This window comes from Pseudomonas sp. Fl4BN1 (assembly GCF_009908285.1).
In the GTDB taxonomy this organism is placed as follows: domain Bacteria; phylum Pseudomonadota; class Gammaproteobacteria; order Pseudomonadales; family Pseudomonadaceae; genus Aquipseudomonas.
In genome coordinates this window covers 168,786-223,969 of sequence record NZ_JAAARM010000005.1, presented here as the reverse complement: position 1 = coordinate 223,969, position 55,184 = coordinate 168,786, and the positions used below count along the sequence as shown (strand labels likewise).

Genomic DNA, 55,184 nt, shown 5'->3' with positions numbered 1-55,184 from the left:
GTCGAAGTGGCCCAGAGCACCGTGGTGCAGATGGAAGGCGAGCGCATGCGCAACACCTTGCTGGCGGCCATTTCCCACGACCTGCGTACCCCGCTGACCACCATCATCGGGGCTGCCGACGCGGCGTTGCCCCACGCTCCGAGTGGCGTGCTGCCGCAACTGTTGCGCGGCATTCACGATCAAGCCACCTCGATGCAGCGGCTGATCGAGAACCTGCTGGACATGGCGCGGATGCAAGAGCGCGGAGTGCGCCTGAACCGTCAGTGGAACTCGTTGGAAGAGATTGTCGGCAGCGCCCTGCGTCAATTGCGCGAGCCCTTGGCCAGGCATGAACTGCGGGTTGTCATGGCGCCACATCTACCCCTGGTGGAAGTGGATGCGCTGCTGTTGGAGCGGGTGCTGGTGAACCTGCTGGACAATGCCGCCAAGTACACCCCGGCCGGAACCCTGGTGCAGATCACTGCCCGCCAGGTCGACCAGCAGATCATTCTGCAGGTCAGCGATTCAGGTCCTGGCTGTCCCAAGGGCAGTTCCCCGGACAGCCTGTTCGAGGCCTTCAGCCGAGGCCAGCAAGAGTCCGCCGTGGCCGGGATCGGCCTGGGACTGGCCCTGGCCAAACGCATTGTCGAAGCCCATGGCGGACGTATCGAGGCCCAGCCTCACGCCGATGCCGGGCTGAGTTTTGTCATTACCTTGCCGGCGGGACAACCGCCTTCCATGGAAGCCCTATGAGCAGCGCACGCATCCTGATCGTCGAGGACGAAGCCAATATCCGCCGCTTTGTCGGCATCGCCCTGGAGGACGAAGGTTTCCAGGTGTTCGAGGCCGACAGCGTCAAGCGCGCCCTGATCCATGCCGCCAGTCGCCAGCCGGACCTGGTGATTGTCGACCTGGGCCTGCCGGACGGCGACGGCAAACAGCTGATCAGTGAGCTGCGGGGCTGGCTGGCGGTGCCGATCCTGGTGCTCTCGGCGCGGGATCGGGAAGACGAGAAAGTCGCCGCCCTGGATGCCGGTGCCGACGACTATCTGGTCAAGCCGTTTGGTGTGCCCGAGTTGCTGGCGCGGATTCGCGCGCAACTGCGGCGTCACGGCCAGAGCGGCACGGCGGCGACCACCAGCAAAGTGACCTTTGGCAGCATCGAGGTGGATCTGGCCACCCATGAGGTGCGCCGCGATGGGCAGTTGGTGCATCTCACGCCGATTGAATACCGCCTGCTCTGCGCGCTGATCCGTGGCCAGAGCCGGGTCCTGACCCATCGCCAGTTGCTGCTGGAAGTCTGGGGCCTGGACTATGTCGATCGCGCCCATTACCTGCGGGTGCACATGGCTCATCTGCGGCAGAAGCTGGAGGCTGACCCGGCTCAGCCCCAGCACCTGATCACCGAGTTGCAGGTGGGCTATCGCCTGGTAGGGCTTTGATCCTGCGGCGCGGCGTCGGTCGGCGATTGCTTGCCGCCGCGGCGCTCATGCAGGAAGTCGATGTACAAGGTGATGCAACCGAAAGCGCTGATGCCGAACAACATCAAAAGGCCGATCTGGGTATTGCTCATGATCAAGGTCCTGTGGGCAAGACGCGGTAGCTCCGGCCTGTTGGGGCCGGCCACGAGGCGTCGGGGAACTGATAGATAATCCCTTGGCGCAGGCCTTGCCAGGGCTTATATGAAAGCTTTACGGCGCTGCTGGCGATCCCTATACGTTGCATACGCCAAGCCGCCGAGCCCCCAAGTATTGGTAGAATCGGCCATCATTCACCGACTTCAGGTTGCCACCCATGACCGCTTCGACCCCGCTGATCCGCACCGTCCTGAGCACTGACCTGGACCGCTGCTTCGCCATCGAAACCCTGGCCTATGAAGGTGACGAAGCCGCGACCCGGGAAAAGATCGCCACTCGCATCACTGCCTGGCCCGAGGGTTTTATCGTCGCCGAAGTGGATGGGCAGGTGGCCGGCTTCATCAACTCCGGCGCTACCTTCGAGGTACAGATGGCCGATGAGGCGTTCAAGGAGCTGATCGGCCATGACCCGGCCGGCTCCGAAGTGGTGATCATGTCAGTGGTGGTGCATCCGGATTTCCAGGGCCTGGGCCTGTCTCGGCAACTGTTGCAGTCTTTCATCGCGCGCATGGGCGAGCAGGGTAAGGCGCGGATCCATCTGATGTGCAAGGAGCGCCATGTGCCGCTCTACGAGCGCTTCTGCTTCGTCTATATCAAGGCTTCGGAGTCGGACCACGGAGGCATGGCCTGGCATGAGATGGTGCTGGACCTGGCGGTGCAATGAACCCAAGGCCCCCTGGATACGGCCGTTCTCATGCTCGTGAACAGAGCTTGAGTGGATTCCCAGGCGTTAAAACGCCAGCACCATCCTGCGCTCATAACCGATCCGGCCCTTGTAGGCCTCGCCGTTTTCGACCCAGCCCAGCTTGAGGTAGAGGTTGAACGCCACCTGGTTGTCGGCGTCCACCGCCAGCATCAGGCCCTTGAGGTCCGGCCAGGTCTGGCGCGCGACGGCGGGCACGGCCTGCAAGCAGGCTTTGCCAAAGCCCTGGCCCTGGACCCGCTGGTCCACTTGCAGGGCATGCAGGGTGGCGCTGTCGGCATCCGCCCAGGCCGGCAGGCACGGTGGGCGCTTGAGCAGCAGGAAGGCCACCGGTAGTGCATTGCTGAGCAGGGCGAAGCCCTTGGCCGCGCCCTCCGGGGCATTGGCCAGGGTATACAGCGCGCCGTGAATGTCCCCTGAAAATGCCTTTTGCCCTGGCTGTAGTTCAAAGTTCAGCAGGTGCGCCCGCTGTTGGTTGTCGAGCTGTTCATAAGGCACGAGACGAGTGTTCACTGGCTGCGGAGGTTCAGGTGGGGAAGGTGCGGATTTTAGCGATTTTGCCTGGGCAGAAAATATTTTTCTGCGGCCTGTCGATTGCTCATATGCCCAGGCGACTAAGGGGGAACTGAGCATTCCAATGGCTGGTTGCTGGGGGCTCAGTAGGGATTCATTCCACTCTTGAGGGGCTTCGCCTTGCTCAACCCATCCACCGAATCGCCGATCCCCACGCTGATCGACAGCTGGCAACAGGCGGTGATCGCCAAGGACATCGAGCGTACCGTCAGCTACATCAAGGGCCGGCATCCGGCTCCGCATAGCCACTGCTGCAGGGGGTGATCGGCAGGGGCGGCATGCCGTACGAAGAGGATGCGCGATTGATCATCCGGGCGGGATATTCGAGCTGGATCACTCCAGCATCCAGCCCAGCAACCAACTCCCCGCCGGCCCCGGTGGATGCAGGCGCGACCAGAGGGCATCCACCGCCACCGTGCGTGGCCAGCCCCGGACTTTCAGTTCCTGCAGTCTGCCGGCGCCAAAGCCCTCCACCAGCCAGAGCGGCAACGGTGCCCAGCCAAAGCCGCCCTGGGCCATTTCCAGCAGCATCAGGTAGCTGGGGGCTGACCACACGCGCCCTTGGCTGCGGCTGTCATAGGGGTTGAGCACCGTCGCCAGGCGCAGTTCGCGGTGCTGGCGCAGGGCCTCCTGGTCGACGCGATCCAGTCGGGCCAAGGGGTGCTCGCGGGACACGAACAGGGACATTTCACCCCGCTCATCCATGGTCCGGTGGTCCAGGTCTGCCGGGTAGTCGGTCTGCATCTCGGCGAAGGCAATCTGGGCCCGGCCACTTTGCACCAGGGCGATCAGGTCTTCGCACTCGGCAATCAGGCATTCCAGTTCCAGGTCCGGGTAACGCTGCTCGAAGGCACTGAGGCAGCTTTCAAAGCGATCCGACTGATAGGTGTCGGAGAGGGCCACGGTAAGTTTCGCCTCTATACCCTGGGACAGCTGGCTGGCGACCATTTCCAGGCGACTGGTGGCGGCGAGGATTTCTTCCGCTCGCTGCAGCAGTACATGCCCGGCCGGAGTCAGGCCAGGTTTGCGGCTGGTGCGGTCGAACAGTTGTACATCAAGATCGATTTCCAGGCTGGCCACCGCAGCGCTGATGGTCGACTGACTCTTGCCCAGTTTGCGTGCAGCAGCGGAAAAGGAGCCTTGGGTCGCTGCCTGGACGAACGCCAGCAGCACTTCATGTGAGGCCATGAACTATCGCCTTGATCGATGGTTATTGGTTATGAAGTATCGACGTACTCCTGGAGAATCGCCAGTACATTCACTCAAGGAGCAAGGTAATGAGCCTGCACAAGTCCCTTACCGAACGTATTTTCCAGGCCGTGGGCTTTGAGCTGCTGGCGGTGCTGATCTGTACCCCGCTGCTGTCCTGGATCATGGACAAGCCCATGGCTGACATGGGCCTGGTAACCATCGGCATCGGCCTTTTGGCACTGGTTTGGAACGTGGTGTTCAACGGTCTTTTCGATCGTCTGCTCAAGCGTCTGCGTCTGGCACGCAACGGCTGGACCCGGGTCTTGCATGCCCTGCTGTTCGAAGGCGGGCTGGTGGCGGTGGGGGTACCGCTGATTGCCTGGTGGTTGAATGTCAGCCTGTTGCAGGCATTCATTCTGGATATCGGCGTCCTGTTGTTCTTCCTGCCGTATACCTACCTCTACCACTGGGCCTACGATGTGCTGCGGGACAAGTGGCAGCAACAGCGCCTGGCCCACTGAGCAGGGATGAGTGCTGAGGTTCGCCGGCCCCGGTCTTGGTCGGCGAAAATCTCAGGGGCGCCTATTATGGCGTAGACGTTTGTGTCGAGCCCTCAGACAAAACTGGACAGCGTCCTCGAGTTTTTCTGAAACTGTGCCCCCGCACAGCCTGAGTAGGGGCGGTCACTGAACCTACTGCCCCATCGACTATCAGAAGACCATGACTATTTCCCGCAACTGGATCATCTGCGAACACTGCGATTCGCTATACGAATCGGTACCGCTCGGCAAAGGCCAGACCGCCCAGTGTTCACGCTGTGGTGGGTTGTTGGCCCGTGCCCGGCATTTGAGTGTGCAGCAACTGTTTGCCCTGTCGATCACCGCTGGGTTGTTGTTCGTCTTCGCCAATCTGTTTCCGGTGGTCAAGATCAGCCTTGAAGGCCTGAGCAACGAAGCGACGCTCTGGCAATCGGTGGAAGCCCTGGCCCAAGGGCGCATCAGCCTGATTGCCGCGGTTACCGGCCTGACCATTATTCTCGCACCCTGCCTGCAGATCATCCTGCTGTGCTGGGTGCTGGGGTTTGCCTGTATCGAGCGTGCTGCACCGGGCTTCAAGGCTTGCATGCGGGCCCTGGAGCATTTACGCCCATGGAGCATGCTCGAGGTCTGCCTGCTGGGGATCCTGGTGGCCATCGTCAAGCTGGCGGGCATGCTCGACGTGCATCCAGGGCTGGGACTGTGGGCCCTGGCGATGCTCACGGTGCTGATCATCCTGATTTCCGGCAAGGATATCCGCTACCTCTGGGATGACCTGGAGGGTCGCTATTGATGAGCGCGCCGCCCTACGCCCGGGACCATCAGTTGATGCTGTGCCACACCTGTGGCCAGGTCTGCCCGCAGTCCGTGCACCGCTGTCCGCGCTGCGATTCGGTGGTACATGCACGCAAGCCCAACAGCCTGGCGCGCACCTGGGCATTTCTCCTGGCCAGCCTGATCTTCTATATTCCGGCCAATCTGCTGCCGGTGATGCACACCAAGATCTTTGGCAGCGCCAGTGAAAACACCATCATGAGCGGCGTGGTGGAATTCTGGAAAGCCGGCGCCTGGGACATTGCCCTGCTGATCTTCATTGCCAGCGTGGTGGTGCCCTGCATCAAGTTTTTCGTCCTTGGTACCTTGCTGGTGACCTGTCAGCGCCGTTCGCGCTGGGCCCAGCGTGAACGTGCCAAGCTGTACCGCTTTATCGAACTGATTGGTTACTGGTCGATGCTCGATGTAGTGGTGGTGGCCCTGGTGGCGGCCCTGGTGCAGTTTCGTGCCCTGAGCTCCATCGATCCGCGCCTGGGCATTCTGTTTTTTGGTTTAGTGGTGGTGCTGACGATGTTGGCGGCCATGAGTTTCGATCCCCGGCTTATCTGGGATGTAGAGGTTGAAGATGTCTGATCATCCAGGTTCCAACGCAGCAACTCCCCAGCCTGCCCCAGGTGCCCCGGTGGTGCACACGCGACGCTTCAATGTCTCGCTGGTGTGGCTGGTGCCGATTGTCGCGGCCCTGGTGGGGCTGTCGATGGTGGTCCACAACTCGCTGTCGGCCGGCCCGGAAATCTCCATCAGCTTCCAGACCGCCGAAGGCCTGGAAGCTAACAAGACCCAGGTCAAATACAAGAACGTGGTGATCGGCAAGGTCACGTCCATCGCCTTGAGCGACGACCGCCGCAAGGTGCTGGCCAAGGTCGAGCTGGACCAGTCTGCCGAACCCTTCACCGCCGACGACTCGATGTTCTGGGTGGTCCGGCCGAGGATCGGCGCCAACGGTATTTCCGGGGTCGACACCTTGCTGTCGGGGGCTTTTATCGGCGCCGACGCGGGCAAGTCGGAAAAGCGCAAAGACAGTTTCAAGGGCCTGGAAACCCCACCACCCATCACCTATGGGCAGAAGGGCAAGCGCTTCACCCTGCACACCGATGACCTGGGATCACTGGACATCGGTTCGCCGATCTATTACCGGCGCATCGAGGTGGGGCAGGTGGTCTCCTACCAGTTGGCCAACAGCGGCAAGGGCGTGGATGTGAAGATCTTCGTCAATGCGCCCAATGATAAATACGTGACCACCGATACACGCTTCTGGAATGCCAGCGGGGTGGATGTGACCCTTGGTGCCAACGGCCTCAAGGTCAATACCGAGTCGGTGTCCTCGATCCTTTCCGGGGGCATTGCCTTCGTCGAGCCCAAGTACAGCCCCGATGCCAAGTCGGCCGAGGAGAACGCCGAATACACCCTGTTCGGCGACCAGGACACCGCGCTGGCCCCGCCCGATGGCGCGCCGTACTACATCCGCATGCGCTTCGACCAGGCCCTGCGTGGCCTGGCCGTCAATGCCCCGGTGGAGTTCCTCGGAGTGAACATCGGCAAGGTGGTGTCCATGGACCTGGACTATGACGAGCAGCGCAAATATTTCCCGACCCTGGTGGGCGCGGTGATCTATCCCGAACGCCTGGGCAAGGCCCATGAAAAACTGCTGAAGCAGACCGGCGGCGAAGACGAGGCCCGCGGTGCGCAACTGATCGGCACCTTTGTCAAGAGCGGTCTGCGGGCCCAGCCCCGCAGCGGCAACCTGCTGACCGGACAGTTGTACATCTCCCTGGATTTTGTCAGCAACGCCAAACCGGTGGCCTATGACCCTACCGTGCGGCCGCTGGAGATTCCCACCGTGCCGGGCAGCATGGACAAACTGCAGGAGCAACTGCAGGCCGTGGTGGACAAGATCAGCAAGCTGCCGATCGACAGCATTGCCGCCAACCTCAATGGCAGCCTGGTGGAGATGCAGAAGACCTTGAAGCAGGTCAACGGCGAAGTGTTGCCGCAGATGCGCGACACCCTGGAGCAGTCGAAGAAGACCCTGGCCAGCGCCAACGAGAGTTTCTCCGAGGATTCGCCACAGCGTCAAAAACTCAGCCAGGCCATGGAGGAAGTGCAACGCACGGCACGCTCGGTGCGGGTACTCAGCGACTTCCTCGGTCGTCATCCTGAAGCGCTGATTCGCGGGCGCATCAAAGACCACCAACCGGATGCCTATCAGTCGCCATCCTCCTCTGTTCGCGAATCCGTACCGGAAGCCCAGCCATGAAAACCCGTGCCCTGTTGTTGAGCCTGACCCTGGGACTTGCCGCTTGCAGCTCCGCGCCCACCCATTACTACACCCTGCTGCCGCCGGTGACTGAAGGCAGTGGCGGTGCTCGGGCCGGAGCCATGCAGTTCGAGATGTCCACCGTGCGCATCCCGGTCCAGGTCGACCAGCCACAACTGGTGGTACGCCAGGACAGTGGCACCCTGGCGATCCTGGAAACCCAACGCTGGAGCGCACCGTTGGTGGATGAATTCCACGACGCCCTGGCCAGCCAGATGGAGCAGCAGTTGGGTACACGCAACCTCGAAGGCTTGCCGAAACAGCCTGGGCGTCCGGTGCTGTCGCTGCAGACCGATGTGCGGCGTTTCGAGTCCCTGCCTGGACGCTATGCCTTGATTGACGTGGTCTGGAGCCTGCGTGTGCGAGGCGAGGGCGGCTCGCCCCGCAGCCTGACCTGTAGCAGCCAGATTCGCCAGCCGGCAGGTGTCGAGCTGAGCAGTCTGGTACAGGCTCACCAACAGGCCATTGCGCAGTTGGCTAGGCAGATTGCCGCCACCGCGCAACACTGGACCTGTCCCTGAAAGTGATTTCGTCGGCGTTGCCTCAGCGACGGGCGGAGAGCTGCTGAGGGGCAAGGAACGCGTCGTGGAAGTAGTCGCGCAAGGCCTGCATCGCCGGGGTAAAGGCCCGTTCGCGGTGCCAGGCCAGGCCGACGCTCATCGGTGTGACCGAGTCGCTGACGCTGAGGGTCTCGATGCGTTTGCCCTCCAGGGACCAGGGCCGGTGCACCAGGTCCGAGAGGATCGCCACGCCGCTGCCGTTGGCCACCATGCTGCGCACTGCCTCCACCGAACTGGTACGCACCCGCACCCTGGGCTGTTGCCCCGCCTGTTCCCAATAACGCATGGCGCTCTGTTCGGCCTCATCGACGGTCAGCAGGATGAACGGCTCCTCGGCCACGTCCGCTAGGCTGACACTGGCTCGTTCGCACAAGTGATGATGGGCCGGTAGCCACAGCCGGCGCTCGGAGTTGAACAGGGTTTCCGAGACGATATCCGGGTGCGTCAGGTTGGCCGTGAGCACCACGGCCATGTCGAAACGTCCGGCCAGCAACCCTTGCTCGATGGCCTGGCGTTCCTGTTCGTGGAGTTCGATGGTGACATCCGGGTGCCAGTGTTCCAGACGCTGCAGGTGGTGCGGCAGGAAGTAGCCGATCACGGTGTAGCTGGCTGCCAGGTGCAGCACACCGCTGGCCCGATAGTCCGGCAGTGGGCTGTTCAGCGCATCGTCGACGCTGCGCAGGATCACGTAGGCGCGGTTGAGAAAATGCCGCCCGGCATCGGTCAGGCTCATGCCCTGGGCCGAGCGTACGAACAGCTGCACGGCCAGCATCGCTTCCAGCTCCTTGATCGCCGTGGTCACTGCCGACTGGGAGATATTCAAGTGGATCGCCGCTTGGGAGATCTGGCCGATCTCGGCGGTAGCAACGAAGTAGCGCACCTGGCGCAACGTCAGCGACATCGAAAAATCCTCAGGTTGCACACTGCGATTGAAAGGCGAAACGGACCTTTTAGTAGGCGCAGCCTACGCCAGCGCTTACCGATAGTATTATCTGTTTTTCAGAAGAAGCTCTATCTGATAATAGATCTTCTCAAGGGGTTAAGGCCGTTCTAATTTCCATTGCACGAAGTCACGTAAGTTGGAGCAACAGTGATGCAGGCAGTGGATTTCAATTCGGACATGGGCGAAAGCTTCGGCCCCTGGACCATCGGCGATGGCGTTGATAACGAACTGATGGGCTTCATCAGTTCGGCCAATATCGCCACCGGCTTTCACGCCGGCGACCCCGGCACCATGCGCCGCACCATCGAGCAGGCCAAGCGCCTGGGCGTGGCCATCGGCGCCCATCCGGGATTCCGCGACCTGGTGGGATTCGGTCGTCGGCACATCAATGCCCCGGCCCAGGAGCTGGTGGACGACATGCTCTACCAACTCGGCGCCCTGCGTGAGCTGGCTCGGGTCCAGGGCCTCAAGTTGCAGCACATCAAGCCCCACGGCGCGCTCTATATGCATCTGGCCCGGGACGAGGAAGCTGCGCGATTACTGGTGGAAAACCTGCGCAAGCTGGAGCCGGAACTGCTCCTGTATTGCATGCCCAACTCGGTGATCTGGCACGTTGCCCAGGAGTTGGGGCACCCGGTAATCCGCGAGTTCTACGCCGACCGCGACTACGACCTCAGTGGCTCCATCGTCTTCACCCGCCAGGTGCGTGCCCTGGATCCGGCCGTGGTCGCGGCCAAGGTGCTGCGGGCCTGCCAGACCGGCCTGGTGCGCACGGTTGAAGGCGAGGATTTGTTCATCGAATTCGACTCCATCTGCCTGCACAGCGACACCCCAGGTGCCCTGGATCTGGTGGAAGCCACCCGCACAGCGCTGGATCAGGCCGGCATCGAGGTCCGCCCACCGCGTTGAACTACGCCATTCCGACACATCGCGCACAGACGCGGGTTGCACCCTGGTTTTGAATTTTTGCCTGCCTTTCTACAACTATTCCAAGAGGAACAGACATGGCCGAACACAGTGTTATCACCCCATTGCCGGGCACGTTCTATCGCAAGGCTACCCCTGAGTCGGCGCCCTTTGTCGAGGTTGGCGCCAGCGTCAGCGCCGATACCGTGATCGGCCTGATCGAAGTCATGAAGCAGTTTTCCGAACTGACGGCCGGGAGCGCGGGTCAGGTCAGTGCTTTTCTGGTGGAAGACGGTGATCCGGTGGAACCGGGTCAGGTCGTCGCGACGCTCGAACAGTGAGGGCCGGAACATGACTCAGTCGATCAAGAAATTGCTGGTCGCCAACCGTGGCGAGATCGCCGTGCGCATCATCCGCGCGGCCAAGGCCCTGGGGATTCCCAGCGTCGCTGCCTGCAGCGAGGCGGATGCCGATTCCATGGCGGCGCGGATGGCCGATGAAGTGCAGATCATCGGTCCGGCCCGGGCCGATAAAAGCTACCTGAATGTCGAGGCGCTGCTCGGCGCGCTGCACCACAGTGGCGCCAATGCGGTGCATCCGGGCTATGGCTTTCTTGCGGAGAACGCCGGGTTCGCCGATGCGGTGGTCAAGGCCGGGGCGATCTTCGTCGGCCCCAGCGCCGAGACCATTCGCCGCATGGGCGACAAGGCACAAGCCCGGCGCACTGCGCAGGCTGCCGGGGTGCCAGTGGTGCCCGGTTCTGCCGGTGAACTCTTCGAGCTGGAAGCGGCGCTCAAGGCCGCTGAGGCGGTGGGCTATCCGCTGCTGATCAAGGCCAGCGCGGGCGGTGGCGGCCGGGGTATCCGACTGGCCCAGGATGCAGCGCAATTGCGGGAGGAGTTTCCCCGGGCCCAGCGTGAGGCCCAGACCGCCTTCGGCAATGGCGCGGTGTACCTGGAGCGTTTTATCGGCCGGGCCCGGCACATTGAAGTCCAGGTGCTGGGGGACGGCAAACACGCGGTGCATTTGTTCGAGCGCGAGTGTTCGCTGCAGCGGCGCCGGCAGAAAATCTTCGAGGAAGCGCCGTCGCCAGTGCTCAGCGATGCCCAGCGTGAACAACTCTGCAGCAGCGCGGTACGCCTGACCGAGGCCATGGGTTACCAGGGCGCGGGTACCCTGGAATACCTGTATGACGACAGCACCGGCGAGTTCTTCTTTATCGAGATGAACACGCGGATCCAGGTGGAGCACCCCATCAGCGAGCTGATCACTGGCATCGATCTGGTCCAGGCCATGCTGCGCATCGCCGGGGGCGAACCCCTGGGCCTGCGCCAGAGTGATATCCAGCTCAACGGCGCGGCCCTGCAGATGCGCTTGAACGCTGAAGACCCAGCGCGGGATTTCTTCCCCAGTCCAGGCAAGGTCGAACAGTTGATCTGGCCACAAGGGGTCGGAGTGCGGGTCGATAGTCATCTGTACCCGGGGTATTGTGTGCCGCCTTACTACGACTCGCTGCTGGCCAAGTTGATTGTCCACGGGCGTGACCGTGGCGAGGCGTTGGCCCGGGCGCGGATTGCCGTGGATCAGACCACTTTGACCGGCATGGCCAGTACCTTGTCGTTGCACCGCGAGCTGTTGGCCGAACCCTGGCTGCAGCGTGCCGACTTCCATACCGGGACCCTGGAAACCTGGCTGGCCGAGCGCCGCGCCGGAGGTGTTGCATGAGTCAGCCAATCCGTTACAGCTTCGGTGCCGATGAGCACTTGTTCGCCGAAGTCAGCGACAGCATGTCCCTGGAGGCGTTCTTCAAGGGCATGGCGGTGACCCGCGCGGTGGAGCGCCTGGCGTTGGATGGGGTGCTGGATGTGTGCCTGGCCAATGCCTCGTTCCAGATCCGTTTCGACCCGGATCGCATTGCTCCACACACTTTGTTGGAGGCGGTCCAGCAGGCCGAGGCGGGGGCAGTGGCCGAACGCAGCCTGCACACTCGGATCATCGAAATTCCGGTGCTCTACAACGACCCGTGGACCCATGAAACCCTGATGCGTTTTCGCGACCGGCACCAGGACCCCAGCGCCACTGACCTTGAGTACGCGGCACGGATCAACGGCCTGGCGGACGTCGAGGCGTTTATCGCGGCCCACAGCGGTGCCCCCTGGTTCGTCTCCATGGTGGGCTTTGTCGCCGGCCTGCCGTTCATGTTCCAGATGGTCGAGCGGGAGCGTCAGTTGCAGGTGCCCAAGTACCTGCGACCCCGCACCGACACGCCGAAACTGACCCTGGGCCACGGCGGCTGTTTCGGTTGCATCTACTCGGTGCGCGGTGCCGGTGGCTATCAGATGTTCGGGGTGACCCCGGCACCGATCTACGACCCGCAGCAGCAACTGGCTTATCTCAAGGCGCACATGGTGTTCTTCCGTCCGGGGGACATCGTGCAGTTCAAACCGATCGACCGTGAGGCTTACGACCAGGCAGTGGCCGAAGTGGAGGCCGGGCGCTTCGACCTGCGCATCCGTGAGGTGGAATTTTCCCTGGATGCCTTTCTTGCCGACCCGGTCGGTTATCCCAAGTCGCTGCAGGAGGTGCTGGCATGATCAAGGTCATCAAACCGGGCCTGGCCACATCGGTGCAGGACCTGGGTCGTGAAGGTTTCTATCACCTGGGTATTCCGCCGTCTGGCGCCCTGGATCAGTACGCCCTGAGTGCGGCCAACCAGTTGGTGGGCAACCCGGCGGGTGCTGCGGGGCTGGAATGCACCTTGCTCGGTCCCGAGCTTGAGTTCAGCGAAGATGCCCTGGTAGCGGTTTGCGGCGCGCACATGACGCCCAAGCTCGATGGCGTGGACATGCACCTGGACACCGCCTTCGCGGTCAAGGCCGGGCAAGTGCTGCGCTTCGATTTTCCCAAGGCCGGGGCCCGGGCCTATCTGGCGGTGGCTGGCGGCATTGATGTGCCGCTGGTACTGGGCAGCCGTTCCACCTACGCGCTGGGTGCCCTGGGTGGTTTCCAGGGGCGGCGGCTGGCGGTCGGGGATGAGTTGCCGGTGGGTGTCGACCACGGCAAGAGTCGTCCCGGTGCCAGCCTGCCCATGGCCCTGCGCCAAGCCCTGGGCGGTGAAATCACCCTGCGAGTGGTACCGGGTCTTTACTACGAGCGCCTGAGCGACGTGGCCAAGGCCAGCTTCTTCGCCGAACCCTGGACCGTGGGTTCGGAGGCGGACCGCATCGGCTACCGCTTCAAGGGGGGGAGCGCCTTGAGCTTCCAGCCCCGGGAGCAACCGTTCGGCGCCGGTTCCGATCCGTCGAACATCGTCGACAGCTGCTACCCGATCGGTTCGATCCAGGTGCCCGCCGGGCTCGAGCCGATTGTCCTGCACCGCGATGCGGTGTCCGGTGGCGGTTACGCGATGATTGGCACGGTGATCAGCGCCGACCTCGACCTGATTGGCCAGATGCAACCCAACCAGAAGGCCCGCTTCATTGCGGTGACCCTGGAAGAAGCGCTCGAAGCCCGGCGCTCCTATAAGAAAAAGCTCAGCTGTCTGAGCAAACTGTTTCCTTCCTGACTCTGCCCGCCGCATCGCGCGGGCTCTGCCAAACGGTACGCCAACGCCGCACTTCGGTGCGGTGACGGCTGCCCGCGCTTCAACCCTTGATTGGTTCTGGAGTTCACGCATATGGCAGCTTTATCGCAATCGAAGCAAACCGGGCAGGCCCCGGCCAGCGTTGCCGTGCCGAGTGAGGCACGCATGGGCCGGCTGTCCCTGACCATGGCCTGGTGGGCGGTGTGCAGCGCGATGTTCTACATCGTGGTCGGTGCCTCCCTGGCCCTGTCCTACGGTGCCCGCAACGCGCTGATCGGCATGCTGTTATCGGTCATCAGCTACGGCCTGGTGAACAGTGTGCTGAGCCGCTTCGCGATGCGTAGCGGGCTCTCGGTGGCGCTGTTTTCGCGGCTGTTGTTCGGCAGCAGCGGGGCTTGCCTGGCGACCTTGATCTTCTTCTCCACGGCGATCTACTACGCGGTGTTCGAAGGCTCGGTGATTGCCGTGGCGCTCCATCACCTGTACCCGCAACTGCTGTATCCACTGGCCGCGCTGTTGGTGGTGGCCTACAGCGTGCCGCTGATCCTTGGCAGCGTGCAGCACTGGCTGGACAAGCTCAACGGTGTGCTGCTGCCGGTGTACCTGGGGGGGCTGCTGTTCGCCGTGGGCTTGTCCGTCGCTCGTTACGGCTATCAGCCGCAATGGCTGGATTTCGGTCCGGCGAGTCCCAGTGGTTCAGGCTGGTGGGACTGCTTCGTGGCCTACATGGGGGTATGGATCCTGATGCTCTTTACCTTCGACTACGCGCGTTTCGGCAAGCCTGAGGACGCCGCCTACCATGGCCGCTGGAACTTCGGCATGCCGTTCTACGCGGTGACCTTCTTGCTCAATGGCGCTGCGGGGATCTACCTGGTGAGCAGTATTCCCCATGAAGGTGCACTGAATGAAGTCTCGGTGGTGATGGCCATCCTGCAGTTGATGGGCTTGTGGGGGCTGTTGTTCGTCTGGGCCACCCAGACCCGGATCAATACAGCCAACTACTACCTGGCGACCCTGAACATGCAGGCGTTTTTCGGCCGCTTCGGCGTGCGCGGCTCCTACCTGATGTGGGCGGTGGCGGTGGGGATCATTGTCTACGGCTTGATGCTGGCGGATGTGTTCGCCTATCTGCTCAAGGCCCTGGCGTATCAGGGGATCTTCGTGGTCGCCTGGGTCGGTGTGGCCTTGGCGCAGATCCTGCTGGGGCGCACCCAGGTCGCGGCCATCGACAGTGTCTCGGCGTTCAATCCAGTGGGGCTCACGGCCTGGTTCGGTGGCACGGCCCTGGGATTGATGCTGATGTGGGCGGGAGGCGGCCTGGCGAGCTTCTCGGCGCCGCTGACCGGGATCCTGGCCTTTGCCCTGCAGGCTGGCCTGTCGAGCCGCATTCGCGCAAGGCTAGCGGAGTCGGTGTAGCCACTGGCTCCGGTTGCGATAAGGCCCGGAGGGCCCTGGTTGCTGCTCTGCTGCCGAACCGCGGGCGTCCTTGCTACGGTGGGGCGCAGGCGGCAGCGGTTGCGGAGCCCTTAGAACAGTTGGGTGAATAGCCAGTACAGGCTGCCGGACAACAGGATCGCTGCCGGCAGCGTCAGCACCCAGGCCATGGCCAGGTTGCGGATGGTGCGCATCTGCAACCCGCCGCCGTTGGCCACCATGGTCCCGGCCACCCCCGAGGACAGTACGTGGGTGGTGGACACCGGCAGGCCGAACATGTCGGCCGCGCCGATGGTCAGCATGGCCACGGTTTCTGCCGAGGCGCCTTGGGCGTAGGTCAGGTGGGTCTTGCCGATTTTCTCGCCAACGGTCACCACGATGCGTTTCCAGCCCACCATGGTGCCGAGGCCAAGGGCGATGGCCACGGCGATCTTCACCCACAGCGGGATGAAGCGGGTGGCGTTGTCGATCTGTTGCTTGAACAGCTGCAGCTTGTCCTGGGTGTCCTGGTCAAAGTGGCCGACCTGGTTCTTGTCCATCAGGCGGATGGCTTCGCTGGTCAGGTACATGTCGTTGCGCACGTTGCCCATGGCTTCGGCCGGGACCTTGGCCAGCGAGCCGTAACCCTTCACTTCACTGCCGATGGCTCCGGCCAGGGCGGCCAGGGCCGGGATCAGCTCAGGCGTCGCCTCTTTAGTGCGCATGTATTCGGAGAGCACCGCACGGGGCTCGGCCGGGGCCGCTTGCGGGGCGCTTTTCACCAGGGCCTGCTGGGTGACTTCGGCCACGGCGGCGAACTGCAGTGCCTGGTCGGCGGGCATGGTGCGGTTCAGGGCGTAGGCCATGGGCAGGGTGCCCACCAGGATCAGCATGATCAGACCCATGCCTTTCTGGCCATCGTTGGAGCCGTGGGCGAAGGACACCCCGGTGCAGGTCAGGATCAGCAGGCCGCGAATCCACCAGGGGGGCGGGGTATTGCCCTTGGGTGCCTTGTACAGTGCACGGTTCTTGACGAACAGGCGCAGGGCCAACAGCAGTAGGGCAGCGAACAGGAAGCCGATCAGCGGCGAGAACAGCAGGGCGTAGCCGACCTTGGTGGCCTGGCTCCAATCCACGCCGCTGGTGCCGTCGCGGCCATGCATCAGCGCATTGGCCACGCCAACGCCGATGATCGAGCCGATCAGGGTGTGGGACGAGGACGCCGGCAGCCCCAGCCACCAGGTGCCGAGGTTCCACAGAATCGCGGCGATCAGCAGGGCGAAGATCATCGCGAAGCCGGAGGAAGAGCCAACCTGCAGGATCAGCTCCACCGGCAGCAGGGCGATGATGCCAAAGGCCACCGCGCCACTGGACAACAACACCCCGAGAAAATTGAACAGGCCGGACCAGACCACGGCGAACTGCGGCGGTAGCGAGTGGGTGTAGATCACCGTCGCCACGGCGTTGGCGGTGTCATGGAAGCCGTTGACGAACTCGAAGCCCAGGGCGATCAGCAAGGCCACGCCCAACAGCAGGAACGGGGTCCAGGTGGTGACCGTGGCGCCCAGTTCGTGCATGTCGTGCACCAGGCTGTAGGCGGTAAACAGCAAGCCCATGGCGAGTACGGCGAAGAACATCACCAGGGCAAACGGTCCGTTCTTTTTATCCAGATGCGGTTTGACGTCAAGGCTGGGGGATGCGGCAGTCAGGGACGGGGTGGCCATTGCTGGACAATCCTGTTGCTGGAAGGAGTGTCACCCATGATCGTTGCCAAATGTTACAGGGAGACTGCCTCAGGTCAGTGTTTACGCGATTGAGCCGTTCCGTTGATCCGTTCGAGCCCGCCGCCATCATGGCGGCCATCGCAATCATCGCGTAGGAGCTGGCTTGCCAGCGAAGAGGCCCTTGAACCAGCCGCCGGCCTTGTGCTCGCCTTCGTCGGCAAGCCGGCTCCTACAGGGGGGAGTTTCAGTAGTCCTGACGCTTGCGGAAGGCCCAGCGTCCGGCAATCACGGTGAAGGTGGCCACCAGCGCCACCAGGATCCAGAAACCCTCCGGGTCGCCGGAGAGGGGAATACCGCCGACGTTCATGCCGAAGAAACCGGCGATGATGTTGATCGGCAAGGCCAGTACCGTGACCACGGTCAGGGTGAACAGGGTACGGTTGGTCTGTTCGTTGAGGTTGGCGGCGATCTCTTCCTGCAGCAGTTTGATCCGCTCTCCGAGGACCGTGAGGTCGTTGATGATCAGAGCGAACTCTTCGGTGGACTTGCGCAGCTCCTTGACGTCTTCCTTCTGCAGCCATTGCGGCGGGCGGTTCAGCAGGCGCAGCAGCGAGCCCGGCTCCAGGGCCAACAGCCGTTGCAGGCGTACCAGCACCCGGCGCATGGCCCCCAGTTCCGCCCGGTTGCTGGAGACCCTTGCCGCCAGCAGTTGGTCTTCGATCTGGTCGACGCTGAGGCTGGTCTTGCGCACGATCTGGGTCAGCACTTCGCCCTGGTCCCGCAGCAGGTGCGCCAGCAGTTCCAGGGGTGAGCGAAAGCGTTCCCCGGCCTTGACCGATGAGCGCAGCTTGTCCACCGAGTGCAGCGGTTGCAGGCGGGCGCTGATGATCAGGTTGCTGCGCACGCAGACCCACAGGGTGGAGATGTCCGAGGAGACCATGCTGCTGAAGTTGAACACCACGTCGTTGACCACTGCCAGCAGAGCCGAGTCGACATGTTCGATACGGGTCGAGCGCGAGCCTTCGTGCAGGGCTTCGAAGAACTCGTCCGGCAGTTGCAGGTGGGCCTTCATCCAGCGTTCGCAGGCAGCGTGGGCCAGGTTCAGGTGCAGCCAGAGGAATTCATTGCTGTCTTGCGGTTGTTGCAGGGCTTGCAGGGCCTTGGCGGAATCCAGTTCACGGCCGCGTTCACCGCTACGAAAGCTGAAACCGTAGAGCAGGCCAAACAGATCGGAATCGCGGTGACTCTGGTCGATGCTGTGATTCATGGGGTCTCGCAGGAGGGACAGTGCCTGGCGCGAATTTCACCGGTTCACTTGGACCCCATCATGGCAAGGCTCTTTGACAGTTTTGTGACGTTTTGAAGTGCACCATGGGCCGTGACATACCGATGGTCGGCGGCGCTCAAGATTATTTCGCGGGTGCCGATCACGCTCACATGCAATACGCAGTCGATCCGCCTCGAATGTGCCTGACAGGGATGTCAGAACCTACGCAAGCCCCATCGGGCCTGCTCTATCCCTGCTATGAGATTTCCTCGATGTTTTTGCAAAAATCCCTGAGAGCGCAAATTCTTGCCCTGCTGAGCGGTAGCCTGTTGGCGATGCTGTTGATCGCCCTGGCGAGCTTTCACTTGCTGTCCGGTGGCGTGCAGAGCTACCGCCAGTTGATCGAGGGCCCGCTGCACAGTTCGCAGTTGATTGATGAGGCCAACCTGCAATTCAAGAGTCAGGTGCAGGAGTGGAAGAACGTGCTGCTGCGGGGCAAGCAGCCCCAGGAGATGAACAAGTACTGGCAGCTGTTCGAAGATCGTCAGCGGGATGTGCAGAACATCCTTGGTCAGCTGGCGCAGACCCCGGGGCTCGATGCAGTCCTCAAGAGCCGGGTACAGCGTCTGGCGGAGGAGCACCGGCTGTTGGCTGCGGCCTATCAGAAGGGGCGTGATGCCTATGTTGCGGGCGGGGCTGATCCGAGTGCCGGCGACGCCGCAGTCAAGGGCGTGGACCGGGCTGCCAGCGAGCAGATGAGCGAGCTGGTGACCGAGTTGCGCAAGCACGGCGAACAGCAATCGCAAGAGATCAGCGCAGCGGCCGACCGTACGGTGTGGCTGGGCATCCTGGTGATGCTCGCTTCTGGCCTGCTGATCGGTCTGCTCAGCCTGTGGCTGGTCAACCGCAGCCTGGTGCAGCCGATCCGCGAGTTGATCGATTATGTTGCGCAGCTCAGCCGTGGGCAGTTCTCCCAGCGGGTGGCCAGCGAGCGCCAGGATGAGTTGGGCAAGCTGGCGATGGCCGCCAATACCTTGCGCGATTTCCTCGCCCAGACCTTCAGCAGCCTGCAGCGCAGCGCTTCGGACCTAGACAGCTCCAGTGGCGAGCTCAACTCCATCGCCACCTTGATGTCCCAGGGCACCAACGAGCAGTTCAGCCGCACCGATCAGGTGGCCACGGCGATGAACGAGATGTCCGCCACCGCCCAGGAAGTGGCGCGCCATGCTGCCGATGCCGCACGCGCAGCGGACGATGCCGACCAGTCGGCGCAGCAGGGTGAGCAGGTGATGCAGAGCACCATCCACACCATCACCCAGATGCGTGGCGAGATCGCCAACACCGCCTCGGTGATCCGTCGTCTGGAAGCCGACAGTGGGCGTATCGGCAAGGTGCTGGAAGTGATTCAGGGGATCGCCGAACAGACCAACCTGCTGGCCCTCAACGCCGCCATCGAAGCCGCCCGGGCCGGAGAAGCCGGGCGTGGTTTTGCGGTGGTCGCCGATGAGGTACGCAGCCTGGCCCAGCGCACCGCCGCCTCGATTACCGAGATCAACCAGATCATCCAGACCGTGCAGACCGGGGCGGTGGACGCGGCCCAGGCCATCGAGAGTGGCCAGTCCCGCAGCGAGCAGAGTGTGCAGCAGGTGACCCAGGCCGGGGCCATGCTGGAACGCATCACCGAGGCGGTGGAAGCGATTCGCGACATGAATCGGCAGATCGCGACCGCTGCCGAGGAACAGACCTCGGTGGCCGAGGATATTTCCCGCAACCTCACCGAGATCACCTCCATTGCCAGTACCAATCTCGACAACGTTCAGCGCACTGAAGCGGCAAGCCGCAATCTGCATGGCCTGTCGGCACAACTGAACGAGGTGACGGCGCGTTTGAGCGCCTGAGGTCGGTCTTCCTGTATCGGCCTGCTTACCAGGCCGATACACGATCACTCTCAAATGGCTGGGGCGTTTGTCGATGATCGGGTATCTTCCCGTATCAGGACACATGCCATGGTCAGCATCACTTCGATCTCGATCAACCAGACCCAGGTCAGCCCGACCAAGACCAGTATCGCCGGCAGCGCTACCAGCGAGACCTCCGCTACCACCACTGGCAGCACGACCACCGCCAGCGCTAGCGGCAAGGCACCGGCGGCAGGGGGCGCGGCTGCGGGCGGCAGTGCCAGCAGCGAGGATTCGAGCAGCGATTCGGTGAAGGCGTTGCGCAAGCAGGTCGCCGAGCTGCAAAAGCAACTGCAGGAGCAGCAACAGCAGTTGCAGGCGGCCCAAAGCAAGCAGCAAAGCGCTGATGCCAAGGCCGCTGCAGTGGCGGCCGCGCAGTCTCAGGTGGCCAGCACCAGTGCGTCTTTGCAGACCGCTACAGCGGCCTTGCTCCAGGCACTGCAGGACTCCAGTGGCAGCACTTCGGGATCCTTGGTCAGTACCAGGGCTTAAGCCTTCAGAGTCAGTGGCAGGCTGAAACTGAACACGGTGCCTTGCTGCGGGTTGGAGACCACTTCCAATTGTCCCCCGTGGGCTTGGGCGATCTGCTGGGCAATGTACAACCCCAGGCCAAGTCCGGCCTGGGGTGTGTCGCTGACCGGGCGTGAGTAGGGCTGAAACAACCGGGGCAGGACTTGCTCGGGGATCAGTCCCTGGTTTTTCACTCGCAGTACCAACTGTTCAGACTGCTGCTCTGCCTCGACCTCCACCACGCCTTGCGCCGTACCATGGCAGATGGCGTTGGCCACCAGGTTGGAGAGCAACTGGGCGATACGTTGGCGATCGCAGTGAATACCCTGCAGATCGTCGATCCGGCACTGGATGGTGCGCTGTGGGTGCACGTTCTGCACTTCGGCGATCACATGGCGCAGCACCTGTTCCAGGTCGGGGCAGGGCGCCAGGTCCAGGGTAATGCCCGGCCCCAGGCGGCCTCTGGCGAAGTCCAGGACATCCTCCACCAACTGCGCGGCACGGTTGCTGCAGGCCAGGATATGCTGCACCAGGGGATCGGTGTCGGGGCTCTGGTGTTTGCGCAACAGGCGTTCGGCCCCGACGTTGATGGCGAACAGCGGGTTGCGCAGGTCGTGGCCGAGCACGGCGATGAACTGCTCGCGCAACTCGGCGGTATGCCGCTCCTGTTGCAAGGCCGCTTCGGTCTGTTGCTGGCTTTCCTCGGCTTCGATCTGCAGCGACAGCAAGCGCGCGAAGGACTCCATGGTGCTCTGGATAGCGCTGGCCTTGAGGGGCAGAGGACTCGGGTCGAGGGCACAGATGGTGCCGAAAAAACGTCCATCGGTGCGAAACACCGGAACCGAAATATAGCTTTCGAAGCCGTACAGGCGCGGGGTGTGATGGTTGTGGTAAAGCGGGTCTTCACTGGCCTTGTCGATCACCACCGAAACATGGGCCGCACGGATTTCGTGGCACAGGGTGGTCACCACATCCAGTTCGCCGCCGACCTTGAGGCCGAAGTCCAACTGATCGAGTACGGCACAGACGTGCCAGGAGTGCTCGGTGACCCGGGCCACGGCGGCGAAGCGCAAACCGGTCATTTCCCGGATGACCTGGAGCATCGCCGGGACTGCACTGATCCGGCCGATGGTGGCGATGTCGACTGCTATAAGGCCCATTTCTGTCTCTGCATGGAATCTCGACGCCCTGCTGCGTCGACGGCCTGGATGATTCTAGCGAGCCGGGCGCGACAGGGGGCAGATACCTGGGGCCTGGCGAGAAATTTGTTGCTGGCGGCGATTTTCCAGCGGGCTAAAAAAAACCGCCGCGTCCCCTGTAACAGGGACGCGGCCGTTGTGCCGGGGGTGGCTTACTTGTCTTGCTTGTTGCTCAGGACCTTGCCGGTCTTGGCGTCCAGGTCCACGTCCCACTCGATGCCTTTGCTGTCACGCAGTTCCACTTGATAGACGTAGGCGCCGGTGGCGGTCTGCTCCAGCTCGGTGTCGGTAATGCTGGCAGCAGTGGTGCCGGGGTGCTGGGCCAGGGCGGTCTGGTTGAGCTTTTCCAGATCCATGATGGCGCCGGACTTGATCAGGCCCGGGATCAGGTCCGGACGCACATCGGCCTGGGCCAGGCCGGCAGTCAGGGTTAGGGCGGCAGCGGCAAACAGAGCGGAGAACTTGGTCATGGGTTGCTTCCTTGAGGTGATGGGTTTCGATGGGCACAGGTTAGTCGCTGCAACTTAATTCACCCTTAATTCAGGTCACGCTTTGCGCCGTTTGTTCAAGCCAGGAAGCCGGGGCCAGCCGCAAGCTGGCGTCTCCCTCTACAGGAGACAACGTGGATGAAACGAATGCTTGCGTGGTTGTACGCCCCCTTGTTCTTTGGCGGGTTCATCGGCACGGGTCTGTGGTTGATGAGTGGGGGCAAGACCTTCCCTGGCGGGTTGTTGCTGTTGTTCATAGTGGCGCTTGGAGTGTCATTCCTGGCTGAGTGGGGCTTGCCTTACGAGCCTGTCTGGAACCGCGCCCAGGGCGATCGGCTGCGGGACATTCTGCATGCCCTGGTCAATGAGAGCCTGAACGTCGTGGGCCTGCTGGCGCTGCCGGGGCTGGTGGCGCTGCTTGGTCATGAGGGGTTGTGGCCCCAGGATTGGCCGCTCTGGGGGCAGTTGCTGCTGGCGATAGTGATCGCCGATTGCGGTATTACTCTGGCTCATTACGCCAGCCATCGCTGGGCCTGGCTCTGGCGCTTGCATGCGGTGCATCACAGTGTGCTGCGCATGTACGGCTTCAACGGTTTGCTCAAGCATCCCCTGCACCAGCTACTGGAGGCTTCGGCGGGATTGCTGCCGCTGCTGGTGCTGGGCATTCCACTGCCGGTGGCACAATTGCTGGCCCTGGCCATCGCCATTCAATTGCTGTTGCAGCATTCCAATGTCGATATGCGCCTGGGGCCTCTGCGGTGGGTGTTCGCCTGGGCGCCGCTGCATCGTTTCCACCATATGAAGTACGGACGCGCCGGGGATGTGAATTTCGGCCTGTTCTTCAATCTCTGGGACTGGTTGTTGGGCACCGCGTTCTATCGGGACGACTACTCGATGCGCCAGGGTGACCTGGGCATCGGCAGCCGTGCGGATTATCCCGTCGATTACTGGCCGCAGTTACTGGAGCCGTTCAAGACCCCGCGCTACACGCCAGAACCCAAGGTGCCCGAAGCGCTGCGTCGCCGGGTCAATCCAGCAGGCGGGGCCTGAGGGTTTTCAACGCCTGGCTGGCCGTGACGCCGAACAGTGCCTTCAAGGTACGGCAGAAATGCGCGGTGTCGGCGAACCCGGCACCGTGAGCCGCCTGGGTAATGGCTTGGCCCCCCAGCAACAGGGCCATGGCCAGGCGCAAGCGCCTCCATAGCACCAGGCGCCGTACCGGTAGGCCGACATCACGGGCGAACAGCCTTTCCAGCTGGCTCAGGGACACATTCGCCTGAACGGCCAGTTGCGTGGCCGCAACCTTGTCGCCCGGTGCGGTGTCCAGCGCCATCAGCGCCCTGGCGACACGGTGGTCGGCAATGGGCTGGCGTGGGCAGCGGCGCAACGCCGCTTCCAGGCCGGGCAATGAGGGGGCCGCGTCGCGGACAGCCATCTGCAAGCTTTCGGCAGTCAGCAGCAGTGGCTCGGCATAGACCGTGAAGACCCGATCGGGGGCCTGGATGATCGCGTGGCGGTGCAAGGCTTCGATAAACAGGTAATGGCCGGTTTGCCGGGTGCCATCTAGCTCCAGCGTGACCGGCTGCTCGGGCGCGATGATCAGTTGATGGGCGTAGTGGGCATGGGGTGCAGTGCACCCCATGGTTCCGTGGATCAGGCCAAAGTCATGGCCCAACCAGAGCTCGCCGCTCCAGGGTGAGAGGGACATTCAGTAACCGCTGGCCTCCAGCAGTTGGGCAACGCTGGCTGTGGCCGGGCGCTTGAAGTACTTGAGCAGTTCGGCGCTGCGGTTGGTGAAGACGCCATCGACCCCGGCGTCCATGACTTTCTGGAAGTCCACGGGCTCGTCGATGGTGTAGACGTGCACCAGCAGGCCCTGGTCGTGGGTGTATCGATTCATCCAGGGTTGCACCAGGTCCGAGTAGCTCTGGTCGCCTCCTGCTGCCAGGGCTGCAGAGGGGCCAGTGCCAATGGCGCCCTGGGCCTTGGCGTAGTCGACCCAGCGCTTGAACTCGGCCTGGTCCTTGGGTTGCTGCTTGGCGTAGAACACGGCCTTGTCGGTTTCGCCGCTGTTGGCGAAGGTCTGGCCGGAGGCCGGTTCGATGCTGCCGGCGCCGACCCACAGCAGCAGGACTTTTGGCACCTTGGGCATTTCCTTGTGCAGCAACTCCAGGCTGTGTTTGTCGAAGGTCTGCAACACCACCTTGCCTTTGCCCTGGCCCACCGCCAGTTCGCTTTTCGCCAACTTGGAACCGGCCGGGCTCAGCCAGCCGCGGTCCTGGAGTTTTTCCTTGAGTTCGTGCTCGATGCCGGGGAACAGCTGGGGCTCCTTGGTTTCGATGTAGAGCCCGGGCTTGTGCTGCGGATTACCCTGGGCGATGTCGATGATTTCATCCAGGGTGAGGATCTTCAGGCCGGCAAAACCTGGCCGGGCACGATCCGGGTGGGCGTGGTTGAACCAACTGCCGGCGTCGAGGGTTTTCAGCTCGGCCATGGTGAAGGCGTTGGCCGGGCTGTCCTTGCGCTCGGGGAATTTCTGCGCCACATCGGTGGTGCGTTGCAGGTTGTTGTCGTGCAGGGCGAAGAGCACGCCGTCTTTGCTGCGCTGCAGGTCCATCTCCAGGTAGTCGGCGCCCAGATCGCGGGCCAGACGGTAGGAGGCTGCAGTGGATTCGGGGGCGTCGAAGGAGGCTCCACGGTGGGCGATCACGGCCGGCTGCGGGATCCCCTGGCGGGCCGCGAGAGCATCTGGATCAGGCTGTTCAGAGGCTTGGGCCAGGCCGCAACCGAGCATCAGGCCCAGTATCAGGGCACAAGGGGTGAAGGTTGCTGGCATGCTCGAAATCCTTTCGTGGAGGCAAGTACAAGGAGATATCTTTTAGCAACTCAATGACGCTTGTGCTATCTGCGCAGCGATATAAATCCCTCTCATTTACAGGTTTGAGGGTTTTTTCCGGTGCTTTGCAGTACTCTTGGGCGCTGCAGTTTCCCCATCAGAGGGAAGCCTGAAAAGAGTTTTTTCCTTGCCTCGCGTGTAGACCATCGATCACCAGTCCTGCGGGACTCACAGTGAGGTTTACCATGAGCATCACCTCCGAACTCATCTGCCAGGCTGCCGATCAGCTCAAGGGCTTTGTCGGCTTCAATCGCAAGAGCGGGCGCTACATCGTGCGTTTCAGCGAAGACTCCTTCGGCATGGATGTGGCCGACGACGCCATAGTGCCGGCCAACGAATTTGTCTGGGCGCCGGTTTCCGATCAGGCCATGAGCCTCAAGCGCGAGCAGATCCAGTTGCTGCTGGATCAGAATATCGACGACCGGATCAATATCAGCGAACCGTTGCGGGTGTACATGCGCCGCAGCGACCTGCCGGAAATCCAGGCCGTGCGCAATCTGTTGTCGACCGCCGAGGGCTGACGCCATTCTTGACCCTGAACCGCTGTCTCCGGTGGCTCAGGGTCTTGCCTTACACGCCGAAGCTGTAGGCGCGTTCGACCTTGCTCACCCGGGTATGAAAGTAGGTGTACCAGTCGACGCGACCACGCTCGCGGGTGGTGCTGTGTTCGGCGTGATGCTTCCAGGCACGGATTGCCGCTTCACTGTCCCAGTAGGACACCGTGATACCGAAACCATCCTCGCCCCGTGCCGATTCGACCCCGAGAAACCCCGGTTGCTGGCGGGCCAGCTCGACCATGCGTGCGGCTGCCTGGTCGTAGGCGGAATCCGCTTCGCGTCGCTTGGAGCTGAAGATCACCGCGTAGTAGGGCAGGGCGGGTGTCTGGCCGATCACGTGCGCGCCTCCAGGCAGGCGGTGAGCAAGGCGGTGGTCAGGGGCGGCGTGCACCCCTGGAGGGCAGCACGCTCGGGTTGAAACAGGGTGGCGATGAAGAACGGATGGCCATCCAGTTCCACGGCCCGCAAGTCACCGGCCTGATCATGGCCACTGGGGCGCAGGGCGCCGCTGAGCAAGGGCCCGGCGAAGTCCGGGTTGACCCCGTAGCGGCAGCGATAACCCTCCTCGATGTCTTGGGTGCCGTAGGCCCTGGCGATGCGGCTGCCGGCTTGCAGTCGAATCTGGTCGTGGGCCTCCACCAGGGCGCAGCTCAAGGGAGTAAGCAGCACTCGCTCGGCGTCGGGCGCGATCTCGCCGTGTTCGGCATCGGCCCAGCCCAGCACGTTGCGAGCGTATTCCAGAACCGCGTGTTGAAAGCCGCCGCAGGTGCCAAGGAAGGGGCGTTGCTGTTCCCGCGCCAGGCGGATCGCCAGCAGTGCCCCATGGATATTCAGATAGGGGCTGCCAGGTACGCACCAGATGCCATCGAAGCCTTCCAGCTGTTCTTCGTGGGTCAGCGCCTGGGTGGCCAGCCACTGGTAATCCACACGAATCCCGATGTCGGCAGCAGCCCGATCGAGGGCCAGGGGAATCGCCTGGTGCGCGGTGATCTGCGGATCATAATCCCCCACCAAGGCGATACGGATGGTTGGTGTCGGTACGCGTGCGTGCATGGGGCTCTCCCGTTATGGCGCTGACTTGTCGATTGCCTGAGGCCACTATAGATTGGCGCTTACGCAATCAATATTGGCGTTTACCCAAGTGATCAATGCAGCCACGCACTATCAATTGGACTATCCCGACCTGTCGCTGATTCTCGCCCTGGTCCGTGGCGGCTCCCTGGCCCGGGCTGCAGCCCTGCTCAAGGTCGATGTCTCGACGGTGTTTCGTGCCGTGCGCCGGCTTGAAGCCGGGCTCGGTCAGCAACTGTTCGACAAGAGTCGCGCTGGCTATCTGCCCAGCAGCCTGGCCCAGGCCTTGGCGCAGCAGGCCGAGCAGGCAGAGCAGGCCCTGGATGCAGCGCGGATCGGTGTGGCCCAGGGCGGTGAGGTGATCAGCGGTACAGTACGCCTGACCTGTACCGACTCGGTGTTGCAAGGCCTGTTGCTACCGGCCCTGGCGCAGTTCATGCCGCAGTATCCGGCGCTGGTTATCGAGCTGTGTACCTCCAACGATTTCGCCAATCTCAACCGGCGCGATGCGGATATTGCCGTACGCCTGACCGCGACACCGCCCGAGCATCTGGTGGGGCGCTGCCTGGGCGCGGTGTCATATCGCGTGTGCGCCAGCCCGGCGTACCGGCAACGAGTCGATTGCAGCGATCTGTCGCACGTGGCGTGGATAGCGCCGGATGACTTTCTTCCCGATCACCCCACCGTGGCCTGGCGTCGCCAGCAGTGGCCCGGCGTACAGCCCAGCTACCGTTGCAACAGCATGTTGTCGGTAACCGAGCTGGTGCGTGCCGGCCTGGGTGTTGCCGCGCTGCCGGACTTTCTGGTTGGCAGCGGCGGACTGGAAGCGTTGGGCGAGCCTGTGGGTCATGAAACAGCCCTGTGGCTGCTGACCCGTCCGGACTGTCGGGCCCTGCGCTCGGTGGTGACGCTGTTCGATGAGCTGGGGCGCCACTTGCGTTGGGCCTGAAGTCCTCAGGCCTGCGGTGGATCCTTGCGCACGAAGTGCTCGTGCATTTCGCTGGTGAGGGTCTCGATGCGTTCGGTCAGTTCTTTGGTCATTTCCGTCAGGCGGGTGTTCTGTTCCAGCAGAGCCATCAGTTGTGTGGTGGTCTGTGCCGCCTGGGCCTGGCGCTCGCTGTTGGCAACGGCCAGGGCTTCTCGGTGTTGCGCATCCGCGTCAGCTTGGGCCTTGTCCCGGGCTGCCTGGCGAGTCTGGGCCAGGAGAATCAGCGGGGCGGCGTAGGCCGCTTGCAGGCTGAAAGCCAGGTTCAGGAGGATGAAGGGATAGACGTCGAACTGGGTGACTCCAGCCAGGTTCAGGGCGATCCAGACCACCACGATCAGGGTTTGCGCGCCGAGAAAGGTCGGGGTGCCGAAGAACCGTGCAAAGGCTTCGGCCTTCAAGGCAAAGCTGTCGTTGCCAGGTGGGCGTGGGCGCGGTGAAAGCGCAGATGGTCGATGACCGGGTCGGTTTTTTCCGGGGTGTCGCTGGAACTCATGATGGCCTCCGCCAGGCTCTGGGACGTTGGCTCACTATAGCCCCGAGGCTCGGCCCGGGGGCACTGTCGACCTGCGGAAAGTGATCCTCAGGGTGTGCTGCGTGCGCCGGCGAACATGCTCACAGCCTGCACCGCATCACTGGCTCCATCGCGAATCTGCAGGATCACCGTACCGGCCTGATCCGCCAACTGGACACCCTTGGCCGCCCGCTCACGGGTGCCATCCATGCTCTTGATGGCTTGCAGCGTTTCGTTCTGGATCATCTCGATCATGCTGGAAATTTCCGCCGTCGAGCCACTGGTGCGTGAGGCCAGTTGCCGGACTTCATCGGCCACCACGGCAAAGCCGCGACCCTGCTCCCCGGCCCGGGCGGCCTCGATGGCAGCGTTGAGGGCCAGCAGGTTGGTCTGGTCGGCAATCGCGCGGATGGTGTTGACGATCGCGGTGATCTGCTCGGAGCGTTCACCGAGTTTGGCGATCAGCGATGAGGAGTCTTCGATGTTATCGGCGATCTGGCGCATTTCGCTGGCGGCCTGCTGGATCACCCCGGTGCCTTGCTCGGCGACTTTACGGGTTTCGACCGAGATGTGATAAGCCTGGCTCGCGCTTTGGGCGTCCTGCTCGTGTTTTTCCACCTGCAGGGTAACGTCGGCAGCGTACTTGACCACCTTGTACAGGCGCCCGCTGGCGTCGTAGACCGGGTTGTAGTTGGCTTCCAGCCACAGTGTGCGTCTGTGCTTGTCGATCCGTTCGAACTGGCCGTTGAAGAACTCGCCCTTGTTCAGGCGGCTCCAGAAGTCCTGGTAGGCGCTGCTGTTGACCAGGTCGGGTTTGCAGAACATCCGGTGATGTTTGCCCAGGATTTCGTTCAGGCTGTAGCCCGTGCGGCTGAGGAAGTTGGCGTTGGCGCTGATGATGCTGCCGTCGAGGTTGAATTCGATTACCGCCATTGCCCGGTCAATGGCTTCCAGTTTGCTCCGGGCCTCGACTTCCGCTTGCACCTTGGCGGTGACGTCGAGTGCGTACTTGACTACTTTGTATACCGCGCCGGATTCGTCCCGAATGGGGTTGTAGCTGGCTTCCAGCCACAGGCTCTGCCCGGTGCTGCCGAGGCGCTCAAAGGTCCTCGATTCGAAGCGGCCGTCTTTCAGGCGCGCCCACAGTTGCTGATAGTCACTGCTGCGGGCGTATTCCGGGGTGCAGAACAGGCGATGGGGTTGGCCGATCACTTGATCTTCTCGATAACCCAGGGTCTTGAGGAAGTTGTCGTTGGCGCGCAGTACGTTGCCCTGCAGATCGAACTCGATCACGGCCATGGAGCGGTCGATAGCGTCCAGCATGCGCGCTTGTTCGGTGATGGTTTGGCGCTGGGAATCGATGGTCTTGTTGTGACGGTTGAATAACATGTTGGCTGCTCTATGGGAGAAACGTTGCGTCGATCCCTATTGAGTGCGCCGGTATGCCGAAAGCTCCCTGGCGTTCGGCACTATCTGCTCAATGCCAGCGCTCCATGACTGACAGACAAATTCGCAGCGATGCAACGGGCGACGCTTCGGGCGAGCGCCGCTGGCCGTATCAAGAGGTGAGTTAACGGCTGCGAATCGATTGGGTTGGGTGGATTGGCTATGGCAGCAATCCTCCATAGGAGGTTGTTATGCCGCAGCAAAGTGGCAGCATTATGATGGCGGAGGCGCTGAAAAATCCAAATAAACTTGTACAAAAATATTTTTTGCTTCTTTTTTGTACAAGTTAATGGGGCGCTTATGCCATTTGTGTCTGCTCGAAATGGGACTTGCCAGCATTGTTGGCGGTCTGGTTGCGCCCACCGTTCTTCGCCAGATACAGGGCTTTGTCCGCAGCATTGAGCCAGCTGGAAGGGTCCTGGAAGTCAGGGCTGAAAGCGGCCAGGCCGATGCTCAGGCTGACCTTCAGCTCGGGTACTTGGGGGTGTCGGTACTGGCTGAAGATCTGGCGCAGGCGTTCCATGACATCAAGCGCCTGCGACTGGCTCATGCGCGGCAGGATCACGCAGAACTCATCGCCACCGTAGCGCCCGGCGAGGTCGTCATGACGCAGATTGCGCCGCAGTTCGCTGCTCAAATGGCGCAGCACCGTATCGCCGATGATGTGGCCGTAGGTGTCATTGATTGTCTTGAAGTGGTCGATGTCGATCAGCGCGATGCTGGCTTCCATCTGCCGTTGTTGGCACTTGTGGAACTTGATGTGCAGCAGGTCTTTCCAGGAGCCGTGATTGAGCAGGCCGGTGAGGCTGTCGGTGCGGCTCAGGGCACTCAGGGCACGCTTGTGCTCGGACAGTTTGATTGCCAGCCGGTAGCAGACTATGCCCACTGCCAGCGGGTAGAGGGTCAGCATCGGCAGGCAGGCATAGATCTGCAGCGCGGTGATCTGGGTATTGAAGCTGGCGCCGAACAGCGCCCAGGACAACAGCACTCCGGCAAACTGGCTGAGACTGCCACGGATGAACAGGCGCAAGCCGCCCGCGGCCACGTTGTTCATGGCCATCATCGACAGGATGGTCACCGCCGGCAGGGGGTTGAACTGCATGGTGGCGGTCCAGAATCCGCCCATCAGCGAGTCATACAGCAGGTTGCGGCGTTCCGCCTGGTAGGGAAAGGCCGAACGGGTAGAAAGCTGATAGGCCAGATGAGGCCAGACCAGGCCATTGAACACAAGCAAGGCCCATGTCCAGTTGGGCAGATCCAGGGGATAGAGGGTGGCGAAGACGCTGATGGCGCCAATTCCCAGGCCGATAATCCTTGGCCGATAAATGCGCCGGGCAAATGAAAGCCCTTTGCCGCGTTGATTTTCCATAAATTCCTGCACTGGATTTTGTACTGAAACACCTGGTGGTGTTTTTACGGCATGGCCGCTTGTCGGATCACTCTGGTGAATATTGTCATTTATTCCAATGAGAATAATCAGTGTCCTTCGAAGCCATTTCACAGTGGCCAGGAACGTGGTCCGGCCGGATGTACCCAGATTCAGGCCTGGTAATGGGCGAGGAACATGTCCAGAGCCGACTCGATGACCTGAGTCTGCATATCCGCTGCGAGGGGAGGCTGGCCTAGAGTGATCTGAGGCCAGAAGGCAAAGCTTTTGAGCAGTCCGTGCATTTGCAAAGCAGCGAATTCCGGGTCCACTGGCTTGAGGCGGCCGTCGGCCAGGGCGGCGCGAATCCACAGGGTCAGGCCTTCTTCCCGTTCGCCCAGGCGCGCCACCATGTTTTGCGCCCGTTCCGGTGAGTGGATGGCCGCAGCGATGGCCACGCGGGCCAGATCGAGGAAGTTGTCGTCCGCCAGCAGCTGTAGCTTGGCCCGCAGTAGTTTCTCCAGCTGCCCGCGCAGGGGCAGGTCGCTGCGGTAGGCGATTTCCGATTGCGCGCTGATGCTGGCCCAGAGCTTATGCAGAATTTCAGCAAACAGCTCTTCCTTGCTGGGGAAGTGGTTGTACACCGTGCGCTTGGAAACCCCGGCCGTCGCGGCAATCTTGTCCATGCTGGTGACTTCGAAACCGCTGGCGCGGAATTCGTTGATCGCCGCCTGGATGATGGCCTGGCGTTTGAGGTCGGTGAGGCGCTTCGGGGCTGTCATAAGTTGGGTTCGGTGAGGGTGGATGGTGAAAACACTCGGCAGTCTACTTCGTCTTAATTCTGTTGCAATGTAGAAACTACACTGTGTAGTGTAGTTTTATTGAAAACACTGATTGGCGGCTGATGCTTGCGTGCCTTGGCCAGTAGATCGTCCCGCAGAGCAACCTCGGAACCTTGTTGCGTTCCATGGAGTTATTTCAGTCATGGCCACTCTCTCGTCCAGCATCACCCGTGCTCCCCGTCAGGAAACCTCGCGCCAGGAGCAGGGTGCCTTTCGTAATCACGCGCCGGTGCGTCGTGCCAGCTTCGGTAAAACCCTGCAGATTTTCTGGAACATGCTGTTCCACAAACCCAGCAATACCCGTCCGGCCGGAGTCATACCGGTGCAGCCATTGACCCGCGAGCAACTGCAGGCGGCGCCTAATCACAGTGTCTTTCGCCTTGGGCACTCCACGGTGTTGCTGAAAATGCGCGACAAGTTCTGGATCACCGACCCGGTGTTTGCCGAACGTGCCTCACCGGTGCAGTGGGCCGGTCCGAAGCGCTTCCACCAGCCGCCCATCAGCCTGGATGCGCTGCCGGAGATAGAGGCGGTGATTCTTTCCCACGATCATTACGATCACCTGGACCACCAGACGGTGCTGACCCTGGCGAACAAGACCCGGCACTTTCTGACCCCGCTGGGGGTTGGAGATACCTTGATCAAATGGGGCGTGCCGGCAGCCAAGGTCCGACAGTTGGACTGGTGGCAGGGCTGTGAGGTCGACGGCATCCGATTTGTTGCCACGCCGTCGCAACATTTCTCCGGACGCGGCCTGTTCGATGGCAATCACACCTTATGGGCATCCTGGGTGATGATCGACGGACCGACGCGGATTTTCTTCAGTGGCGACACCGGTTACTTCGACGGCTTCAAACGCATTGGCCAGCAATACGGTCCGTTTGACCTGACACTGATGGAAACCGGGGCCTACAACGTCGAATGGCCACACGTACACATGCAACCGGAGCAAACCCTGCAAGCTCACATCGATCTGCAGGGCCGTTGGCTGCTGCCGATTCACAACGGCACCTTCGATCTGGCCATGCACGCCTGGCACGAACCCTTCGACCGCATCCTGGCCTTGGCTTGGGAGCGCAGCATCAGCATTACCACGCCGCTGATGGGCGAAGCCTTCAGCCTGGCACAACCCCAGCGGGGAGGAGCCTGGTGGCTCGAGGTGGAAGGTGCCCAGGAGCAGGCGAGCGTCGAGTCTGCTTGATCCAGGCCTGGCGCCGATGTGGCAGGGCGAAGACAGGCGAGGCTGTAGTAGCCTGCTGGATGTCCGCCGCAAAGGAGTGGCGTCATGGCCAACAGAATCCACATTTTCGGCGCGTCCGGCTCCGGGACCACGACTCTGGGGCGGGAGCTGGCCGAGCATCTGCGCTGCAAGCACTTCGACTCCGATGATTTCTACTGGCAACCCAGTGCCAAGCCCTTCAGTTGCCGGCGCCCTCGTGAGGAGCGGATCCATAAGCTGCAAGCCCAGGTACTGGCGGAGCCGGACTGGGTCCTGTCCGGCTCGCTCTGTGGTTGGGGGGATGTGCTGATTCCCAGTTTCACCCTGGCGGTGCTGGTGCAACTGGACCCTGAGGTCCGCCTGCAACGATTGCGTGCGCGGGAGTTCCTGCGTTACGGCGAGCAGATCTTCGAAGGTGGCGAGCGCTACGCCGCGACCGAAACCTTCCTTGCCTGGGCTGCAGGTTACGACGACGGTGGCCACGGAACCCGCAGTCTGCGTCGTCATGAAACCTGGATCCAAAACCTGGCCTGTCCAGTCATGCGCCTGGACTCGACCCACCTGTCAGCGCCGGCCTTGCGTGATCAACTGTTCAAGGCACTGGCTCATTCGAGCATGGCGTAGTCAGGGCGCTCCATGGGGTTGGGGGTGGCACCCTTGATGTTCATGCCGCGGCCGGGAGTAAAGCCCGGGAAGAACACTAGGCCCTGGGCTTCAAGACAGAACGCCAGAGCCAGGCGGGTTACGTCACGCACCTCGTAACCGGCCTCGAAGCGCTGGATGGCTTGCACCGAGACTGCGGACTCGCTGGACAGTTGGTCCATGTCCCAATCCAGCATGTCCCGGGCTTGGGCACAGTGTTGCGGGGTGAATTGATAGAGGGCGATACGTTCCAGGGTGATTTTCATCGCTAGAGAGGCCATGGTTTTCTCCGGGAGATTAGGCAGTACGTTGGCTTTATACTGGTTATTTGTACAGTTGTTTTGTTCCCGGATCAAATCCAATTTTCGCCACTGCGCGAGCCTTTGGTCACAAGGTTTTTCCCGGGGCCAGTTGCCCTGGGTTCAGGTAGCTGGTGGGAGATTGCCCCAGCACCCGGCGGAACATGGTGGAGAACGCGCCGGGGCTGTCATAGCCCAGCTCCAGGGCTATGCGTGTCACTGGCTCTGCCGCTGCCAGCCGTGCCAGGGCCTGGATTACGCAGGCCTGTTGGCGCCATTGCACGAAGCTCATGCCGGTCTGTTGGCGGAACCAGCGATTGAAGGTCCGCAGGCTGACATGCAACTGGCCTGCCCAGTGCGTGGGGGGTTGGTGGATATCGGGCTGTGCGAGGAAGGCCTGGCACAGCGCCAACAAGCGGCCATCAGCCGGCAAGGGAATGTGCAGCGGCAATGCGGGGCAGCGCTGCACTTCGTACAGCATAAGGTTGACCAACAGCCCATCACGTCCGTCTGGATCGTACTCCAGGGGCATCTCCACCGACTCCAGGAGCAGTTGGCGCAACAGCGGCGAAATATTGATGACCTGGCAGCTGCTGTTATCCAGAGGCGCGGCGGCAGGTTCGATGTACAGGCTGCGGGTGCTGACCCCTAGCATCAGTACCTCATGCTCCACCCCCGGTGGAATCCACACTGCACGTTGGGGCGGTACGACCCAATTACCCTGGTCGGTACTCACTTGCATGACCCCGGTGGCGCCATACAACAGTTGCGCGCGTCGGTGGCGGTGGCGCGGCAGGCGTTGTCCATCGGCATAGTCTGTGCCGATGGACAGCACCGGGCGTGGCGTTTGATCCAGTTGCTCGATGGAGATGTTGCGCATGCCGACCCACTCCGTGCTTGGCGTAAACGCAAACATTATTGGCTGACTTGCTGAAGCCGGCCAAGTCGCAGCGTTCTATTGTCCAGAGCTTCTTCCTCTGACGGACGCTGCTCGATGTTCTACCTACTGCTGGCACTCTTTGGTTGCTTGACCGGCATCAGCGCCGTGCTGTTCGGCTTTGGCGGCGGGTTTGTGGTGGTGCCCCTGCTGTACTGGATGTTGTTGGGCAGCCAGGGCGCCGACTCCGTAGCAGGGCAGTCGGCGATGCATATCGCGGTGGCCACCTCGACCTGCGTGATGATCGTCAATGCCCTGGTTGCCAGCCGTCGGCATCAGCGCGCCGGCAATCTCATCCGTCATTACCTGTGGCCCCTGGGGGGCTACATCGGTTTGGGGGCAATGTTCGGCGCGGCCGGGGCCATGTGGGTCAGCGGCGAGCTGATTCGCTATGCCTTTATTGTCTACCTGGGAGTCACCGTCGCCGATTGCCTGCTGCGTCGCGGGTTTCTTGAGCAATCGAAACGACAGCAGTTGCGTCGCCTGGGAGCCGGCGAAACCCTCTTCGGCGGTGTAGGAATAGGCATCATCGCCACCTTTCTCGGTGTAGGCGGCAGCGTAATGACTGTCCCTTTATTGCGTCGGTGCGGTCTGAGCATGACCCAGGCCACTTCCATGGCCAATCCCCTGAGCGTGCCTGTGGCATTGGCAGGCACCACTACCTATATGGCCTTGGCAGGTTTCAGTCGGTTTGACCTTGGCCCCTGGTTTGTCGGTTATGTCGACCTGCTGGCGTTTCTGGTGTTGACCCTTGGCTCGCTGCTGGGTATTCGTCTGGCCGCACCCTGGATCGGCCGGATCCCCGACCGCGTGCATGCCCGGGTGTACGTAGGCCTGTTGTTGCTGGTGCTGTTCTGCATGTGCTTGCAGTGATAGCAGCCTCACGCTTGGTGGCTCGATTGCTCTGGGCCTGAGGCTCATCATCGCCTTGCGCTCAGTTCAACAGGGAGTACAGCCTGGGGCTACTGCGTCTCCAACCCCGGTGCCTCACGGATAATGAAGTGATCCAGGTTTTCGAGATTGGCGCTGAACACTCCGAAGCTCGCTTCGGGGTTTTTCTTGCTCGGCACCTGCTTTAACTCCGGGGTGACGCCATAGAAGAAGCAATACAGCTCTTTGTCGCTGTCGATGGCGTGCTTGATCTCCTCGAGGAAAGCGCTGCGCTTGCGGTAGTTCTCCACCAGTTTCTTGCTCAGGTAGACGTTGACCGAATAAGGCTTCTTCTTGCTCTCGCCGTCTTCCTTGAACCAGACCTTCTGTTCGAAGTCGATGCGAAAACTCTGGGTGTAATCCTTGATCTGCTTGATCTTGCCCCAGTAGATCAGTCCCTTGTTGTCCTGCAGGTACTCGATCTTCTTGAAGAACGAGGCATAGGACGCGCTGTGCTCGCCGATCTTCAGCGGCATGCGCTTGAGTAGCTCCTTGTCGTCGATGTTCGACACAAAGCATTCCACTGGATGGGCGAAGACACTGGTCTTGTCCGGAGTGCTGTCGCGCCCGGTGTGCTGTGTGCGAGCGTTGCTCGTGGTGGCTTGCGGATTGTCTCGCGGCGTATCCACCGTGGCTGTCGGGCTGGTCGGTTGGCGTACGTAGACGCGGCGGGCCAGCAGCAATTCGCAAGGAAAGTGTTCCTCTCGATCATCTTCGGCCGCTACCCCCTCCATGCTGCCGGTACCTTTGCTGACACCGTAAGGACAGCCTTCTATATGAAGCGTGGCGGGCAGGTTCTTGAAGTGCGGGGTGCGGATGTAATTGACGTTCTTGGCATTGAAAGTGCCCAACTCATTGGCGGCATCGAACGCTGCGCGGCACTCATCGTGGGGGCACTGAAAGCTTTCCTTGGCCGAATCGAAGGCCATGGTTTCATCGAAATTCAGATCCCGCACGTCATAGATCGACAGCTTGTCGTCGAGGCTGATGCAGTAGGCGGTATCGAATTTCATGCGCGCTTGGATCCTTAAGCAGGGGAGGGCTCTTTATAGCGGCAGGCCTTGAGGCCTGCACGAACTTTGTCTTTTCAGTCTCACGAGGTTGGCCGTGTGGCCCATGCAAGCACCAAGAATTTTATCTGCTTCGCAGACGAGATGAACAGTACGGCTATGAGTCGCCTGCTCGTCCTGTGATTCGGTTGGGATATGATGTGCCCCCTCCATACTCCGAATAAACCTTCAGGTCCCCATGCCCCACAACGCCCTCTATACCGACCTTTCGGGTTATTACGATCTCATGTGCGCCGATATCGATTATCTGGCGCAAAGCCAGTGTGTTCTGCGGTTGCAGCAGCTATTTGGTAATGGGGGTAAGCGCCACCTTGATCTGGCTTGCGGGACTGGGCCGCATGTCCGTCATTTCATTGATGCCGGTTACCAGAGCGCTGGGCTCGATATCAATCAGCCGATGCTCGATAGAGCTGCCCTGCGCTGCCCAGAAGCGCAGTTCTCGCTGCAGGATATGTGTGGTTTTACAGTGACTGAGCCGCAGGATCTGATTACCTGCTTTTTGTATTCCATTCATTACAGTGCTGGCATCGAACGGCTTGAGGCCTTGATCGCGAGCGTGCATCGCGCATTGGAAGCCGACGGTGTGTTCTGCTTCAACGCAGTGGACAAGAACATGATCGACAACAATTCGTTCGTCTCTCATTCCGCCCTGCACGATGACGGTCTTTTCAGTTTCAGCTCCGCTTGGAACTACCCGGGTGTTGGCGAACAGCAATCGCTGAAGTTGCGTATCGAAAGAACGATGGCTGATGAAACCCAGGTTTGGCATGACGAGCATCCCATGGTAGCGGTGAGTTTCGACGAGATAAAAACGCTGTTGCGGCCCTACTTTGAGGTTCATGTACTTGAGCATGATTACGAAAAGCTCATTCCCTGGAGCACAACATCCGGGAATGCGATATTTGCCTGCGTAAAAATCTGAGGCGGGTTCGCTGCTGCACATCCGGGTGGATTGGCTCTGGCAGCCGTGAGTTCGCGGCGTGAGCCGAGTCGCTGGGTGGGGGGGCTAGTCCGAAATACCTTCACCGACTTTTCGCGCATATCGACAGCCTGACCAGCAGTCGTATCGGATAGGAGGCAAGGGAAGTAGCTCCTAGTCAGGTTTCTTTCGAACAAAAAAGGGCTGCCATATGGCAGCCCTTTTTTTGGTGTATCGGTTTCGCGTTTAGGGAAACGGTTTCACGATACAACGATCTTGAGCAATCAATCCCAGCTCAATGCGCCGCCAGTCTGATACTCGATTACCCGAGTCTCGAAGAAGTTCTTCTCTTTCTTCAAGTCCATGATCTCGCTCATCCATGGGAACGGGTTGGTGGTACCTGGGTACTCTTCCTTCAGGCCGATCTGCGACAGGCGACGGTTGGCGATGAACTTGAGGTAGTCCTCCATCATTGCCGCGTTCATGCCCAGTACGCCGCGCGGCATGGTGTCGCGAGCGTATTCGATTTCCAGTTGGGTGCCCTGGAGAATCATCTGGGTGGCTTCTTCCTTCATGTCGGCATCCCACAGGTGCGGGTTTTCGATCTTGATCTGGTTGATCACGTCGATGCCGAAGTTCAGGTGCATGGATTCGTCACGCAGGATGTACTGGAACTGCTCGGCGACACCGGTCATTTTGTTGCGACGGCCCATGGACAGGATCTGGGTAAAGCCGCAGTAGAAGAAGATGCCTTCCAGAACGCAGTAGTAGGCGATCAGGTTGCGCAGCAGTTCCTTGTCGGTGTCGACGGTGCCGGTTTCGAACTTCGGATCGGAGATCGAACGGGTGTACTTCAGGCCCCAGGCGGCTTTCTTCGCGACCGATGGAATCTCGTGGTACATGTTGAAGATCTCGCCTTCGTCCATGGCCAACGATTCGATGCAGTACTGGTAGGCGTGGGTGTGGATCGCCTCTTCGAACGCCTGGCGCAGGATGTACTGGCGGCACTCCGGGTTGGTGATCAGGCGGTACACGGCCAGCACCAGGTTGTTGGCAACCAGGGAGTCGGCGGTGGAGAAGAAGCCCAGGTTGCGCATGACGATGCGACGCTCGTCGTCGGTCAGGCCTTCCGGGTCTTTCCAGAGGGCGATGTCGGCGGTCATGTTGACTTCTTGCGGCATCCAGTGGTTCGCGCAGCCGTCCAGGTACTTCTGCCAGGCCCAGTCATATTTGAATGGCACCAGTTGGTTGAGGTCGGCGCGGCAGTTGATCATGCGCTTTTCATCAACGGCGACACGGGCGGAAGAACCTTCCAGCTCGGCCAGGCCTTCGGCGATGTCGAGTTTGTCCAGGGCGGCCTTGGCGCGGGCAACGCCAGCGGAGTCGTTGGCGGTCACGGCGCGGGCTTCGAGAGCGGCGGCACCTCCGGCGCTGTCGAGGCGGTCCATGTTGGCTTCAGAAGCGTGGCCGGCGTTGGCGCCTTTGACCGCGACTTCGCCTTCTTCTTTGTCGAATTCGTCCCAGCTCAGCATGACGTGTCGTCTCCTGCTTGAGGGCCAGATGCCCGTGTGAAAACAAAAGGGTTGGCTTTTCACACGGCGCTACTGGCCGCGTTAAATCATAAGAAATCGTTGGTTGCAGCATGAACGCAGGCAATAAACGAGGAATTCGTGTCCGGGTGCTCTGCGGCTGCTGTCGGGCGGAGCTGAGGGTGTCGGCTCTTGCGCGGGATTCAGCAGGTGGTTTTCATCCGGTAAGGGAATGTTGCAGGCCCGTTTTGAAGACGCATTATAAGGAAATTTTCAGGGTCGTGGGGCGACCGATGGGCGCAGGCGAGCTCGAGAAGGGCGGGGACTGAGGGCAGAGTGCGGGTTTACAAGGCTTTGGCCGCTGAAGATTTTTTTTTGCCCTTGAAAAAAATATCAGCAAGTGGCCAAAAAATAGCCAATTTTACTAGATGTTGTGTTTTTGCAAGCCGTTTTCCTGTTTTTGACACAACTGAAATCGATCTGAATCGAGTGTTGAAATCGTCAACATGGCTCGCTTGAGGTTGCTTGAATGGCGACGATCGGAGCCCTGGGTGGCGATGCTTGCATGGCGGGTATCACCTTCATCTGCTGCGGTGAGCATCCTGGGTCAGAGCGCGTGCGATTGCCGTGCTCGCACGTCGAGGAGGCGATGCCTTTGAGCGTCCCGGCGCGGGGCGGCTATCGGGGCATCTTTGCCGCAAGAGGGATTTCTTGCGGCCGGCAGTCTCAAGGTCGGTGCAATGAACTTGGCAATTAGCCGTTAGAACAACCGTTGCCCATTACGCGGTATTGAAGAATATGCCGTTGACCTTTCGAATCTTCATATTCCATACGTGCTGGTACAACTTCGCATACTTCTGGAACTTCGCTCATGGAGATAACTTTGGCGATATCCAGATCGGTGGAGTAAGTGTATTCCTCTACCGGTACTTGCTGGTTGGCGACATCAGTCGGGATCTCATCAGCCATCGCGGTAGCGCACAGACTGCTGAGGGCCAGAACTAATAAAGCTTTCATTTGCGTTTTACCTTTCTAAGGTCGTGTGGGGTCACGCAGCCTTTGTAGGGCTGCGTGTGGAACTGGAGTAGAAGTTTGATTAACTGCCTTCGTGGGGGCTGCAACTTGGTTAATCAGATTGCCTGTTTGGCGAGGCTGATTTTAGGCCTGAGATCAGCGGCCATATAGGCGTACTTTTGATAAACACTTTTGACAGTTTTTGTAACAATCGCCGAAAAACCCCTGTTCGAGGATCGATTCCAACTTTTTTGCTTGGCACGAATGGCGCTGTAAGCAGCGCTCTTGAAGGGCTGCGGGAAATATCGGGGTATTTCGCAGGGGGTTGTTACTACCATCGTCGAATGGTTCTATAGGCGCCCCCCGGCTACAACGGGGTCATACAAAAACAACTATGTCACCGAGGTAAGAAAGATGAGTGCGGCTTCTCTGTATCCCGTTCGTCCCGAGGTTTTGGCCAATACGCTGACTGACGAGGCGACCTACAAGGCCATGTACCAGCAGTCGGTTGTGAACCCGGACGGTTTTTGGCGCGAGCAGGCCAAGCGCCTCGACTGGATCAAGCCTTTTACCACGGTGAAGCAGACATCCTTTGACGACCATCATGTCGATATCAAGTGGTTCGCCGACGGCACCTTGAACGTCTCCTACAACTGCCTGGATCGCCATCTCGCCGAGCGTGGCGATCAGCTCGCGATCATCTGGGAAGGTGACGATCCTTCCGAAAGCCGCAACATCACCTACCGCGAACTGCATGAAGAAGTCTGCAAGTTCGCCAACGCCCTGCGTGGCCAGGACGTGCACCGCGGCGACGTGGTAACTATCTATATGCCGATGATCCCCGAGGCGGTGGTGGCCATGCTGGCCTGTACCCGTATCGGCGCGATCCACTCGGTGGTGTTCGGCGGCTTCTCGCCGGAAGCCCTGGCCGGTCGCATCATCGACTGCCGCTCGAAAGTGGTGATCACCGCCGACGAAGGCATTCGTGCCGGCAAGAAGGTCCCGCTCAAGGCCAATGTCGACGACGCCCTGACCAACCCGGAAACCAGCAGCATCCAGAAGGTCATCGTGTGCAAGCGCACTGGTGGTGACATCAAATGGAACCAGCATCGCGACATCTGGTACGAAGACCTGATGAAGGTGGCCGGTAGCGTATGTGCGCCTAAAGAGATGGGGGCCGAAGAGGCGCTGTTCATCCTTTACACCTCCGGTTCCACTGGCAAGCCCAAGGGCGTGCAGCACACCACCGGCGGTTACCTGCTCTATGCATCGCTGACCCACGAGCGGGTCTTCGACTACCGTCCGGGCGAAGTCTACTGGTGCACCGCCGACGTCGGCTGGGTCACGGGTCACACCTATATTGTCTATGGCCCGCTGGCCAACGGTGCCACCACCGTTTTGTTCGAAGGTGTGCCGAACTATCCGGACGTGACCCGGGTAGCGAAGATCGTCGACAAGCACCAGGTCAACATCCTCTACACCGCACCGACTGCGATCCGCGCCATGATGGCCTCGGGCACCGCCGCTTGCGAAGGTGCCGATGGCAGCAGCCTGCGTCTGCTGGGGTCGGTGGGTGAGCCGATCAATCCGGAAGCCTGGGACTGGTACTACAAGAACGTCGGTCGATCCCGTTGCCCGATCGTTGACACCTGGTGGCAGACCGAGACCGGCGCCACCCTGATGAGCCCGCTGCCGGGGGCGCATGCCTTGAAGCCGGGTTCTGCAGCGCGTCCGTTCTTCGGCGTGGTCCCGGCCTTGGTGGATAACCTGGGCAACATCATCGAAGGCGCTGCCGAGGGCAACCTGGTGATCCTGGATTCCTGGCCGGGCCAGGCGCGGACCCTGTACCGCGACCATGACCGCTTCGTCGATACCTACTTCAAGACCTTCCGTGGCATGTACTTCACCGGTGACGGTGCTCGTCGCGATGAAGACGGCTACTACTGGATCACCGGTCGCGTGGATGACGTGCTCAACGTTTCCGGGCACCGCATGGGCACCGCCGAAATCGAAAGCGCGATGGTGGCTCACCCGAAAGTTGCTGAAGCAGCGGTAGTGGGTGTGCCTCACGACATCAAGGGGCAGGGCATCTATGTCTATGTGACCCTCAACGGTGGCGAAGAGCCGAGCGAATCCCTGCGTCTGGAACTGAAGAACTGGGTGCGCAAGGAGATCGGTCCGATTGCCTCGCCGGATGTCATCCAGTGGGCGCCGGGCCTGCCGAAAACTCGCTCCGGGAAGATCATGCGACGAATTCTGCGCAAGATCGCCACGGCGGAGTACGACGGTTTGGGAGATATCTCCACCTTGGCTGACCCGGGCGTGGTGCAGCATTTGATCGATACCCACAAGACCATGAACGTCGCCTGAGGCGGTTCCTGAGTCATCCAGCCCCGCCCGGCCTTGCGCCGGGCGGGGCTTTTTCATGGCTGCCGTGTTGGGCGTGATTTACCGCTAAGGCGATGTCTACGCGGGTGCGTGCGGTGTTTGTAGGTGCGGGCTTGCAAGCGAAGAGGTGCGAATAAATATCGGTTTTATCCGGCCGACGTATCCGAATGTTACCTGGACCGATAAAGGTGTAACCCAGCGCCCGTTTTCGGGGCAATGGGAAACGCCAGGCCCCGTTTCAGGGCTGTTTATATCCATATAAAAAATAAGTCATCACGCTGCGCTTGCCGGAATAGAAGGCTTTGCCAATAATAGGCCCGCAATTTGCAGCATAGATCGGTTCCCCGTCTCTCGCTCTTGCATAGATTTGAAGAGCTGTCAATGCGCTGCCCCGGCATTCTCGATGCTTCTGTAATTTGTTGTCGCATTGAGGAAATATCGGCTTCCAGCCTGTCGTTAGAATGCCGGTCACTCGCTCGTCGTTGCCTGTGTGTGAGTCCTCTCTGGGCTCCCCGGGACGCAGCGCCGCAATTGCTGTTCCACCCATTCGCATATTGGGCTGTCGCTCACTCTGCCGTTTTCGCCCTTTACCGATGGAGTTCTAAGATGAAGAAACTCGTGCTTCTTGGCGCCCTGGCACTGTCCGTGCTCTCCCTGCCGACTTTCGCTGATGAAAAGCCCCTGAAAATTGGTATCGAAGCGGCTTACCCTCCGTTTGCCTCCAAGGCGCCGGACGGCAGCATCGTCGGTTTTGACTACGACATCGGCAACGCCCTGTGCGAAGAGATGAAGGTCAAGTGCGTGTGGGTCGAGCAAGAGTTCGATGGCCTGATCCCGGCACTGAAAGTGCGCAAGATCGACGCTATCCTCTCGTCCATGTCGATCACCGACGATCGCAAGAAGTCTGTGGATTTCACCAACAAGTACTACAACACCCCGGCACGTCTGGTCATGAAGGCCGGTACCCAGGTCAGTGATGGCCTGACCGAGCTCAAGGGCAAGAACATCGGTGTGCAGCGCGGCTCGATCCACGAGCGTTTCGCTCGTGAAGTCCTGTCGCCGCTGGGTGCCCAGATCAAGCCTTACGGCTCGCAGAACGAAATCTACCTGGACGTGGCAGCCGGTCGCCTCGACGGCACTGTGGCGGACGCTACGCTGTTGAATGACGGTTTCTTGAAAACTGATTCGGGCAAGGGCTTCGCCTTCGTGGGTCCAGCCTTTACCGACGTCAAATACTTCGGCGACGGCGTAGGGATCGCTGTGCGCAAGGGTGACAAGGCCGATCTGGACAAGATCAACGCCGCCATCGCTGCCCTTCGTGAGAATGGCAAGTACAAGCAAATCCAGGACAAGTACTTCGACTTCGACATTTACGGTCAGTAATACCGTCGAGACAGTCAGTCCGAGATGGCGCAAGCAGCAGAATCTCTGAAGTTTGCGCCATTTTTTCATCCCAATTTTCGAGGACCTGAATCATGTTGAAAGGCTACGGGGCTGTCATCCTCGATGGCGCTTGGCTGACGCTTCAGCTCGCCTTGTCGTCCATGGCCTTGGCCATTGTTCTAGGTCTGATCGGGGTCGCGTTGCGTCTCTCGCCGGTGCGCTGGCTGGCCTGGCTGGGCGATCTGTATTCCACGGTGATCCGCGGGATTCCCGACCTGGTGCTGATCCTGCTGATTTTCTACGGCGGCCAGGACCTGCTCAATCGCGTTGCCCCGTTGCTGGGTTTCGACGACTACATCGATCTCAATCCGCTGGCGGCGGGCATCGGCACCCTGGGCTTTATCTTCGGTGCGTACCTTTCCGAAACCTTCCGTGGCGCCTTCATGGCGATTCCCAAGGGTCAGGCAGAAGCCGGCATGGCGTACGGCATGAGCAGTTTTCAGGTGTTCTTCCGGGTATTGGTGCCGCAGATGATTCGCCTGGCGATTCCGGGCTTCACCAACAACTGGCTGGTATTGACCAAGGCCACCGCACTGATTTCGGTGGTGGGGCTGCAAGACATGATGTTCAAGGCTAAGCAGGCGGCTGATGCCACCCGCGAGCCTTTCACCTTCTTCCTCGCAGTGGCGGCGATGTACCTGGTGCTCACCAGTGTCTCGTTGCTGGCGCTGCGTCACCTTGAGAAGCGCTACTCGGTAGGCGTAAGGGCGGCTGATCTATGATCTTCGACTACAACGTCATTTGGGAGGCGATGCCGCTGTACCTTGGCGGGCTGCTGACCACCCTGAAACTGCTGGCTATCTCGTTGTTCTTCGGCCTGCTGCTGGCGCTGCCGCTGGGGCTGATGCGGGTCTCCAAGCAGCCGCTGGTGAACATCACGGCCTGGCTGTACACCTATGTGATTCGCGGCACGCCGATGCTGGTGCAGCTGTTCTTGATCTACTACGGCCTGGCGCAGTTCGAAGCTGTGCGTAATAGCCTCATGTGGCCGTGGCTGTCGAGCGCGACCTTCTGTGCGTGCCTGGCCTTTGCCGTCAATACCAGCGCCTACACCGCGGAAATCATTGCTGGCAGCCTTAAGGCCACGCCGAATGGTGAGATCGAGGCGGCCAAGGCCATGGGCATGTCGCGCTATAAAATGTACAGCCGCATCCTGCTGCCGTCGGCTCTGCGCCGGGCGCTACCGCAGTACAGCAACGAAGTGATCATGATGCTGCAGACCACCAGTCTGGCGTCCATCGTGACCTTGATCGATATCACGGGTGCGGCGCGTACCGTCAACGCGCAGTACTACCTGCCGTTCGAGGCGTACATCACCGCAGGTGTGTTCTACCTGTGCCTGACCTTCATCCTGGTGCGTATGTTCAAGCTGGCCGAGCGGCGCTGGCTGGTCTATCTCGCGCCGCGGAAGCACTGATATGGAACGTATCGATCATGCATTGCCGTGGAGCCATCTGGGCAGCGAACGCCAGATTTCGGTGTTTCGTTTCGGCAGCGGCGAGCGCAAGGCTTATATCCAGGCCAGCCTGCACGCTGACGAATTGCCGGGCATGCGCACCGCCTGGGAGCTGAAAAAGCGCCTGAGCGAACTCGAAGCCCAAGGCGCCCTCAGCGGAGTGATCGAGCTGGTGCCGGTGGCCAATCCGATGGGCCTGGGCCAGCTGCTGCAAGGCAATCACCAGGGGCGCTTCGAGGTCGGCAGCGGCAAGAATTTCAACCGCGACTTCGTCGAGCTGAGCGCGCCGGTCGCGGCGCTGCTCGAAGGTCGCCTGGGTGATGATCCGCATGCCAACATCCGTCTGATTCGTCAGGCCATGAGTGAGGTGCTGGCGGCGTTGCCGGCGCCGGCGAGCCAGTTGCAGGGCATGCAGCGGGTGCTGCTGAGCCATGCCTGCAGCGCTGATGTGGTGCTTGACCTGCACTGTGATGCCGAGGCAGCGCTGCACATGTACGCCTTGCCGCAACACTGGCCGCAATGGCGTTCGCTGGCGGCGCACCTGAATGTGCGCGTGGGCTTGCTGGCAGAGGATTCCGGCGGCAGCTCCTTTGATGAAGCCTGCTCCCTGCCGTGGCTGCGCTTGTCGCGCTTGTTCCCGCAGGCGCAGATTCCGCTGGCATGCCTGGCGACCACCCTGGAGCTGGGTGGCCAGGCCGACACTGGCCGGTCGCAGGCTGAAGCGCATGCCGAAGGCATTCTGGCGTTTCTCGCCGAGCAGGGTTTGATCAGCGGTGAATGGCCAAAAGCCCAGCACGAAGCCTGCGAAGCGATGCCGTTCGAAGGCACCGAATTGTTGTTTGCGCCGCATCCTGGCGTGGTGAGCTATTTGCGTCCGGCGGGTTGCTGGGTGGAAGCGGGCGAGCCGGTTTTTGAAGTGATTGATCCTCTATCCGATCGGGTCAGCACGGTGTGTGCTGGCACCAGCGGCGTGTTGTTCGCCGTTGAGCGGCTACGTTATGCCCAACCCGGTTTCTGGCTGGCCAAGGTGGCGGGGCGCGAAGCGCTGCGTCACGGGCGCTTGCTCAACGACTGACTGTTTTTGTGAGAACCGACCGCATGTACAAACTTGAAGTCCAAGACCTGCATAAGCGCTATGGCAGTCACGAAGTGCTCAAGGGCGTGTCCCTGAAGGCCGCGGCTGGCGATGTCATCAGCATCATCGGCTCCAGTGGCTCGGGCAAAAGTACCTTTTTGCGCTGTATCAACCTGCTGGAACAGCCCCACGCCGGCAAGATCCTGCTGAACAACGAAGAGTTGAAGCTGGTGGCCAATAAGGACGGTGCGCTGAAGGCTGCCGATCCCAAGCAACTGCAACGCATGCGTTCGCGCCTGTCGATGGTGTTCCAGCACTTCAACCTGTGGTCGCACATGACCGCGATTGAAAACATCATGGAAGCGCCGGTGCATGTGCTCGGCATGTCCAAGGCCGAGGCTCGCGAGAAGGCTGAGCTCTATCTGGCCAAGGTCGGCGTGGCTCACCGCAAGGATGCTTATCCGGGGCATATGTCCGGTGGTGAGCAGCAGCGCGTGGCCATTGCCCGGGCACTGGCCATGGAGCCGGAGGTCATGCTGTTTGATGAGCCGACCTCGGCCCTCGACCCGGAGTTGGTGGGCGATGTGCTGAAGGTCATGCAGGCTCTGGCGCAGGAAGGCCGGACCATGGTGGTGGTGACTCACGAAATGGGTTTTGCTCGTGAGGTTTCCAACCAGTTGGTGTTCTTGCACAAGGGCGTGGTGGAAGAGAGCGGCAACCCGCGGGAAGTGCTGGTTAACCCGCAATCAGAACGTTTGCAACAATTCCTCTCGGGCAGTCTCAAGTAATAACTGCCGTTATGCACCAAATTAGGTCATGCTGCGCACCGCGCGCCAGATGGTCTAACTTGGTGCTGCTGCCCTTGGCTTCTCACACTGTTTTCGTTTCGGATTGCCCGCCATGACTGCCCATCGAATTGGTTTCCTGATTTGGCCCAGCACTAAAGCCTTGACGCTGGCGCTGGCCGAGGAGGCCTTGCGTGTTGCCCAGCGGGTGCATCCGGAAGTGGTTTATGAGCTGGTTTTCCTCCAGGCCGAAGCGCCGACGGAAGGGGCCTGGCAACTGCCGGGAGAGCCTTGGGCGGGCAAGCTTGAGGGCTGTCAGAAACTGTTCCTGCTGGCGGATGAGCCGCCAGCGCCGATGAGCTCCGGGCTGAGCAGTGCTCTCAAGCAACTGGTGCGTGCCGGTTGCGTGATTGGTGGCCTGTCTGCCGGGGTTTATCCGTTGGCCCAGTTGGGTTTGCTCGATGGTTATCGAGCGGCCGTGCATTGGCGCTGGCAGGATGATTTTGCCGAGCGGTTTCCCAAGGTCATCGCGACCAGCCATTTGTTCGATTGGGATCGTGATCGCCTGACGGCCTGTGGTGGCATGTCGGTGCTGGATCTGTTGCTGGCGGTGCTGGCTCGCGATCATGGCGCTGAATTGGCCGGCGCGGTGTCCGAGGAGCTGGTGGTGGAGCGCATCCGCGAGGGAGGCGAGCGCCAGCGTATTCCGCTGCAGAATCGCTTGGGCTCCAGTCATCCGAAGCTGACCCAGGCGGTGCTGCTGATGGAGGCCAATATCGAAGAGCCGTTGACCACCGACGAGATCGCCCAGCACGTGTGTGTGTCGCGTCGTCAGTTGGAGCGGATCTTCAAGCAGTATCTGAATCGGGTACCGAGCCAGTATTACCTGGAACTGCGCTTGAACAAGGCGCGGCAGATGCTGATGCAGACCAGCAAGTCGATCATCCAGATTGGCCTGTCCTGCGGTTTCTCTTCCGGGCCGCATTTCTCCAGCGCCTACCGCAATTTCTTTGGCGCCACTCCGCGTGAAGACCGTAATCAGCGGCGCAGCAGCAGCCCGTTCGAGCTCTCTTCGGTGCCTGCCGAACGCGGTTGATCGTTTGCAAGCTGCGGTCAAGGTTCTCTGCGTTTTGCCCTGCACTCCCTCTGCATGATCTCGGCGGTCCTTGCCGCCGACTGCGCCCAATGTGCGTTGTCGCCCGGCTGGGCAGACGCGGTCTTCGGCTATTCGCAGGTCCCTGCACTTCTTGCCACGCAGGCGCGGCGCGAGCCTTCAGTGATGATCGGCGCGTGAGGCGTACCCTTTGCCGCAGTGCATAACTATCCAGATCATTCATACAATCAAATTCCCGGCAAACCTGCCGCTGGAGCGGTGCGCAGTTTAAACTGCGCCTTTGCGACGCTATTTGTCGCATTGCCATAAACCCGCCTAAAACCGGGGTTGGCGCTATAAGAAGTTGTCGCTTGGCGGCAAGGCCGGGCACAAAACTGTCCTTACAATCCCTCCATCGCTCGCCAGTTTCAGGCGGGTGTTCCTCTTCAGGAGACTCCGATGTCCGTTGAGCAAGCTCCGGTGCAACGCGCCGATTTCGACCAGGTGATGGTTCCCAACTACGCACCTGCGGCTTTCATTCCTGTGCGTGGCGCGGGGTCCCGAGTCTGGGACCAGTCGGGACGGGAGCTGATCGATTTCGCCGGCGGCATCGCGGTCAATGTACTGGGGCACGCCCATCCGGCGCTGGTGGGTGCTCTGACCGAGCAGGCCAACAAGCTGTGGCATGTGTCCAACGTCTTCACCAACGAGCCGGCCCTGCGCCTGGCCCACAAGCTGATCGACGCCACCTTCGCTGAGCGCGCGTTCTTCTGTAACTCCGGTGCAGAAGCCAACGAGGCTGCCTTCAAGCTGGCCCGTCGTGTGGCTCATGATCGTTTCGGTGCCGAGAAGTACGAAATCATTGCGGCCCTGAACAGCTTCCACGGCCGTACCCTGTTCACCGTGAACGTTGGTGGCCAGTCGAAGTACTCCGATGGCTTCGGTCCGAAAATCACCGGTATCACCCATGTACCGTTCAACGATCTGGCCGCGCTGAAAGCGGCGATTTCCGACAAGACCTGTGCCGTGGTGCTGGAGCCGATCCAGGGTGAAGGCGGCGTGCTGCCGGCCGATCTGGCCTACCTGCAAGGCGCTCGCGAGCTGTGCGACAAGCACAATGCACTGCTGGTGTTCGACGAAGTGCAAACCGGCATGGGCCGCTGCGGCGAGCTGTTTGCCTACCAGTATTTCGGCGTGACCCCGGACATCCTCACCAGTGCCAAGAGCCTGGGCGGCGGCTTCCCGATCGCGGCGATGCTGACCACTGAGGCGTTGGCCAAGCACCTGGTCGTCGGCACCCACGGCACTACTTACGGCGGTAACCCACTGGCCTGTGCGGTGGCCGAGGCGGTGATCGATGTGATCAATACGCCAGAAGTGCTGAACGGAGTTAAAGCCAAGCACGATCGTTTCAAGACCCGCCTGTTGCAGATCGGTGAGAAGTACCAGCTGTTCAGCGAAGTCCGTGGTCTGGGCCTGTTGCTTGGTTGTGTGCTCAGCGACGCTTGGAAAGGCAAGGCCAAGGACGTGTTCAACGCGGCCGAGAGAGAAGGCCTGATGATTCTGCAAGCCGGTCCGGACGTGGTGCGTTTCGCGCCGAGCCTGGTAGTCGAGGATGCTGACATCGAGCAGGGCCTGGACCGCTTCGAGCGCGCCGTGGCAAAACTGACTCAAGCCTGATCCAGGCGGCGGTGCTGCTTGACGCCGGCCTTTAAGGCCGGCGTCGAACCTAATTCCTGTGCCGGGTTGTCCCGGCATTTTTTTCCCTGAGTCGGACGGTTTCCGACCTGTTTTAGAGTAAGGAGTGACACCATGCTGGTGATGCGCCCCGCGCAAATGGCTGATCTGGGCGAGGTACAGCGTCTGGCTGCAGACAGCCCGATCGGTGTCACCTCCTTGCCGGATGATGTAGACCGCCTGAGCGACAAGATCGCCGCAAGCGAAGCGTCGTTTGCTGCTGAAGTGAGCTTCAACGGCGAAGAGAGCTATTTCTTCGTCCTTGAGGACGCCGCCAACGGCAAGTTGGTGGGCTGTTCGGCCATCGTTGCCTCGGCCGGTTATTCCGAGCCGTTCTACAGCTTCCGCAATGAAACCTTCGTCCACGCTTCCCGCGAGCTGAAGATCCACAACAAGATTCACGTCTTGTCCCAGTGCCACGACCTCACCGGCAACAGCCTGCTGACCAGCTTCTATGTGGTCCCGGAGTTGGTGGGTTCGGCCTGGTCGGAGCTGAACTCCCGGGGTCGCCTGCTGTTCGTCGCCAGCCACCCGGAGCGTTTCGCCGATTCGGTGGTGACCGAGATTGTCGGTTACAGCGACGAACATGGTGACTCGCCGTTCTGGGACGCCATTGGGCGCAACTTCTTTGACCTCAACTACGCCGAGGCCGAGCGTCTGTGTGGCCTGAAAAGCCGGACCTTCCTCGCCGAACTGATGCCGCATTACCCGATCTACGTGCCGCTGCTGCCCGACGCCGCCCAGGAAGCCATGGGCCAGGTGCACCCACGGGCGCAGATCACCTTCGACATTCTGATGCGCGAAGGTTTTGAAACCGATCACTACATCGACATCTTCGACGGTGGCCCGACCTTGCATGCGCGGGTCTCGGGAATCCGCTCGATTGCCCAGAGCCGCGTGGTGCCGGTGAAGATCGGTGACGCAGCCAAGGGCGGCGGCCGCCAGTACCTGGTGTCCAACGGCCAGTTGCAGGATTACCGCGCGGTGCTGCTGGAGCTGGATTACGCCCCGGGCAAACCGGTGACCCTGGATCTGCAAGCGGCCGAAGCCTTGGGCGTCGGCGAAGGTGCCAGCGTGCGCCTGGTCGCGGTTTAACGCCTGCTTTCACTACCTGGAAAGCAAGCCTGCAAAGCAGCGAGTTTCGCGAAGGCCGTCAGCGGCCTTCGCCTGAGGAGATAGCATGATCGTTCGTCCCGTACGCAGCAGCGATTTACCCGCGCTGATCGACCTGGCCCGCAGCACCGGCACCGGCCTCACCACCTTGCCGGCCAACGAAGAGCGCCTGACCCATCGGGTCGGCTGGGCGGAAAAGACCTTTCGCGGTGAAGCCGAGCGTGGCGATGCGGACTACCTGTTCGTGCTGGAAGACGACAATGGCCGGGTGGTGGGGATTTCTGCCATCGCCGGGGCTGTCGGCCTGCGTGAGCCCTGGTACAACTTCCGGGTCGGCCTGACGGTCAGCGCCTCCCAGGAGCTGAACATCTATCGTGAGATTCCTACGCTGTTCCTGGCCAACGACCTGACCGGTAAATCCGAGCTGTGCTCGTTGTTCCTGCATGCCGACTACCGCACCGGCCTCAATGGCCGCATGCTGGCCAAGGCGCGAATGCTGTTCATCGCCGAGTTCCCGCAGCTGTTCGGCAACAAGATCATTGCCGAAATGCGCGGCATGTCCGATGAACACGGTCGCTCGCCGTTCTGGGAAAGCCTGGGCCGGCATTTCTTCAAGATGGAGTTCAGCCAGGCGGACTACCTGACCGGGGTTGGCAACAAGGCGTTCATCGCCGAGTTGATGCCCAAGTTCCCGCTCTATACCTGCTTTTTGTCCGAGGATGCACGCGACGTCATCGCCAAGGTCCACACCGACACCGAGCCGGCGCTGGCCATGCTCAAGAGCGAAGGCTTCAGCTATCAAGGCTACGTCGATATCTTTGACGCCGGCCCGGCAGTGGAGTGCGAGACCAGCAAGATCCGCGCTGTGCGCGACAGCCAGCCGTTGGTGCTGGCCATCGGCACCCCGGGCGACGACGCCACGCCGTTCCTGATCCATAACCGTAAACGCGAGGACTGCCGCATTACTGCAGCGCCTGCACGCTTCGCCGCGGGCACCCTGGTGGTCGATCCCTTGACCGCCAAGCGCCTGCAACTCAACGCCGGCGACCAGGTCCGCGCGGTTCCGCTGTCTGCTTCTCGGGAGTCGAAATAATGAGCACGCTGTACATCGCCGGCCAATGGCTGGCTGGCCAGGGTGAAGCCTTCACCTCCCTTAATCCGGTGACCCAGGCGGTTGTCTGGTCGGGCAATGGTGCTACCGCCGCGCAGGTGGACAGTGCGGTACAGGCCGCTCGCCAGGCGTTTCCGGCCTGGGCCAAACGCTCCCTGGAAGAACGTATCAGCGTGCTGGAAGCCTTTGCTGCCAGTCTCAAAAGCCGTGCCGACGAATTGGCCCGCTGCATTGGTGAGGAAACCGGCAAGCCCCTATGGGAAGCTGCTACCGAAGTCACCAGCATGGTCAACAAGATCTCCATTTCGGTGCAGAGCTACCGTGAGCGTACCGGCGAGAAGAGCGGTCCGTTGGGCGACGCCACCGCTGTGCTGCGGCACAAGCCTCACGGCGTGGTAGCGGTGTTCGGTCCCTACAACTTCCCGGGGCATCTGCCCAACGGGCATATTGTCCCTGCACTGCTGGCGGGGAACAGTGTGCTGTTCAAGCCCAGCGAACTGACCCCAAAAGTCGCCGAGCTGACGGTCCAGTGCTGGATCGATGCCGGTCTGCCATCCGGCGTTCTGAACCTGCTGCAGGGCGCTCGGGAAACCGGCATCGCCCTGGCCGCCAATCCGGGCATCGACGGCCTGTTCTTCACCGGCTCCAGCCGCACCGGCAACCATTTGCACCAGCAGTTCGCTGGACGCCCGGACAAGATTCTGGCCCTGGAGATGGGCGGCAACAATCCGCTGGTGGTTGAGCAAGTCGCAGATCTGGATGCGGCGGTATACACCATCATTCAGTCGGCCTTTATCTCTGCCGGCCAGCGCTGCACCTGCGCCCGTCGCCTGCTGGTGCCGGAAGGGGCCTGGGGGGATACGCTGCTGGCGCGACTGGTGGCGGTCAGCGCGACCCTCGATGTCGGTGCTTACGATCAACAGCCCGCGCCGTTCATGGGCTCGGTGATTTCTCTCGGTGCCGCTCGTGCACTGATGGACGCCCAGCAGCAGTTGTTGGCCAAGGGTGGCGTGGCGTTGTTGGAAATGACCCAGCCCCAGGCTCAGGCGGCGTTGCTGACCCCGGGCATCCTCGACGTCACGGCGGTGGCCGAGCGTCCTGATGAGGAATTGTTCGGGCCGTTGCTGCAGGTGATTCGCTACGCGGATTTCGATGGCGCGATTGCCGAGGCCAACCGCACTCAATATGGTCTGGCTGCCGGTTTGTTGTCTGATTCTGCCGAGCGTTACCAGCAGTTCTGGCTGGAGAGCCGTGCCGGGATCGTCAACTGGAACAAGCAACTGACCGGTGCCGCCAGCAGCGCGCCGTTCGGTGGCGTGGGCGCTTCGGGCAACCATCGGGCCAGTGCCTATTACGCGGCAGATTACTGCGCGTACCCGGTGGCTTCCCTGGAAACCCCGAGCCTGGTGCTGCCAAGCACGCTGACGCCGGGTGTGCGCCTGTCCTGATTCGAGAGGCCTTCATGCAAGCCTGCTCCTGCATCGACCGTAGGAGCCGGCTTGCCGGCGAACGAGCGCACTGCGTTCGTCATGTGTAGATACCGATGCCTATAACAACAGATTCGTGGAGCCTCGCTGATGAAATCCTATGAAGTCAATTTTGACGGTCTAGTGGGGCCGACCCATAACTACGGTGGTTTGTCCTACGGCAACGTCGCCTCCCAGAGCAACAGCCAGCAGGGCTCCAACCCCAAGGAAGCAGCGCTGCAGGGCCTGGCGAAAATGAAAGCGCTGATGGAGATGGGCTTTCAGCAAGGCGTGCTCGCGCCTCAAGAACGCCCGGACGTCGCCGCCTTGCGCAGCCTGGGGTTTGCCGGGACCGATGCCCAAGTCATTCAACAGGCCGCCAAGCAGGCGATGCCGTTGCTGGTAGCCAGTTGCTCCGCTTCGAGCATGTGGGTGGCCAACGCCGCCACTGTGAGTCCGAGTGCTGATACCGCTGACGCTCGGGTGCATTTCACTGCCGCCAACCTCAATTGCAAGTACCATCGCAGCATCGAGCACCCGACCACCAGTCGCGTGCTGGGGGCGATGTTCGCTGACCAGAAACACTTCGCGCACCATGCGGCCTTGCCGGCGGTGGCGCAGTTCGGTGATGAAGGTGCGGCCAACCACACTCGCTTCTGCCGCGAATATGGCCAGGCCGGTGTCGAGTTCTTTGTTTTCGGTCGCAGCGCTTTCGACACCCGCTATCCGGCGCCGCAGAAGTATCCGGCGCGCCAGACTCTGGAGGCCTCCCAGGCTGTGGCTCGGTTGCACGGCCTGAGCGAGGAGGGCGTGGTCTATGCCCAGCAGAATCCATCGGTGATCGACCAGGGCGTGTTCCATAACGATGTAATCGCCGTGGGCAACGGCGAAGTGCTGTTCTATCACGAAGACGCCTTCCTCGAGACCGAGAAGATGCTCGCTGAACTGCAGGACAAGCTG

Annotated in this window: 55 protein-coding genes and 3 pseudogenes (2 of these 58 cut by a window edge); 36 read left to right on the top strand and 22 right to left on the bottom strand. The window is 61.2% G+C overall.

The genetic code is table 11. The annotated features are described in order from the left end of the window. Both GV818_RS08230 and GV818_RS08225 read left to right on the top strand, forming a co-directional pair. Positions 1–732 carry the end of a sensor histidine kinase gene (locus GV818_RS08230; protein WP_161756066.1) on the top strand. The gene continues 1,968 nt to the left of window position 1, outside the view, so only the last 732 of its 2,700 coding nucleotides appear in the window; its start codon lies beyond the left edge, outside the window; its stop codon occupies positions 730–732. Further along, a complete protein-coding gene (locus GV818_RS08225) occupies positions 729–1,421 on the top strand; it encodes a response regulator (RefSeq protein ID WP_161756065.1) in 693 nt (230 codons plus the stop codon). The genes GV818_RS08230 and GV818_RS08225 overlap by 4 nt, the downstream gene beginning before the upstream one ends. Here the strand turns inward: GV818_RS08225 and GV818_RS34090 are convergent. Beyond that, positions 1,400–1,552, bottom strand: a complete 153-nt coding sequence (locus tag GV818_RS34090) for a hypothetical protein (RefSeq protein WP_178124791.1) — start codon at positions 1,550–1,552, stop codon at positions 1,400–1,402. The two genes, GV818_RS08225 and GV818_RS34090, sit on opposite strands and share 22 nt — an antisense overlap. 221 nt (positions 1,553–1,773) lie before the next feature. On the opposite strand from GV818_RS34090, the gene GV818_RS08220 reads away from it, so the two are divergent. Continuing rightward, complete coding sequence (locus tag GV818_RS08220; RefSeq protein ID WP_161776329.1) at positions 1,774–2,280, top strand: GNAT family N-acetyltransferase; 507 nt, start codon at positions 1,774–1,776, stop codon at positions 2,278–2,280. Positions 2,281–2,346: 66 nt separating this feature from the next. Here GV818_RS08220 and GV818_RS08215 read toward each other — a convergent pair whose 3' ends face one another. Continuing rightward, entirely contained in the window at positions 2,347–2,832 is a 486-nt protein-coding gene (locus GV818_RS08215) for a GNAT family N-acetyltransferase (protein WP_161756063.1), read from the bottom strand. Positions 2,833–3,012: 180 nt separating this feature from the next. Here GV818_RS08215 and GV818_RS08210 point away from each other — a divergent pair, with 180 nt between their 5' ends. Continuing rightward, on the top strand, positions 3,013–3,156 hold the full coding sequence (locus GV818_RS08210; protein ID WP_161776328.1) for a hypothetical protein: 144 nt from the start codon (positions 3,013–3,015) through the stop codon (positions 3,154–3,156). A gap of 69 nt (positions 3,157–3,225) precedes the next feature. Here the strand turns inward: GV818_RS08210 and GV818_RS08205 are convergent, their stop codons facing one another. Further along, positions 3,226–4,080 (bottom strand): LysR family transcriptional regulator, encoded by an 855-nt coding sequence (locus GV818_RS08205; RefSeq protein WP_161776327.1) that lies wholly within the window; start codon positions 4,078–4,080, stop codon positions 3,226–3,228. Between the two features lie 89 nt (positions 4,081–4,169). Between GV818_RS08205 and GV818_RS08200 the strand changes: the two genes are divergently transcribed. The 5 genes from GV818_RS08200 (at position 4,170) to GV818_RS08180 (ending at position 8,291) form a co-directional block, all read left to right on the top strand. Next, a complete protein-coding gene (locus tag GV818_RS08200; RefSeq protein WP_161776326.1) occupies positions 4,170–4,604 on the top strand; it encodes a multidrug/biocide efflux PACE transporter in 435 nt (144 codons plus the stop codon). A 199-nt stretch (positions 4,605–4,803) separates the two neighbouring features. Beyond that, entirely contained in the window at positions 4,804–5,412 is a 609-nt protein-coding gene (locus tag GV818_RS08195; protein WP_161756059.1) for a paraquat-inducible protein A, read from the top strand. Continuing rightward, complete coding sequence (locus tag GV818_RS08190; protein ID WP_161756058.1) at positions 5,412–6,026, top strand: paraquat-inducible protein A; 615 nt, start codon at positions 5,412–5,414, stop codon at positions 6,024–6,026. The genes GV818_RS08195 and GV818_RS08190 overlap by 1 nt, the downstream gene beginning before the upstream one ends. Further along, positions 6,019–7,710, top strand: a complete 1,692-nt coding sequence (locus GV818_RS08185) for an intermembrane transport protein PqiB (RefSeq protein ID WP_161756057.1) — start codon at positions 6,019–6,021, stop codon at positions 7,708–7,710. The genes GV818_RS08190 and GV818_RS08185 overlap by 8 nt, the downstream gene beginning before the upstream one ends. Continuing rightward, positions 7,707–8,291, top strand: a complete 585-nt coding sequence (locus tag GV818_RS08180) for a PqiC family protein (protein ID WP_161776325.1) — start codon at positions 7,707–7,709, stop codon at positions 8,289–8,291. Before GV818_RS08185 ends, GV818_RS08180 begins: the two co-directional genes overlap by 4 nt. Before the next feature lie 22 nt (positions 8,292–8,313). On the opposite strand, the gene GV818_RS08175 is transcribed toward GV818_RS08180, so the two are convergent. Next, complete coding sequence (locus GV818_RS08175; RefSeq protein ID WP_161776324.1) at positions 8,314–9,231, bottom strand: LysR family transcriptional regulator; 918 nt, start codon at positions 9,229–9,231, stop codon at positions 8,314–8,316. A gap of 192 nt (positions 9,232–9,423) precedes the next feature. On the opposite strand from GV818_RS08175, the gene GV818_RS08170 reads away from it, so the two are divergent. From GV818_RS08170 to GV818_RS08145, 6 genes are all read left to right on the top strand, one after another. After that, the gene (locus tag GV818_RS08170; protein ID WP_161756054.1) at positions 9,424–10,182 is read left to right on the top strand and encodes a 5-oxoprolinase subunit PxpA; all 759 of its coding nucleotides are present in this window, start codon (positions 9,424–9,426) and stop codon (positions 10,180–10,182) included. Between the two features lie 95 nt (positions 10,183–10,277). Then, positions 10,278–10,520 (top strand): acetyl-CoA carboxylase, encoded by a 243-nt coding sequence (locus GV818_RS08165; protein ID WP_161756053.1) that lies wholly within the window; start codon positions 10,278–10,280, stop codon positions 10,518–10,520. A gap of 10 nt (positions 10,521–10,530) precedes the next feature. Next, the gene (locus tag GV818_RS08160) at positions 10,531–11,904 is read left to right on the top strand and encodes an acetyl-CoA carboxylase biotin carboxylase subunit (protein ID WP_161776323.1); all 1,374 of its coding nucleotides are present in this window, start codon (positions 10,531–10,533) and stop codon (positions 11,902–11,904) included. Then, positions 11,901–12,773: a 5-oxoprolinase subunit B family protein gene (locus tag GV818_RS08155; RefSeq protein WP_161756051.1), complete on the top strand. Its 873-nt coding sequence runs from the start codon at positions 11,901–11,903 to the stop codon at positions 12,771–12,773. The genes GV818_RS08160 and GV818_RS08155 overlap by 4 nt, the downstream gene beginning before the upstream one ends. Further along, the gene (locus GV818_RS08150) at positions 12,770–13,744 is read left to right on the top strand and encodes a biotin-dependent carboxyltransferase family protein (protein WP_161756050.1); all 975 of its coding nucleotides are present in this window, start codon (positions 12,770–12,772) and stop codon (positions 13,742–13,744) included. The genes GV818_RS08155 and GV818_RS08150 overlap by 4 nt, the downstream gene beginning before the upstream one ends. Positions 13,745–13,855: 111 nt before the next feature. Beyond that, on the top strand, positions 13,856–15,178 hold the full coding sequence (locus GV818_RS08145; RefSeq protein ID WP_161776322.1) for a purine-cytosine permease family protein: 1,323 nt from the start codon (positions 13,856–13,858) through the stop codon (positions 15,176–15,178). A gap of 110 nt (positions 15,179–15,288) precedes the next feature. Here GV818_RS08145 and GV818_RS08140 read toward each other — a convergent pair whose 3' ends face one another. Both GV818_RS08140 and GV818_RS08135 read right to left on the bottom strand, forming a co-directional pair. Next, entirely contained in the window at positions 15,289–16,899 is a 1,611-nt protein-coding gene (locus tag GV818_RS08140; RefSeq protein ID WP_161756048.1) for an inorganic phosphate transporter, read from the bottom strand. Between the two features lie 244 nt (positions 16,900–17,143). Then, a complete protein-coding gene (locus GV818_RS08135; RefSeq protein ID WP_161756047.1) occupies positions 17,144–18,166 on the bottom strand; it encodes a transporter in 1,023 nt (340 codons plus the stop codon). 272 nt (positions 18,167–18,438) lie between these two features. Between GV818_RS08135 and GV818_RS08130 the strand changes: the two genes are divergently transcribed. Continuing rightward, the gene (locus tag GV818_RS08130; protein WP_161756046.1) at positions 18,439–20,064 is read left to right on the top strand and encodes a methyl-accepting chemotaxis protein; all 1,626 of its coding nucleotides are present in this window, start codon (positions 18,439–18,441) and stop codon (positions 20,062–20,064) included. Between the two features lie 108 nt (positions 20,065–20,172). Further along, positions 20,173–20,616, top strand: a complete 444-nt coding sequence (locus GV818_RS08125) for a hypothetical protein (RefSeq protein ID WP_161776321.1) — start codon at positions 20,173–20,175, stop codon at positions 20,614–20,616. Here the strand turns inward: GV818_RS08125 and GV818_RS08120 are convergent. Continuing rightward, on the bottom strand, positions 20,613–21,794 hold the full coding sequence (locus GV818_RS08120; protein WP_161776320.1) for a GAF domain-containing sensor histidine kinase: 1,182 nt from the start codon (positions 21,792–21,794) through the stop codon (positions 20,613–20,615). The two genes, GV818_RS08125 and GV818_RS08120, sit on opposite strands and share 4 nt — an antisense overlap. A gap of 191 nt (positions 21,795–21,985) precedes the next feature. Beyond that, the gene (locus tag GV818_RS08115) at positions 21,986–22,303 is read right to left on the bottom strand and encodes a PepSY domain-containing protein (protein WP_161756043.1); all 318 of its coding nucleotides are present in this window, start codon (positions 22,301–22,303) and stop codon (positions 21,986–21,988) included. Positions 22,304–22,459: 156 nt separating this feature from the next. Between GV818_RS08115 and GV818_RS08110 the strand changes: the two genes are divergently transcribed. Beyond that, complete coding sequence (locus GV818_RS08110) at positions 22,460–23,371, top strand: sterol desaturase family protein (RefSeq protein WP_161776319.1); 912 nt, start codon at positions 22,460–22,462, stop codon at positions 23,369–23,371. Here GV818_RS08110 and GV818_RS08105 read toward each other — a convergent pair. Continuing rightward, positions 23,349–24,029 (bottom strand): helix-turn-helix domain-containing protein, encoded by a 681-nt coding sequence (locus GV818_RS08105; protein WP_161776318.1) that lies wholly within the window; start codon positions 24,027–24,029, stop codon positions 23,349–23,351. The two genes, GV818_RS08110 and GV818_RS08105, sit on opposite strands and share 23 nt — an antisense overlap. Continuing rightward, the gene (locus GV818_RS08100; protein ID WP_161776317.1) at positions 24,030–25,157 is read right to left on the bottom strand and encodes a glycerophosphodiester phosphodiesterase; all 1,128 of its coding nucleotides are present in this window, start codon (positions 25,155–25,157) and stop codon (positions 24,030–24,032) included. It lies immediately after the preceding gene. Between the two features lie 245 nt (positions 25,158–25,402). Between GV818_RS08100 and GV818_RS08095 the strand changes: the two genes are divergently transcribed. Then, the gene (locus GV818_RS08095) at positions 25,403–25,738 is read left to right on the top strand and encodes a DUF2025 family protein (protein WP_161756039.1); all 336 of its coding nucleotides are present in this window, start codon (positions 25,403–25,405) and stop codon (positions 25,736–25,738) included. A gap of 49 nt (positions 25,739–25,787) precedes the next feature. Here GV818_RS08095 and GV818_RS08090 read toward each other — a convergent pair whose 3' ends face one another. Together GV818_RS08090 and GV818_RS08085 are read right to left on the bottom strand one after the other, a co-directional pair. Beyond that, positions 25,788–26,111: an antibiotic biosynthesis monooxygenase family protein gene (locus tag GV818_RS08090; RefSeq protein ID WP_161776316.1), complete on the bottom strand. Its 324-nt coding sequence runs from the start codon at positions 26,109–26,111 to the stop codon at positions 25,788–25,790. Then, positions 26,108–26,827, bottom strand: coding sequence for a CTP synthase C-terminal region-related (seleno)protein (locus GV818_RS08085; protein WP_161776315.1), 720 nt, complete (start codon positions 26,825–26,827; stop codon positions 26,108–26,110). Before GV818_RS08085 ends, GV818_RS08090 begins: the two co-directional genes overlap by 4 nt. A gap of 88 nt (positions 26,828–26,915) precedes the next feature. On the opposite strand from GV818_RS08085, the gene GV818_RS08080 reads away from it, so the two are divergent. After that, positions 26,916–27,794 carry a LysR family transcriptional regulator gene (locus GV818_RS08080; RefSeq protein WP_161756201.1) on the top strand — a complete coding sequence of 293 codons (879 nt, stop codon included), beginning with the start codon at positions 26,916–26,918 and terminating at the stop codon, positions 27,792–27,794. Between the two features lie 5 nt (positions 27,795–27,799). Here the strand turns inward: GV818_RS08080 and GV818_RS08075 are convergent. The 5 genes and pseudogenes from GV818_RS08075 to GV818_RS08060 all read right to left on the bottom strand — a co-directional run bounded on the left by GV818_RS08075 (position 27,800) and on the right by GV818_RS08060 (position 31,938). After that, a pseudogene (locus GV818_RS08075) lies at positions 27,800–28,326 on the bottom strand (DUF1003 domain-containing protein). An 87-nt stretch (positions 28,327–28,413) separates the two neighbouring features. Then, positions 28,414–28,851 (bottom strand): annotated as a pseudogene (locus GV818_RS34960) (methyl-accepting chemotaxis protein); the annotation flags it as partial. Between the two features lie 117 nt (positions 28,852–28,968). Beyond that, positions 28,969–29,643 (bottom strand): annotated as a pseudogene (locus GV818_RS34955) (PAS domain-containing protein); the annotation flags it as partial. Positions 29,644–30,088: 445 nt separating this feature from the next. Further along, on the bottom strand, positions 30,089–31,159 hold the full coding sequence (locus GV818_RS08065) for a diguanylate cyclase (protein ID WP_161776313.1): 1,071 nt from the start codon (positions 31,157–31,159) through the stop codon (positions 30,089–30,091). A gap of 170 nt (positions 31,160–31,329) precedes the next feature. Further along, positions 31,330–31,938 carry a TetR/AcrR family transcriptional regulator gene (locus GV818_RS08060; RefSeq protein ID WP_161756033.1) on the bottom strand — a complete coding sequence of 203 codons (609 nt, stop codon included), beginning with the start codon at positions 31,936–31,938 and terminating at the stop codon, positions 31,330–31,332. Positions 31,939–32,140: 202 nt separating this feature from the next. Here GV818_RS08060 and GV818_RS08055 point away from each other — a divergent pair, with 202 nt between their 5' ends. Together GV818_RS08055 and GV818_RS08050 are read left to right on the top strand one after the other, a co-directional pair. Continuing rightward, the gene (locus tag GV818_RS08055; protein WP_161776312.1) at positions 32,141–33,199 is read left to right on the top strand and encodes an MBL fold metallo-hydrolase; all 1,059 of its coding nucleotides are present in this window, start codon (positions 32,141–32,143) and stop codon (positions 33,197–33,199) included. A gap of 84 nt (positions 33,200–33,283) precedes the next feature. After that, entirely contained in the window at positions 33,284–33,841 is a 558-nt protein-coding gene (locus GV818_RS08050) for an AAA family ATPase (RefSeq protein ID WP_161756031.1), read from the top strand. Here the strand turns inward: GV818_RS08050 and GV818_RS08045 are convergent. Then, entirely contained in the window at positions 33,823–34,140 is a 318-nt protein-coding gene (locus tag GV818_RS08045; RefSeq protein WP_161756030.1) for an XRE family transcriptional regulator, read from the bottom strand. The genes GV818_RS08050 and GV818_RS08045 overlap by 19 nt on opposite strands. 106 nt (positions 34,141–34,246) lie before the next feature. After that, the gene (locus tag GV818_RS08040; protein ID WP_161776311.1) at positions 34,247–35,038 is read right to left on the bottom strand and encodes an AraC family transcriptional regulator; all 792 of its coding nucleotides are present in this window, start codon (positions 35,036–35,038) and stop codon (positions 34,247–34,249) included. A gap of 114 nt (positions 35,039–35,152) precedes the next feature. On the opposite strand from GV818_RS08040, the gene GV818_RS08035 reads away from it, so the two are divergent. Then, positions 35,153–35,968, top strand: a complete 816-nt coding sequence (locus tag GV818_RS08035) for a sulfite exporter TauE/SafE family protein (protein WP_161776310.1) — start codon at positions 35,153–35,155, stop codon at positions 35,966–35,968. Between the two features lie 89 nt (positions 35,969–36,057). On the opposite strand, the gene GV818_RS08030 is transcribed toward GV818_RS08035, so the two are convergent. Continuing rightward, positions 36,058–37,038: a hypothetical protein gene (locus GV818_RS08030; protein WP_161776309.1), complete on the bottom strand. Its 981-nt coding sequence runs from the start codon at positions 37,036–37,038 to the stop codon at positions 36,058–36,060. A gap of 235 nt (positions 37,039–37,273) precedes the next feature. Here GV818_RS08030 and GV818_RS08025 point away from each other — a divergent pair, with 235 nt between their 5' ends. Beyond that, positions 37,274–38,017: a class I SAM-dependent DNA methyltransferase gene (locus tag GV818_RS08025; protein WP_161776308.1), complete on the top strand. Its 744-nt coding sequence runs from the start codon at positions 37,274–37,276 to the stop codon at positions 38,015–38,017. Positions 38,018–38,298: 281 nt separating this feature from the next. Here the strand turns inward: GV818_RS08025 and GV818_RS08020 are convergent, their stop codons facing one another. After that, positions 38,299–39,546 (bottom strand): ribonucleotide-diphosphate reductase subunit beta, encoded by a 1,248-nt coding sequence (locus GV818_RS08020; protein ID WP_161756025.1) that lies wholly within the window; start codon positions 39,544–39,546, stop codon positions 38,299–38,301. Between the two features lie 750 nt (positions 39,547–40,296). Then, complete coding sequence (locus GV818_RS08015) at positions 40,297–40,560, bottom strand: DUF2790 domain-containing protein (protein ID WP_161756024.1); 264 nt, start codon at positions 40,558–40,560, stop codon at positions 40,297–40,299. Between the two features lie 411 nt (positions 40,561–40,971). Here GV818_RS08015 and acs point away from each other — a divergent pair, with 411 nt between their 5' ends. The 12 genes from acs to astB all read left to right on the top strand — a co-directional run. After that, entirely contained in the window at positions 40,972–42,927 is a 1,956-nt protein-coding gene (acs, locus tag GV818_RS08010) for an acetate--CoA ligase (protein ID WP_161776307.1), read from the top strand. 624 nt (positions 42,928–43,551) lie between these two features. Further along, positions 43,552–44,328, top strand: coding sequence for an ABC transporter substrate-binding protein (locus GV818_RS08005; protein WP_161776306.1), 777 nt, complete (start codon positions 43,552–43,554; stop codon positions 44,326–44,328). A 92-nt stretch (positions 44,329–44,420) separates the two neighbouring features. After that, entirely contained in the window at positions 44,421–45,110 is a 690-nt protein-coding gene (locus GV818_RS08000) for an ABC transporter permease (RefSeq protein ID WP_161756021.1), read from the top strand. Next, positions 45,107–45,805 carry an ABC transporter permease gene (locus tag GV818_RS07995; protein WP_161776305.1) on the top strand — a complete coding sequence of 233 codons (699 nt, stop codon included), beginning with the start codon at positions 45,107–45,109 and terminating at the stop codon, positions 45,803–45,805. Before GV818_RS08000 ends, GV818_RS07995 begins: the two co-directional genes overlap by 4 nt. 1 nt (position 45,806) lies before the next feature. Beyond that, a complete protein-coding gene (locus tag GV818_RS07990; RefSeq protein WP_161776304.1) occupies positions 45,807–46,919 on the top strand; it encodes a succinylglutamate desuccinylase/aspartoacylase family protein in 1,113 nt (370 codons plus the stop codon). A gap of 23 nt (positions 46,920–46,942) precedes the next feature. Continuing rightward, entirely contained in the window at positions 46,943–47,707 is a 765-nt protein-coding gene (locus GV818_RS07985) for an ABC transporter ATP-binding protein (protein WP_161756018.1), read from the top strand. 112 nt (positions 47,708–47,819) lie between these two features. Continuing rightward, the gene (gene argR, locus GV818_RS07980) at positions 47,820–48,800 is read left to right on the top strand and encodes a transcriptional regulator ArgR (RefSeq protein WP_161756017.1); all 981 of its coding nucleotides are present in this window, start codon (positions 47,820–47,822) and stop codon (positions 48,798–48,800) included. 456 nt (positions 48,801–49,256) lie between these two features. Then, the gene (locus GV818_RS07975; RefSeq protein ID WP_161756016.1) at positions 49,257–50,477 is read left to right on the top strand and encodes an aspartate aminotransferase family protein; all 1,221 of its coding nucleotides are present in this window, start codon (positions 49,257–49,259) and stop codon (positions 50,475–50,477) included. 132 nt (positions 50,478–50,609) lie between these two features. Then, positions 50,610–51,629 carry an arginine/ornithine succinyltransferase subunit alpha gene (gene aruF / locus GV818_RS07970; protein WP_161756015.1) on the top strand — a complete coding sequence of 340 codons (1,020 nt, stop codon included), beginning with the start codon at positions 50,610–50,612 and terminating at the stop codon, positions 51,627–51,629. An 85-nt stretch (positions 51,630–51,714) separates the two neighbouring features. Continuing rightward, complete coding sequence (gene astA, locus GV818_RS07965; RefSeq protein ID WP_161756014.1) at positions 51,715–52,740, top strand: arginine N-succinyltransferase; 1,026 nt, start codon at positions 51,715–51,717, stop codon at positions 52,738–52,740. Beyond that, the gene (gene astD / locus GV818_RS07960; protein ID WP_372242078.1) at positions 52,737–54,206 is read left to right on the top strand and encodes a succinylglutamate-semialdehyde dehydrogenase; all 1,470 of its coding nucleotides are present in this window, start codon (positions 52,737–52,739) and stop codon (positions 54,204–54,206) included. Before astA ends, astD begins: the two co-directional genes overlap by 4 nt. 129 nt (positions 54,207–54,335) lie before the next feature. Continuing rightward, positions 54,336–55,184, top strand: partial view of an N-succinylarginine dihydrolase gene (astB, locus tag GV818_RS07955; RefSeq protein ID WP_161756012.1) — the 5' portion only. Its footprint extends 498 nt past the window's final position; the window shows 849 of its 1,347 coding nt (coding positions 1–849); its start codon is at positions 54,336–54,338; its stop codon lies off the right edge, out of view.

What these genes read in the sequence shown, in the direction of transcription:
- GV818_RS08100 (WP_161776317.1), bottom strand. Translation starts at nt 25,157, where the DNA reads ATGCCAGCAACCTTCACCCCTTGTGCCCTGATACTGGGCCTGATGCTC.
- astA (WP_161756014.1), top strand. Translation starts at nt 51,715, where the DNA reads ATGATCGTTCGTCCCGTACGCAGCAGCGATTTACCCGCGCTGATCGAC.
- GV818_RS08060 (WP_161756033.1), bottom strand. Translation starts at nt 31,938, where the DNA reads ATGACAGCCCCGAAGCGCCTCACCGACCTCAAACGCCAGGCCATCATC.
- GV818_RS08030 (WP_161776309.1), bottom strand. Translation starts at nt 37,038, where the DNA reads ATGAAATTCGATACCGCCTACTGCATCAGCCTCGACGACAAGCTGTCG.
- GV818_RS08045 (WP_161756030.1), bottom strand. Translation starts at nt 34,140, where the DNA reads ATGGCCTCTCTAGCGATGAAAATCACCCTGGAACGTATCGCCCTCTAT.
- acs (WP_161776307.1), top strand. Translation starts at nt 40,972, where the DNA reads ATGAGTGCGGCTTCTCTGTATCCCGTTCGTCCCGAGGTTTTGGCCAAT.
- GV818_RS08085 (WP_161776315.1), bottom strand. Translation starts at nt 26,827, where the DNA reads ATGCACGCACGCGTACCGACACCAACCATCCGTATCGCCTTGGTGGGG.
- GV818_RS08050 (WP_161756031.1), top strand. Translation starts at nt 33,284, where the DNA reads ATGGCCAACAGAATCCACATTTTCGGCGCGTCCGGCTCCGGGACCACG.
- GV818_RS08065 (WP_161776313.1), bottom strand. Translation starts at nt 31,159, where the DNA reads ATGGAAAATCAACGCGGCAAAGGGCTTTCATTTGCCCGGCGCATTTAT.
- GV818_RS08185 (WP_161756057.1), top strand. Translation starts at nt 6,019, where the DNA reads ATGTCTGATCATCCAGGTTCCAACGCAGCAACTCCCCAGCCTGCCCCA.
- GV818_RS08110 (WP_161776319.1), top strand. Translation starts at nt 22,460, where the DNA reads ATGAAACGAATGCTTGCGTGGTTGTACGCCCCCTTGTTCTTTGGCGGG.
- GV818_RS34090 (WP_178124791.1), bottom strand. Translation starts at nt 1,552, where the DNA reads ATGAGCAATACCCAGATCGGCCTTTTGATGTTGTTCGGCATCAGCGCT.
- GV818_RS08120 (WP_161776320.1), bottom strand. Translation starts at nt 21,794, where the DNA reads ATGGGCCTTATAGCAGTCGACATCGCCACCATCGGCCGGATCAGTGCA.
- aruF (WP_161756015.1), top strand. Translation starts at nt 50,610, where the DNA reads ATGCTGGTGATGCGCCCCGCGCAAATGGCTGATCTGGGCGAGGTACAG.
- GV818_RS08000 (WP_161756021.1), top strand. Translation starts at nt 44,421, where the DNA reads ATGTTGAAAGGCTACGGGGCTGTCATCCTCGATGGCGCTTGGCTGACG.
- GV818_RS08130 (WP_161756046.1), top strand. Translation starts at nt 18,439, where the DNA reads ATGTTTTTGCAAAAATCCCTGAGAGCGCAAATTCTTGCCCTGCTGAGC.
- argR (WP_161756017.1), top strand. Translation starts at nt 47,820, where the DNA reads ATGACTGCCCATCGAATTGGTTTCCTGATTTGGCCCAGCACTAAAGCC.
- GV818_RS08140 (WP_161756048.1), bottom strand. Translation starts at nt 16,899, where the DNA reads ATGGCCACCCCGTCCCTGACTGCCGCATCCCCCAGCCTTGACGTCAAA.
- GV818_RS08040 (WP_161776311.1), bottom strand. Translation starts at nt 35,038, where the DNA reads ATGCGCAACATCTCCATCGAGCAACTGGATCAAACGCCACGCCCGGTG.
- GV818_RS08225 (WP_161756065.1), top strand. Translation starts at nt 729, where the DNA reads ATGAGCAGCGCACGCATCCTGATCGTCGAGGACGAAGCCAATATCCGC.
- GV818_RS07985 (WP_161756018.1), top strand. Translation starts at nt 46,943, where the DNA reads ATGTACAAACTTGAAGTCCAAGACCTGCATAAGCGCTATGGCAGTCAC.
- GV818_RS08170 (WP_161756054.1), top strand. Translation starts at nt 9,424, where the DNA reads ATGCAGGCAGTGGATTTCAATTCGGACATGGGCGAAAGCTTCGGCCCC.
- GV818_RS08035 (WP_161776310.1), top strand. Translation starts at nt 35,153, where the DNA reads ATGTTCTACCTACTGCTGGCACTCTTTGGTTGCTTGACCGGCATCAGC.
- GV818_RS08105 (WP_161776318.1), bottom strand. Translation starts at nt 24,029, where the DNA reads ATGTCCCTCTCACCCTGGAGCGGCGAGCTCTGGTTGGGCCATGACTTT.
- GV818_RS08195 (WP_161756059.1), top strand. Translation starts at nt 4,804, where the DNA reads ATGACTATTTCCCGCAACTGGATCATCTGCGAACACTGCGATTCGCTA.
- GV818_RS08155 (WP_161756051.1), top strand. Translation starts at nt 11,901, where the DNA reads ATGAGTCAGCCAATCCGTTACAGCTTCGGTGCCGATGAGCACTTGTTC.
- GV818_RS07995 (WP_161776305.1), top strand. Translation starts at nt 45,107, where the DNA reads ATGATCTTCGACTACAACGTCATTTGGGAGGCGATGCCGCTGTACCTT.
- GV818_RS08205 (WP_161776327.1), bottom strand. Translation starts at nt 4,080, where the DNA reads ATGGCCTCACATGAAGTGCTGCTGGCGTTCGTCCAGGCAGCGACCCAA.
- GV818_RS08095 (WP_161756039.1), top strand. Translation starts at nt 25,403, where the DNA reads ATGAGCATCACCTCCGAACTCATCTGCCAGGCTGCCGATCAGCTCAAG.
- GV818_RS08220 (WP_161776329.1), top strand. Translation starts at nt 1,774, where the DNA reads ATGACCGCTTCGACCCCGCTGATCCGCACCGTCCTGAGCACTGACCTG.
- GV818_RS08055 (WP_161776312.1), top strand. Translation starts at nt 32,141, where the DNA reads ATGGCCACTCTCTCGTCCAGCATCACCCGTGCTCCCCGTCAGGAAACC.
- GV818_RS08015 (WP_161756024.1), bottom strand. Translation starts at nt 40,560, where the DNA reads ATGAAAGCTTTATTAGTTCTGGCCCTCAGCAGTCTGTGCGCTACCGCG.
- GV818_RS08160 (WP_161776323.1), top strand. Translation starts at nt 10,531, where the DNA reads ATGACTCAGTCGATCAAGAAATTGCTGGTCGCCAACCGTGGCGAGATC.
- GV818_RS08005 (WP_161776306.1), top strand. Translation starts at nt 43,552, where the DNA reads ATGAAGAAACTCGTGCTTCTTGGCGCCCTGGCACTGTCCGTGCTCTCC.
- GV818_RS08125 (WP_161776321.1), top strand. Translation starts at nt 20,173, where the DNA reads ATGGTCAGCATCACTTCGATCTCGATCAACCAGACCCAGGTCAGCCCG.
- GV818_RS08190 (WP_161756058.1), top strand. Translation starts at nt 5,412, where the DNA reads ATGAGCGCGCCGCCCTACGCCCGGGACCATCAGTTGATGCTGTGCCAC.
- GV818_RS08025 (WP_161776308.1), top strand. Translation starts at nt 37,274, where the DNA reads ATGCCCCACAACGCCCTCTATACCGACCTTTCGGGTTATTACGATCTC.
- GV818_RS08115 (WP_161756043.1), bottom strand. Translation starts at nt 22,303, where the DNA reads ATGACCAAGTTCTCCGCTCTGTTTGCCGCTGCCGCCCTAACCCTGACT.
- GV818_RS08020 (WP_161756025.1), bottom strand. Translation starts at nt 39,546, where the DNA reads ATGCTGAGCTGGGACGAATTCGACAAAGAAGAAGGCGAAGTCGCGGTC.
- GV818_RS08200 (WP_161776326.1), top strand. Translation starts at nt 4,170, where the DNA reads ATGAGCCTGCACAAGTCCCTTACCGAACGTATTTTCCAGGCCGTGGGC.
- GV818_RS08175 (WP_161776324.1), bottom strand. Translation starts at nt 9,231, where the DNA reads ATGTCGCTGACGTTGCGCCAGGTGCGCTACTTCGTTGCTACCGCCGAG.
- GV818_RS08165 (WP_161756053.1), top strand. Translation starts at nt 10,278, where the DNA reads ATGGCCGAACACAGTGTTATCACCCCATTGCCGGGCACGTTCTATCGC.
- GV818_RS07990 (WP_161776304.1), top strand. Translation starts at nt 45,807, where the DNA reads ATGGAACGTATCGATCATGCATTGCCGTGGAGCCATCTGGGCAGCGAA.
- GV818_RS08150 (WP_161756050.1), top strand. Translation starts at nt 12,770, where the DNA reads ATGATCAAGGTCATCAAACCGGGCCTGGCCACATCGGTGCAGGACCTG.
- GV818_RS08135 (WP_161756047.1), bottom strand. Translation starts at nt 18,166, where the DNA reads ATGAATCACAGCATCGACCAGAGTCACCGCGATTCCGATCTGTTTGGC.
- GV818_RS08180 (WP_161776325.1), top strand. Translation starts at nt 7,707, where the DNA reads ATGAAAACCCGTGCCCTGTTGTTGAGCCTGACCCTGGGACTTGCCGCT.
- GV818_RS07975 (WP_161756016.1), top strand. Translation starts at nt 49,257, where the DNA reads ATGTCCGTTGAGCAAGCTCCGGTGCAACGCGCCGATTTCGACCAGGTG.
- GV818_RS08145 (WP_161776322.1), top strand. Translation starts at nt 13,856, where the DNA reads ATGGCAGCTTTATCGCAATCGAAGCAAACCGGGCAGGCCCCGGCCAGC.